The organism is Nodularia spumigena CCY9414 (genome assembly GCF_000340565.2).
In the GTDB taxonomy this organism is placed as follows: Bacteria; Cyanobacteriota; Cyanobacteriia; order Cyanobacteriales; family Nostocaceae; genus Nodularia; species Nodularia spumigena.
This window is the reverse complement of record NZ_CP007203.1, coordinates 295,572-337,754: the sequence shown is the minus strand read 5'-3', so window position 1 is coordinate 337,754 and position 42,183 is coordinate 295,572. Positions and strand designations below refer to the sequence as shown.

Below are 42,183 nucleotides of genomic sequence, written 5' to 3'. Positions count from 1 at the left end.
ACAAGCTCAGATAACAAGGTTGAAGCAAACATTACCCTGAAAAGGTGAAATTTAAATGTCTAATTTTGTTCTAGTTCTTGATACCAACAAAAAACCACTTACTCCAATTCATCCAGGAGATGCACGTTTTTTATTAAATCAACAAAAAGCTGCTGTATTTAGAAGATTTCCATTTACCATAATTTTGAAAGAACCTAAATCTGAAGTTCCAACTCAACCGATTGAATTAAAAATAGATCCAGGGAGTAAAACTACAGGTTTTGCGTTAGTTCAAAATAATAAAGTCATCTGGGGTATGGAATTACAACACAGAGGTTTAGCTATTAAAGAAAGCCTAGAAACTCGAAAAGGAGTAAGGCGAGGAAGACGTTCTAGACATACTCGTTATCGTCAAGCTAGATTTCTTAACCGCACTAAACCTCAAGGTTGGTTAGCACCTTCTTTAAGCCATAGAGTTTTAACTATTAACACTTGGGTTAAAAGATTATGTAATTTTGCCCCAATAACTGACATAGTTCAAGAGCTTGCTAGGTTTGACCTACAGCAGCTAGAAAACCCGGAGATATCAGGCTTTGAGTATCAACAGGGAGAGTTACAAGGGTATGAAGTCCGTGAATATCTTTTGAATAAATGGAATAGAAAATGTGCATACTGTACTGCGGAAAATGTCCCTTTACAAGTTGAGCATATTAAACCAAAAGCCAAAGGAGGAACTAATAGAATTTCTAATTTGTGTCTAGCTTGTGAGAAATGCAATATCAAAAAAGGTACTCAAGATATTGAGAAGTTTTTAGCAAAAAAGCCTGAGTTGTTGAAGCAAATTTTATCCCAAGCCAAGCGTCCACTAAAAGATGCGTCTGCTGTAAATTCAACGAGATGGGCTTTATTTAATAAGTTAAAAGAAACTGGATTACCTATAACAACAGGTTCAGGAGGTTTAACTAAGTTTAATAGAACTCGTTTAGGATTGCCTAAAACTCATTGGATTGATGCTGCTTGTGTAGGAAAAGTTGAAACTCTCAAAATACTGACAACAAAAATTTTAACAGTAAAAAGCACGGGGCATAGTTGCAGAAGATTCTGTAGGATCAATAAATTTGGTTTTCCTTGCACTGAGCCTAAAAAAATATTCACTCATGTTTCTACAGGAGATTTTGTTAAGGCTACTTTGCACAAAGATCGTAAAAACATAACTTCTGGAAAGTATGTAAGTCGTGTTAAAACTCCCACAAAAAACGGATGTGAGATTGTTATCAATGGTTTTAGAGTTGAATTTTCAACAATGAAAGATATTACTAAGGTTCATTGTAGTGACGGGTATAGCTACGTTTGACTACGGACAACTACAATTTTATGAGATTAAATGCAAAGACTGGCCGGGGTTTGGACAATCTTCGCGTCCGAGTTTAAATTATCGACCAGAAATATATCAGCAATTTCTCGAAGATTTTGTCAAAACAGTCTTCAATACTCCCATTACTGTAGTCGCTGCTGGTCATGCTTCTACTTACGTCTTAAAACTCGCTGTCAAACAGCCTGATGTGTTCACACGAATTTTGTTAATAGCACCCACTTGGCGCGGTCCCTTACCAACGATGGGAGCTAATACACAGATAGCGAATTTTGTCAAGGGTTTAGTGCGATCGCCTATAATAGGACAAGCCCTGTACAAACTCAACACCACACGATCCTTCTTAACATTGATGTATCGCCGTCACGTATTTACAGATGACGCTAAACTGACACCCAGCTTCATTGAGAAAAAATGGCAAACCACGCAAAAACCAGGAGCCAGATTTGCATCTGCCGCCTTTGTCACAGGTAATCTTGATGCTGTAAGAGAGCAAACTGATTTTCTCACACTTGTGCAATCCTTGTCCATACCCCTAATGGTAGTAATTGGCGAGTCAAGTCCCCCCAAATCGAGACAAGAAATGAACGCCTTAGCCGCATTACCCGGAGTCAGAAGCGTCATAGTTCCCGGTTCCCTGGGACTACACGAAGAATACCCAGAACTTGTATTCACACAAGTACAAGACTTTTTACTATCCGCATAAACTCCATATTCATCTGTGTAGCCTACGGCAAGCCGCTAACGCGTCTACATCTGTGTGCATCTGTGGTCGCTCATTCTTTCAACAACACCACATAATAAAAACGATAATCATTATGACTAAAATCTGATAATCAATTAAAGAATTGTAAAAAATTGCTGTCACTCCTAACTCAACGCCCTTAATATTTACGACTTATTGCAGATGCGTCAGTCAAAACTGACTTTTGATGAAGCACTGGAATTACCTCCTCAAAACCAATGACAGTAAATTCACCACAAACAAATAAAAAGAATTATTATGGGTGGTAATGATTATCTAAACTTTGAGAAAAAGGCATTGAGACCATGTTGACTGAAGAAATCACGAATACCGTCCCTGTAACCGTACTCACAGGCTACCTGGGTGCAGGTAAAACCACTTTACTAAACCATATCCTCACCTACGAACACGGCAAAAAAGTTGCTGTAATTGTGAATGAATTTGGGGAAGTCGGTATTGATAATCAATTGATTATTGATGCAGACGAAGAAATTTTTGAGATGAATAATGGCTGCATTTGCTGTACAGTGCGCGGTGACTTAATTCGCATTGTGGGTAACTTAATGAAGCGGCGAGATAAGTTCGATCATTTAGTAATTGAAACTACTGGTTTAGCCGACCCAGCCCCAGTAATTCAAACATTTTTTGTCGATGAAGATATGCAAAGCCTACTGTCTTTAGATGCAGTAGTAACTGTTGTGGATGCGAAGCATATTTGGCAACATTGGGATGCAGACGAAGCACAAGAACAGATTGCTTTTGCTGATGTAATTCTTCTGAATAAAACTGATTTGGTAACGCCAGAACAGTTGGAGGAATTAGAAAAGCGGATTCGGGGGATGAATGCGATCGCTAAAATTTACCCTACCGAAAACGCGCAACTAGGAATGGATGCGTTATTGGGTGTGAAAGCCTTTGACTTAGCCCGCGCCTTGGAAATTGACCCGGATTTCTTAGGTGAAGATGCTCACCAACACGATGAAAAAGTTTATTCTATAGCTTTCGTAGAAAGTGGCGAACTAGACGGAAAAAAACTCAACGCTTGGCTTTCGGAATTATTGCAGACCCAAGGACAAGATATTTTCCGCATGAAAGGGATTTTAAATATTGCTGGGGAAGATAACCGCTATGTGTTCCAAGGTGTTCACATGATATTGGATGGTAAACCTGATCGCCCTTGGAAAGCAAATGAAAATCGGAAAAATGAATTAGTTTTCATTGGTCGCAATCTTGATGAAGCCCAATTAAAGCAAGATTTTCTGGCTTGTTTCGTATGAAGTAGCTAGAGACGCGATTAACTAAATCTGTAAGGTAAATTTCCCCACTCCCCACTCCCCACTCCCCATTCCCCATTCCCTTTGACTTATGAATCCCACAGCTAGCAAAACTAAGGAATTTGAAGAACACTTTTCAACGACGCTTTCAGATTATGTGACTGCGATCGCCTGGTCGCCTCATGGTAAAATTCTCGGAGCCACTTCCGCAGCTGGTGAAGTGGTACTGTGGAATGATGGCAACCTCACCACCCTACAAACTGGTAACGGGACATCAGTAGACTGCGTAGCTTTTTCCCCAGATGGCAAATTTTTAGCCATTGGTGGACAAAATGGACAGGTAAAAATTTGGCAAGATACTCAATTAATTGCTACGCTGGAAAACGCCCCCGCATGGGTAGATAAACTAGCGTGGAGTCCTACCAGTAACCAACTAGCATTTAGTTTAGGGCGTTACGTCCAAGTATGGGATGCTGATACTAGCGAAGTTGTTGTTACACTCAACTTTGATAACTCCTCAGTATTAGGTATTGATTGGCGTAGTGATGGACAATACCTAGCCATTGGTGGCTATCAGGGAGTGAAGATTTGGGACAGCCAAAACTGGGATCAAGAACCGTATCTTTTAGATATGCCTAGTGTCAGTATAGCAATGGCTTGGTCTCCTGATGGCAAATTCCTCGCTTCTGGTAACATGGATCGCAGTATCGCCGTTTTAGAATGGAACAATCCCGACCCTTGGGTGATGCGTGGCTTTCCTGGTAAAATCCGGCAATTAGCATGGTCAGAAGCTACCACCAAACTGGGTGCGCCGATTTTGGCATCTTCCAGCGTTGAAGGTATCGTAGTTTGGGAAAAGCTAGAAGATGAAACCTTGGGTTGGGAAGCACGAGTTTTAACTAATCACGTTGATATTATCACGGCGATCGCCTTTGCGCCTAACAGTTTCCTTCTCGCTTCCGCCGCTAGTGATGGCTGGTTGTGTTTGTGGAACAAAGCTAAACAAGTAACCCAAGTGCTGACAGGAGTTTCCGGCGGATTTTCCAGCCTAGCTTGGCATTCTCAAGGTAAATTCCTCGCCGCAGGTGGTGACAAAGGCGAATTACTAATTTGGTCTAAGGTGTTACGAGGTCAAGGATTCGGACGTAGTTAAAAGTACCAAATCATGTAAGTAGGTAAGCACCGAATAAATCAAACTATGTTACGACTCGTAAACAAGACCCAAACCCTTACTAATGACCAATGACAAATGACCAATGACCACCGTAGCTAGTTAACTTTATTTACGCCGACCTACTTAGGTTGAAGGTAGTCAATTAATTGGCTATGCTGTATCAGAAATAGTATTTATCTGTGAATTATGAACATAGCCAAAATGATTTTGCTTGCCTGTCCTGTATTTCTTACCTCTATACTATTGGTAGCAAATCCAGCACAAGCATCTAGTCTTAATCCTCAATCTGCTACACAAATGATTTCTGTAGCATCTACCCAACCCATTAGTGAATTAGCAACACTTCATTCCACAAAAGCATCTAATCCAATTATGGATCAGCTTGGTTGCAATTGCGCCACTTGTTTTCAATCTAAATTTGAAATCTTGCAAGGGAAATTACCAGTTAACAGTTATCAGTTATCAGTTATCAGTTAACAGTTAAGAGACATAAATTGTTCAACTAATATCATTAGAATAATTTCCCCGATTTTCTCAAAAAGTTGGGGATATTTTTGTTCATAGTGTATCCAAACTTTTTCCAGTTAAGGCTACAATTGCTTTAGATTCATTTGTATGAGTAATAACCAACATAATCAGCACATCTACTATTTTAAAATCTTCAGCATTTTCATACATCACTGATAAGTTAATGATGCTAAAAAAATTACTATCAAATAATTCCTTACGAGCTACCTTAGCCGTCTTCACAATTACATTTTTTGGCTGTGGAAATCAAGCAGCAAGCACTTCCTTCACTCAAACAACCACTAGAATAGATGAGACTCTTCCCCGCGTTGTCGCAACTACCACCGTAATTTGTGACTTAACTAGACAGGTAGCCGAAAATACAATTAACCTGATTTGCTTGGGTTCTCCTGGTAACGACTCCTACCTTTATCAACCCAGACCGGGAGACCCAGAAGCGATCGCACAAGCCAATCTAATTCTGTATAGTGGTTATAATTTCAAACCAGAATTGAGTGAAATAGTTGCCGAAAGTCAAAATTCTGCCCCCAAAATAGCTGTAAATCAACTTGCGGTGACTCAACCACAGCAATTTCAGGTATCTGGTCAAAATTTACCTAACCCTCATATTTGGCACAATCCTCAAAACACTATCAAAATGGTAGAGGTAATTAGTAACAATTTACAAAAATTACAACCTGATAACGCTACATTATATAGTAGTAATACCACAGCAATTAAAAATCAACTAACTCAACTCGATAGTTGGATAAAATCAAGAATAGATACTATTCCGGATAATCAACGAAAATTAGTCACAACCAGTAATATATTAAATTATTATGCCACAGCCTACAAAATTCCTTTAGTAGTCGGGTTAAACGGTGTCAGTAGTGGAGGAAATATCACAGATACACAAGTCAAAAATTGGGCGCGAACTATTCAGAAAGCGCAAGTACCCACAATTTTTGCAGATACCACAATTAACCCCGAATTGATGCAAAATGTGGCTACAGAAGCAAACGTGAGAGTATCAAGAAGACCACTATATACTAATGGACTGAGTGAACCAGGAAGCGAAGCCGATACCTATCAAAAGCTGATGGTTGCTAATACCCGCACAATTGTGGAAGGGTTGGGAGGAACTTACTTAATATTTACCCCAAAAGCTGCTCAATAAAAAAGTAGTCAGCATATAATGATAACGATTATTATATGCCATTTCTTACGAAGTCGCCCAATCGCTGCAACACAGTTAAAACAATTATTCAACTAAATCAATAAATTTAAGTGCAGAATGTGAGCTATAATGTAAATAGCAGTCAAGAGGTCTGACCTTTTCAGATCGCGAGAGCTAGGTCTCTCCTTGACTGATTTTTAATGTCTCAGGATACACAAAATAAATGTATTTGCTATATGCAGATGAGTCAGGTACTACCCACGACCCAAATCAACAATATTTTGTATTAGCAGGTTTTTGTGTATTCGAGCGTCAAGGATATTGGATTAGGAATATGAATTAAATAACATCCAAATTTAGTCTTTGAACTCACCCCGCCTAAGAAGTTGCGTCAAGTCTCCCCTCTCCTTAGCAAGGAGAGGGGTTGGGGGTGAGGTTCTGTATTTTATTAAATCCACATTCCTTAGTGACCAATTAGAGCAAATTGCAGCTAGATTTAACCCAGCAGATCCCATGTCAGTAGAACTACATGGTAGTCCAATGGTAAGTGGTAGAGGTAGCTGGAGAAGTTTTCCCAAAAGTGATAGATATCAAGCTATACAAGATATCTTAAAAGTTTTTCTAGAATCACATCCTAGTAATAGGTTATTTGCAAGTGTCATTAAAAAAGCTGTAGTTTCTCCAAAAGATCCTGTAGAAGTAGCATTTGAACAACTAGCTAGTAGATTTGATAGATATCTCATCAGACTTCATAAAAATGATAATACACAAAGAGGTATTATTATTTTTGATAAATCCACTTATGAGACAACAATTCAATCTCTAGCAACTGATTTTAGAACCATTGGCTACCAGTGGGGTGTCATCAGAAATTTTTCGGAAGTACCTCTATTTTTGGATTCAAAAGCTTCGAGATTAATTCAACTTGCGGATATAATTGCTTACGCTATTTTCAGATACTTTGAAAAAGGAGATAGTACATTTTATTCTATTATCCAAAGTAGATTTGATGCTGAGGGTGGCATAGTTCATGGTTTACATATACTGCAATAATAATCACATACAATTTCTAATTGTATGTTTTGTAGCTCGATTTCTCTCTATGTTGAAGTTCTGCAAGACCGGGGTGAACCTATTCCCGATGATACAATTTAAGTCGTGCTGGTCTGAGTAAGCTAACTACTATATAGCAATCCTATCTGATTTGCTTTCCACCGAGAGGCTCAGATCCCCGACTTCTTCAAGAAGTCGGGGATCTTTGGGTATCTTTGGGTTCGTAACTGATTTAGGATTATTATATTAGGATCAGAATGTATCAAGTTAGTTGAGAAAATCGGCTGAGGAATTTGTGGAATTACTGTAAAGTAAATGCTCATGGCTTGATGAGACGTTCTTCAGAGCTCCTAAACTGAGCAGAGTCTATAAAAATCCAAGGGTGAAAATTTGGGGTATGTGGTGGGTCTTGGGGATGGGGTGCGACTTCCCATTTACCCTCTAAGACAGTATCAGACATGGTGTTAACAACCTTAATAGATTGTTTCAGCTTTTCACCTAAGTTAGTTGCTGCAAACTCCAACACTGATGGACTCAACTCAACTTCTGGTACACGCACTAAATCAAGAGGTTTCAACGCCTCTAAAGCTGTTTGTGCATCAGCAAAACGTTCATTGAGTCGAGGTTTCACCATCAACTCCAACCAGTTGAGAAAGCGCAGGTTTAACCGAGGTAATAAATGACGAAAATTAATCACATAAGGGTCAAAGTCATTAGTCAAATTTTGCATTTGCGTTGATTTTGTCCCAGTCAGTAGACAAATCAGCGTTGCACCCAAACCATAAAGGTCAGACCCTACCGTGGGCTTACGCATTTGCTCTGGGGGAATAAAACCAGGAGTACCATTAAATACACTACTAGCAGCTAGTTCCTGGCTACCAATGCGACTCATCCCAAAGTCAATCAGATAAACATTAATTTGCTCATCCACTAAGATATTTTCTGGTTTAATATCTCGATGGATGACCGGAGGAATCCGATTTTGTAAATAAACTAAAATTTCTAAGGCTTTAACAGCTATTTGTTTGATTTCTTCCGGGTCAAAACTGCGCGAAACTGCTAAATTTGGGGCGTTTTTGTATTCTTGGATTAAACAAAAGCCATCGGTTGTTTCAAATGCACCCAAATATTTGGGAATCCCTGGGTGATTGAGTCCCTGTAGCACTTGAATTTCTCGCTCATGTTCTTTATAAGCTGACCAGTCAGAACCAATTTGAGCAAAACAGAACTGCTTGACTACCACCTGTTGACTTGTCTTCAAGTCTGTCGCTAACCACGCAATTCTTCCCCCTTCCCGATTCCGTCCCAGTTCGCTAATGACCTGATAACCTTGTGGGGAAAAGTCTGGATAGTTCATAGTCTGGTAGCAGCAAGTTAATGTGATTAATTTAGCACACGCGCATAGTTCATAGTGAGTAGGGTGAGTCAACAGTTAAATATAGGCGTTTTAACCAGGTTGTTGAATCGGGTCAAAGTATATATAATTACAATAAGATTAGAATCATTAATTACATGATTAACCGTCAATGGCTACAAATTAGCGAGTATGTATTGTTGAGTTTATCAATATTAGGAGCGATCGCAGGCGCAGTGACTCAGCAGGTGATTTATGTCGCTGTTCCTCTGATTTTAAGTTTGGCGTTAAATTTAGCTAATCGTCCCCAGTTGAATTCTTTCCAGTCTCAACAACAGATTTCCCAACTACAAGCAACTTTACAAAATCTTGAGGAAACTATGGATACATCTAATCAGCGTTTGCAACAAATTGAAGCTTGGAGACAACAGTTAACTCAAGTGATTGACCAAAAAATTGAGATGTCAATCCAAAAACTAAGTACCGTCTTTGACGAAGTTAATCAAAAAATTCAAACAGTTAATAATCGCTTAAATCAGTTGGATGATTCTATCATAAATTTGAGCAACACTATTCAGAATCAAGAGGAAATATTATTAAAATTACAGCATAAGCAAACTGATTTATCACAATTTGAGCAACAATTTCACTCCCTGAATTTGCGAGTTGAGGAAATTGATAAATCGGTCAAAAGTTGCAGTGAAAGCAATCAGCAGCAATTGGCGGAATTCAGCAAAATCCAACAACATCAAGATAGAGAGTTTTTCCAAGCTAATCAACAAATTCAGGTTTTTCAATCCCGGTTAAGAAGAAATTGACCAATCACTACAGCATTTGCATGAAAGTATTGGGGGACAAAGTTGCAGTGAAAGTAATCAGCAGCAATTGGCGGAATTCAGCAAAATCAAACAACATCAAGACAGAGAGTTTTCCCAAGTTAATCAACAGATTCAGGTTTTTCAACCCCGGTTAGAAAAAATTGAGCAATCAATACAGCATTTGCATCAAACTCTTGGGGAAAAATTTCAGGAATTAGAGAAAATTCAACAAAATCAAGCTGCGGAAAGTTCGCAATTTAATCAGGTCGTTGATAGAATCAACGAGCGATTAGCCACTTTAGATAAGTTAACAGATTTTAAATGGTTTAACAGATTTTAGATGGTTTATTTGATGCGTTATTCAAACCGTTACCAATATCTAATTCTCAAGAGACTAAGGGATTGATTCAAGCACTTCCCGCTACACCTGTATCAGATAATCAAGCAAAAGATTTAGTATTTGTCGGTACTTTAAAAGGTCACGAAAATAAGGTTTTGTCTGTGGCTTTTAGTCCTAATGGTCAGATTTTAGCTGCTGGAAGTGGAGATAAAACAATTACACTGTTTCCTTGTAGGTAAAGAAAATATGCAACTATTTTTTCAGAAATAGTCACTAATTTCGTAGTTGGGATATCAGCACAAGAGAAATGAAGATTGATTTTTAAGGGGGAGTAGCTATGAACTTACAAGAAACTCAATTGCAAATTTATCACCTGAGACAACAAATGATTTTAACCCTAGATCATCCTAAATCAGTTAAGTTACAAATAAAAAATATCAACTTAATTCAAAAACAATTACGAGCTATTAAAAAGGAGGTTAATTTGGCTATTAAAGAAATTAACCAACAGGCTACACAAACTACTCCTGACAGTATTATCTCATTAGGACTAGATTTGTTTGGTCAACGCAAGTTTGCTGGTCAAATACGACAAAGCACAAGGAGGGCTATTCAGTCAGAGAAAATCAGCTTAAGACAACCTTATATGGATGTTAAAGATGACATTGACCAAGTGCTATTAGAGGGAGATAAACTTAAATTACAAGCAGAACAATATTTAGCTGTGAATAGTTAATTTTTATGAATAGACAGATGCAGAAATGAAGGGATAGAAAAAAGTAGTCAGGATTTGACTAAAGTGCTGATTACAAATACTTAAAAGTACTAGATATTGACCGAAATAAAATATGCGTCTGACATAACCGTTGTAGAGACGTTGCATGGAACGTCTCTACTGTATTAATTTACCATCCCCAAGTGCCAGGACTACCTTTGAAGGGTCCGACAATATCATTGGTAATCCAACCACCGTAAAAGTTACCTGGTTGCGGTTGGACTTTTTCGCCATCGATGTAGCACGCGTCCATGAGATGGGCATAAAATGCTACATAATCTTTAATAGATGCAAATGTTGGTGTGGGGTCGGGATAGAACCAAGCTGCATTCTGGGCTTCTTTATCACCCACGCGGATGGTGTAGTAACCAGCAGAGCCTTTCCATTCACAAAAACTAGATTTTGGCATCCGTACTAGGTGTTCCATTTTGATGTCCGCAGGGGGGATGTAGTAACCCGGTGGATGACTGGTTTCTAAAACCCGCTTGGCGTTATGGGTGTCAGCAATTGTGACTCCATTAAAGATGATTTGAATATGTTTGCTTGTGTCTTCTAAGCGAGGGGGACGGGGGTAATCCCATACTGATTCTTGTCCGGGAGCAGGGTTAATGCGTTGGGGAAACACCATGATAAATAAATATTAAAGCTTTATTTTAATCAAGGAACCGCCTTGGCGCTAGCCTCTCCCTTTGGGAGAAGAAGCCAAGGAAGAACCTCACCCCCAGCCCCTCTCCTTACTAAGGAGAGGGGAGATTTTGACAAATTACGATCAATTTATGAGGTAATTCAAGTTTTTTAGAGATATTTACTTTTTAATGGACAACTGCTATATAAAACCTAGACAAAACTAGACTTTACTTTCTACTTCAACGGGAGCATGGGAGCAGTTATCCCTCAGTAGACTTTCACGCCTTAGCCAGACGCGATTGTGTTCCAATTAAGTTTCTGAAAAAGACTACCACCATCATTGCTTGGTTTTCGCGTCGGCAATAGTCTCAATTCAATACTTGATATCACCGTATTATATATCAAGTAGTTGATTTTTTCCTAAAATATATATTGATTTTTGTCAATATAAGTATAGTTTTGTCTATTAAATTGTCAACTTAGGACTTGCTCTTTTTGTTGGTTGACTATCTCCAAGTATTGATTACGTGTTCCATCTAATCGGTAGTGGTCGCAAATTTGACAGAGTTTTAAAATGTCTAATCTGCTGAATACTTTCTGTTGTTCAATTTTGTTGTCGTTCCTCCACCGCCAAAAGGTTGTCCGATCAATGCGCCGATTGCTATCAGGCCATCTTCTTCGGGAGAGAAATTCGATCAATTCATCTTCATGAATCGAATAATCCTGTGGCAATTTCATGAGTTTTTGGCTTAATTCCTTGAGGGGGATCAGTGGATCTAGCTTCGATAATTTCATGTCAGCAAGTTCTGATATTTTTATATGAGTCCAATTATGTGGAATGCTTTATACACCAAAGTTTTATAGTATTAAATTGCACTGGAACTCTGTGAGTTTAATAGCAAATGAAAATATGAGGTGATTATGGGATTTTGTTGACTGTTGTACATATTTCAATTTTGCTAAATCAATACTATAGAGTTACATTATTTATTTACAGAGAATAAACTGATTAATATGCAAGTGCAACCCATATGCAACAGGTTTACTATTCAATGTTGGTGATAATCTTATCAATATGAATTGTCGAGTTTATGCAAAGATGAATAAATTGAATGATTATATCAAAATAAATGACTTTGTTGCATGGGATTTGATAAATTTATTATAGATATTTATAGCTAAAGTGATAATGTTGTCAACTTAACAGGTGGGGAATAAAAATTCCCAAAGTATCAGCTAATAGATAGATTCATCAGTAGGCGGTGACACTATGTCGGTTTATGATCTAAACGAGTTGCTTGCTCTAGGGCGGCTTTTTCTTTGGCTCTTTTGGCGTAGGATTGTAATTGGGTGCGATCGCATCCTGTAAGAATAGTCAGATTTTCCCAACTCATCCCCCGCATTAACATTTCTACACACCAAGTATGTTGGGTTTGGGCGATCGCTGGCGGTTGTCCTTGAGGCGTTAACAATCCTTCTGTCCACGTTTGCCAATGTTGCAATAAATCTGATTCTGTCATAGCTTCACCAATTTGGTTGAGAAACATCGCAGATTGATGATCTTTACGACTTTTGAGCCATTTAATTAAAGGATTGTTGCTGTAGGAACCATAGCGTTTACCCAGAATCCACTGATTAACAGGGACTTGGCGGCAAAATTCTGGGGTGGTAATTTGGAGGAAGTGTCCAGAAGCATCACAGATTTGGTGGTTTTGCTGCAAACTGACAATTTCTCTCGCAGATAAACCAGCACCAAATAACACATAAGCCAAAGCATAATCTTGTGTTCCCAACTTTCGAGCTTGTTGCAAAATTTGGTGAACTAAACCCACAGGTAAATCAGCTACTTCCTGCACCTTTCCCAGAACTATTGCTGATGTTCCTGAAGATGACATCGCACCGTGTAAAAATAACTCCACTAAATTCTCCAAAAAATCATCCCGATCCACCCACAATTCATTAAATTCACTGGTGAATTCAATTACCGCATACCCCAGAATCATCACATTCAGCAAACTAGCTAATTTTTGTGCGGGGAGATAGGTATTTAAATCTCCTTGCTGGATGACAGTGGCTAAATATTCCGCTACATAGCGATTTGCTTCAGTTAACCCACGTCCTAAAGCGCGGCGATTTTCCATCGGGTACTGGTTAGCTTCACCCACCACAGAGCGAACTAACTCCGGTATCCGTTCCAAGGCATATAAGCTGTCACTTGCATAATCTTTGAGTGCTTGGTAGATGTCACCAGGAGGAGTAGCCCTTTGCACCAGGGACTCCCCTAAATTCTTAAAAGCTGCGGATTCTTCCAGCACAGACAATAACAGCCCATGCTTGTTCCCAAAATTTCGGAATAACGTGACTTCGTTGACTTCTGCTTTTTCAGCGATTTGGCGGGTTGTAGTGGCGCTAACTCCCTGGGCTGTAAATAATTCCAGTGCGGATTGAATCAGACGTTGACGTGCTGAAATGGGTTGATCTGTCATAAGGAATAATGCAAGTGGTACTTGCATGAAAGTTACAGGTCTGTTAGCATAACAAATGTAAGTGATACTTGCTTTTCTTTACTGTAACTAACTGCTATGCAGAGTGGGCAGAATCCTACTGGAGTTACGCCAAGAAATAGCAAATCGCTTCATTATCCATCAACAGGAATTTTTATGACTGCGAAGTTTCTGGCGTTCACTCCTGAGATAGGAAATCCACCAAGTATTAGGTGGGTGAACGTGGCATTTTTTGCTGCATTTCATGCCTTAGCTCTCCTAGCTCCTTGGTTTTTCTCTTGGCCAGCACTAGGTTTGCTGGTGTTTCTCCATTGGTTATTCGGAAGTATCGGTATTTGTCTAGGATATCATCGACTGTTGAGCCATAAGAGTTTTCAAGTTCCTAAGTGGTTAGAATATGCGATCGCCACAATTGGAGCGCTGGCTTTACAAGGAGGTCCGATTTTTTGGGTTGGTGGACACCGCCAGCATCACGCCCATACAGAAGATGTCAATCTAGACCCATACTCCGCCCAGCGAGGATTTTGGTGGAGTCATATGCTGTGGATTTTTTACCCACGTTCTGAATTTTTTGATTATCAAGTTTATCAAAAATATGCGCCTGATCTAGCACGACAACCTTACTATCGCTGGCTAGATCGCTATTTTCTCCTCCTGCAAATTCCCTTGGCCTTACTGCTGTATGTCTTAGGGGGTTGGTCTTTTGTGATTTACGGTACATTTTTGAGATCAGTTTTATTGTGGCATTCCACTTGGTTTGTTAACTCCGCATCACACCTTTGGGGTTATCGTACCTTTGATGCTGACGATGGCGCACGTAATCTTTGGTGGGTATCTCTAGTCACTTACGGAGAAGGTTGGCACAATAACCATCACACTTATCCCCACATGGCGAAATCTGGATTGTCTTGGTGGGAAATTGATATGACTTGGTGGAGTATTAAACTCTTGCAAACTCTAGGTTTAGCCAAAAAAGTAGTTTCTGTTCCCCCTCATAGCGCCGCAATCAAATAGATGGAATCCCAAAATATTACAGAATCAACAACAGGAAAACCACGGATTTAACTGTGGGGAATGAGTTACAAAATTGTCATGCCGACTGCTGATCGTGCCGTCGGCTTGTTCAAAGATTTTTCAAAGCACATTTGAGATGATTTTTGAGTTTTTCCGTACATTCTTTAGTTAAGTTGCGGTATTAGCGAATTTTAAAAACGAACCACTCCAGGCACAGAGAACACAGAGTCATGAGGGAAAGAGAGGTTTTTGAATTTGCTAAGTTTTTTTTTGAAATTTGTATTCAATTTCAAGTTAGGCAAACATTTCGTTAATTAAATCGCTGTAACGTTCTGTGACAACATGGCGCTTAATTTTGAGAGTTTGAGTCAACATTCCATTTTCTTGTGAAAACGGCTCAGAAATTAAGCGGAAGGGAACAATGCGGTCATTGGAACTATATCCAGGCCTGTTACGAACTTCTCTATCTAGTTCTTGGCGAAATAAATTCTGAACAGGTTGGCTATCTAAGTTAAGTTGCAAACCCTGATTTTCTGCCCATTCCTCAAGGTTATCCCAATTGGGAACAATTAAGGCTCCAAGCGATCGCCTGTCTTGACCAACTACGACAATTTGATCTATATAATCACTACGCAGACACGCATTTTCAATCGGTTCTGGCTCTACATTCTCTCCATTACTTAAAACAATCGTATCTTTTTCTCGCCCTGTCAACACTAAATCCTGCTGTGCGGTCAGAAAACCTAAATCTTCCGTATTAAACCAGCCTTTGGGATTAATGGCCTTGTTTGTGGCTTCTGGGTTGTGATAGTAACCCTGCATAATCTGAGGTCCCCGTGCTAAAACTAAACCTTTTTCTCCTTGGGGTAGAGTTTTGCGCGTTTTTGGGTCAACAATCCAAATTTCCGTTCCCGGAATTGGTATACCGGCTGACCCCCGCAAATTATGTTCAGGTCGCCTGGTTGTCAAAGCTGCGGCTGTTTCCGTTAATCCATAGCCTACCAGCACTTCTATACCAATAATTTCATAGAATGTTTCTAAGCTGGGGCTGAGACTTCCACCACCACAAATAGTCTGTTTTAATTCTGCACCTATTTGTTCACGAACTTTTTTGTAAATTAATCTATCAGCCAGTGCATGGATAGGCCAAAGTATGGCTGTTTGGGTTCTAGCTCTTTGGCGTTGCCACATAGAAGGGTTTTGTTGTTCTAAACTTAATCTATGCACAATTCGCCTAGCTCGAATATAGCGATCGCTCATGGCCAGCATATAATTAATTAAACGCCGTTTTTGGGCAGATTCTTGGCGAAACTGTTTGTGTACCTCATCATGAATAGATTCTAATAACCGAGGTACAGAAACAAAATACTGCGGTTTTTGGACTTTGAGATCCTGCTTAAAATGACGCAGATTTGTATAAATCAGAGTGCAACCTTGGGAAAAAGCAAAATATTCAATCACCCGTTCATAAATATGCCAAGTAGGAAGAATACTTAAGACGCGATCGCCTGCTTCTAACTGCACAACTACTGCTAAACTACTAACTTGATGCAACAAATTTCCGTGACTGAGCATCGTTGCTTTCGGCTGACCAGTAGTTCCAGAAGTGTAAACCAAAGTTGCTAAACTCTCGCGGGTTTGCTCAACTGGTGAAAAAGTTTGATTACTCCCAATTTCCATAATCTGGGAAAAATTTAACACCTTCAACCCCGGATGTGTCTCCACTTCCTCATCTGAAAGTACAATGGCTAATTTAATTGGCAAATCATGTATCTGCTCAACTAGCTTATTCAGAGTAGCTTGATTTTCTACTACCAAAGCAGTAGCTTCACTATTACGGAGAATATATATTAGTTCATCTTGAGAGGCTTGAGAACTACGCACAGCATCCACAGCGCCAGCTACCATAATACCTTGGTCAGCAATTAACCAACGCAGATTATTTTCCGAAAATAAACCAACCTTTGCCCTTAGTGATACACCCAAGGACTGTAAACCAGCCGCAAACTGTTGAATTTGCTCCCACAACTCAATGTAAGTCATACTTACATCTGGCTTGGCGTGGGGGTCGTGTACGGCTACAACATTACTAAAGCGTTGAGCTGCTATTGACCAAATTTCGGGTAGAGTTTTGACACTACTGTAATCAGTTTGCTGTTCTAACGTGAGGCTAGAAGCACTAACAAAGGAAGGACTGTTCATTAAAAACCTCTAATAAACCGCGTCCCCTTGCACCACACCTTGGTAACTATCGTAGTCCTAAATCATTTCTGAATCTCTTTACTTCTTCACTTGGCGACCTTCTCCCTTGGCGCTAGCCTCTCCCTTTGGGAGAAGGGGAGACGCTACGCGAAGGCGACTTGGCGGTTCGATAAATTCATAAATCAAATAGGATGGCTATATATTACTTGTTAGTACCTCAAATAATAATCTGCCGAATGGGTGAGTGTTAAAGTAATTTGCCTCACGCAGAGACGCAGAGGCGCAGAGAGTAAGAGTTGGAATCTTTAATTACGAATTACGAATTACGAATTACGAATTAATTGAGCAACTCGTATTGCAGATATGATGGCTCCTTCATGTAATCCGTCTGCAAGGTACGCTCCCGCATGGTAGGTGTTGTTTTCACCGTTGTTGCTGATAATTTCGTTTCTGTATTTGAATGATTCTACTGTGTATAGGGGGGTGTGGTGTGACTGTATGTGCAGAATTTTATCTTCGGCGATGAGATTATCTAGGTTAAAGGCTAAGTTGTATTCAGGAGGTGATGTTATTCCGCACAACTGGTTGAGGTAAGCGTTATATCCCCATCCTTGTTCTGTTTGGAAAAAATCAAATTCCCCTGGTTGTTTGATGCCCTGTCTATTATATATTGAAGTGTCGGTATGTATAACTGTTTTGGCTTGGTTTTTTTGCCAGGCTGAAAATCTTTTAATTTCTGCATTTGTGGGGTCTGATAATAATTGCATTACCTGATCAGGTGGGGTTGCTAAAACTACTTTGTCGAAAAGATGCGTCACCCCATCAGATAAATTAATTTGAACTGCATTATTTTGTCTGCTAATTCCTGAAACTTTTACGTTGAGCCAAATATTTCCCTGAAAGCGTGCTAAGATTTTTTCAATATAGGAATACACTCCGCCTTTTATCCTCACCCACTTGACAAATATATAGTCTCGCAGTGTAGGAATTACCAATTCTACCGGACAATTATCAATTAACTCAAAGGGCATAGAATAGCTGTACATTGCTAATAGTTTTAGCCAATCATTTCGGATACACTGATTGGGCAAATATTGCGAAATTGGCTGATTAAAAAGATTTTCTTTGGGGATAAAATGGGTTTTTCTCCATAACTTAGCAGCCCCCGCATAAAGAGTATTGAGTTTAAACAATTCAATTAAACTTTGTATTCCTGTGCAATTTTTGCGGATGAGCAATGCTGACAGGAAACGGCGACCATCTTGCAAAAATAAGGCTGAACCAATATCAACGGCTTCTAACTCTACTTCTAACTCTTGCATTAGTTTGATAAAGTTGTGAAATACAAGAGGAAATTCCAGTACACCACATTCTAAAGTCTGATCACAGTTTAATTGATTGGGTTGAACGTTTTTATTTAATGTCCGAATATGTCCACCTAAAATCGGTTGTTTTTCTAAAACTGTGACTTCATGACCATTTTTATTGAGCAGGTATGCTGTCACCATACCGCTAGCTCCGCCTCCAATAATTGCTATTTTCATATCTCATTACTAAACTAATGGGATGATTTTAAAAAATGACGAGGCTCAGATCCCCGACTTCTCCAAGAAGTCGGGGATCTATCTTTAATCTGACTGTTAGCCTTTTGGTAAAATTACATCACCTGATAATTTTTGATATAAACTTGCTCCCGTCCAAAATGTTGGCGCAAATCCTGGATAGCCAGATGAGGCGTTACAAAAGTAGAGATTTTTTAAAGATGTTTGGTAATTGAGTCTACCAATACCCATATTGCCAGGTGTGAGATTTGAACCATAGGAATTTCCTTTAGGACACCAACAATATCTTTCATTAGTGGTAGGACTTCCAGTGATTTTAAAGTCAAGATGATTTCTAATATTCGGAATATAATGCTTTTCGACAACATCTAAAATGGCATCTAAAATTTCGGCTTTTTTCTGTCTATAAGCCTTGACATCGGTATCTTTAAGCTGTTTAAAATAATCATAATTAGCAACTGTCAAAAACTCGATGATTTGGCATCCTTCTGGACTGTCTGGCTGCTCTGTCATTAAAGAAGGTGTAGTAATGGCAAAACTAGGCTGAGAAAAATCATTTTTTTCATACATCTGATAAAATGCTTCATTCAAGTCTTGATGACTGGTATGAAAGACATTCCATTTTCCAAATCCGTAGTCACGCAAATCAATATCTTTGACAACGCAGTAAGCCATGAAATTTGAAGGGGAATATTCATAATTAAGCTTCTGGCGGACTTTTCTGGAAAACTTTTCTACTCCAATCATCTGGGCAGCTTTTTGAGGATCTATATTACAGATAATGTTTTCGCCAGTGAATTCACGGCTTTGATGGGTGATTCTATTAATCGCCTTAACTTTAGTGACAGTTTTGTTAATAACTTGAAAATCAGTTACTTCCTGATTTAGCAGAATTTCGCCGCCGTTATCTTCAATTACCTTGACTAATGAATTGATGACATGATCAAAGTGCTGTTCGGGGTAGAATGCGCCTTGTTGATATCCGGTAAATAAAATTACCCAAGCGTAAAAAGAAACTTGATTTGGAGGTAATAAAAAATCAGGCCATTGCAATGCTAAGAGGGTTTGCGCTGCTGGCGGTAATTTGAATTTGTCGAACACATCTTGCAGCGTACTGTTGAGATACATTACAGCACTGGATACTTCACCGAAATGTGCGAATATTTCCGCCGGAATCATTGGCGGTGATAATTTCTTGATTCCTTGACTGGTTTTTTGCACTTCCCAGACAAATTTACGTATTTGTTCAGCATTTTGGGGAAAAAGTTCAGATAGTCGCCGAATTAACTCTGCGGGTTCGGAGGGAATATTTAATGAGTAACCAGGCATTCTCATATGATCAAAACCGTTAGGATCATATCGAGTAAAGGTGACATCTTGATCCAAGTTGAGTTTTTTCAAGACACGATTCACTGTATGTCCTTCGCCACAATCCCAAACATAATGTAATTGGGCGTTGAATTTATATTTTTTTGCCATCGTGAAGGTGTGGCCAAATCCCCCCGGATGTTCATGCGCTTCCAATATTTGAACTTTATGGCCAGATTTTGCCATCAGTGAGCCAAATACCAATGCTGACAAGCCACTACCTAAGATGAGATAATCTGTTTTCATGCGTATATCAACCGCTCAAGGTATCAGCGTGGATATGCAAAATGTTAATTTGGAAAACCGTGATTAACTTTATCTTACTCAACTATCAGGAAATATTCGCTCATGCCATACTTAAATTCTGCTAGTAATATTCGTGCCAAAGTCGCTGAATATACCAATGCCAAGACTTTGTGGATTGATACAGAAGTGGCTGATTATAAATCTCGTAATCCTCGACTGTCACTGATTCAGGTATTAGATGATCCTACAGATATGAGTGGCGATCGCGTCAACCTTTTAGATGTGCTGAATCAGCCTGATGTGGTGGGTGAGTTTATTGAGCAAATCATGATTAATCCTGAGATTGAGAAGGTATTTCACAATGCCAATTATGATTTAAAGTTTCTGGGTAAGAAGAGAGCGAAAAATATCACTTGTACTTTAGAAATAGCTCAGAAAATACCCTACTATATTTTACCATTACCTAATTATCAACTGAAAACTTTAGCTACTGCACTGTGCAGATTTAATTATATTGATAAACAGGAACAAAGTAGTGATTGGGGGAGAAGACCTTTAACTGAAGGGCAGATAGAATATGCTTATTTAGATTGTATTTATCTGGCTCAAGTACATTTGCAGTTATTAGAATTACAAGTAGCAAGTAACCCAGACCCCAAAACAGAAGATTTAACCGCTCTGGATGCCAGATATTCAGAATTGTCAGAAAATTGGCAGTTATTAAAGTCAGAATTTGAGCATTTACAAGAACGCTTTAAAAAAGCGATGCAGGCTCAAAATGTCATGGAAACTTCTGTTTGTAAGTTAATTAGTTATGAGCGTCAAACTGTAAAAGTGCCATTGACAGAATTAGTTAAACTGCTACAAAACCAAGATGTGAGTTTAGATTTCCCCATTACATTGACTCAGAAAATGCAAAAAGATTTAGGTGATAATTTGGAGAAATTAGCTGTAGATATTGACACAACGACATCTTGGCGACTGTCTACCAAGAATCAAGAAAATGAAGATACGCAGGAGTGAAGCTGCGAAATAGTCAAATTGACTATTTAGATTGAGTGAATGTTGAGCAGGAAGTTTAAATAATATTAAATTTTGATTTCTCAAGCGAATTGTGCATAAAGTATAAGGAAAAACATAAAAATCCCATATAGTTGCCTAAAATATAATTCACATAACAAACATAGAAATTATCCAGGTAAAACATACCTATGTAGAATACTGAATTAAGAACTGGCAAATATAATTGAAATTAAGAGATAGGAGGTATAGACTTTCCGGAAGTAGTGAAGTACAAAGTCATCTGTGTTCATCTGTGGTTAATAAACTCTTATAGCCTAAAAAAGTGATAAGAGGCGTAAGAATTGAAACAAACAAAGAAATAAACAAATTAGGCGTAAAATCACAAAATAATGGAGTTAAAACCAATTTTGTGTTAGTGCATGAACTAAATTTAGTGCTAATTGTAATCCAGGTGTAATGACGGTTTAGGGTAACTTATGAAACTGCGGATATTTGAGCAAGAGCAGGAGAAAGTTAAAAGAAGATTGACGATAGCTGTAGTTACCGCATTGAGTGCAATTACCAGCTTTTCTTGTAGTCAAAACCAAGATGTCTTGGTAACAGAAATAGGTGTTAGTCCTCCTAGCAGTCGGATAGCGCAAACATCCCCAGCAGGTAATCTCTATGTTCAGGGGAAGAATCAGCACTTTCAAGGTGATTTGCAAGGAGCGATCGCTACTTATACTAAAGTGATTGATGTCGATCCAAATTATGCGACCGCCTATAAGAGCCGGGGACTAGCTTACTTTGATGCTGGAGACAAGCAAAGGGCGATCGCTGATTACAATCAAGCGATTAATCTTGCTCCTGACGATGCCGAAGCCTACAATAATCGCGGAAATGCTCTGTCTTCTCTAGGAGAGAACCAACGGGCGATCGCTGACTATAACCAAGCCATTCGCCTCGCGCCTCGCTACGCTGAAGCCTACAATAATCGCGGAAATGCTCGCGCCGCCCAAAAAGACAATAACGGGGCGCTAGATGACTATAACCAAGCCATTAGCCTCGATTCTCGCTATGCCATTGCTTACAATAATCGTGGCAATGCTCGCGCGGCTCAAGGAGATAGACAGGAGGCGATCGCCGATTACAATCAAGCCATTCGCCTCAATTCCACTTTTGGCCCCGCCTACAATAACCGAGGAAATGCTCGTGCGGCTCAGGGAGACAGAGAAGGCGCGCTTCAAGATTTGGAAAGAGCCGCAACCATTTTTCAAGAACAAAATAGCAATGATTTATATCAGCAAGTCATGAATAATATGAGAGAAATCGGGCAGTAACCGCTTCTTTATTTACTGAATAAAGACTCAAATTCGGCTTGCAATGAAGTCATATCTGCCAGCCGCGCCACGAGTATATTCTCATTACCAGCATCAATTAAACGGACTTTCCAATAACGAATACTTTCGGCGTTGTTTAACCAAAACTTCACTACAGTCTCTCGGACTTGTTCAGTATTCCAACCCCATTTAACTGGTAAGGGTTCTATAGATTCTAATACAGCATCTAATGTACATTTGTGGGTGCTGAGATATTCTACCGCACCTCCACTTGGTTGGTTGATGGTCTGTTGTTGATGGTTGAAAAATTGCCAAGTAGGAGATACGCCTACAATGTCAAAAGTGTATTTCATTCCAGTCCTCCCAAGGATTCATGAGTTGTGTGGATCATCAAGATTCGGCTGACGAACTGTAGCCAAACAGCATTTGAGACTAGCTCAAAAAGTAATTGATTTGGCTATAACATAGATTCATTTGTGTTTAGTGAAATTAGCACTCTCCCTATTAGAGTGCTAGAATATATTCAGGTATTTATTGTATTATTAAAGAGTTTTGAGCAATATTTAAAGGGTAAATGATATTTTTAATAATTCTTTAACAAATGCCACAGGTGAATTAGCGGCTTTAGCGGCTGCTGGTTTGTGGGCGATCGCCTCGGTGGTATATGGTATTGTGGGGCAGCATATTCCGCCGCTACGACTGAATTTTCTGAAGGGAATAGTGGCCATCGCCCTGCTAATTTTCACCATTTTGCTCACAGGGGAATCCTTACCCACCTCCGCCCCCCAGTCTATTTTGCTACTGTGCTTGAGCGGGGTGATCGGTATTAGCTGGGGTGATACGGCTTTTCTAGGGGCGATTAATTACTTAGGCGCACGTCGTGTTTTACTTCTGGGTACTCTTGCGCCTCCCATAACTGCGATCGCCGCGATGATTTGGCTTCAGGAAACTTTAAATATCTGGGCTTGGTGTGGAATTTTCATCACAATTTTAGGAGTGGCTTGGGTAGTCACAGAACGAGTTCCTGGTAGCAGCGACGATTCCCCCGCGCACCTATGGCGAGGTATCGGCTTGGGCTTATTAGCGGCGATCGCCAATGCCATCGGTACAGTTATCTCTCGCGTAGCATTTACTACTGGCAGCATGACATCTCTCTGGGCGGCATTATTGCGCTTGGGTGCAGCCGAATTGATACTCTTGGCGTGGATGTGCTTACCCAAGCATCAGGCGCAAGCATTACCATCTCCCTACAGACAATCTATGCGAGTGATTTTTGCTACTTGCTTTGCCGCTTTTTGTGGGACTTATTTGGGGATTTGGCTACAACAAACAGCAATTAAATTCACGGCCGCGGGAATTGCTTCCACCTTGTTACAGACTAGCCCCCTGTTTGTGATTCCGATTGCTATCTGCATGGGGGAAAAAGTCAGTTGGCGAGCCATAGCTGGTGTCATAATTGCCATCATCGGCATTGCATTGTTATTTTTTTCCTAGCACATCGTGACACTGAACTTACCTGAATTTACAAGAACTTCTTAACCTGTGTATTTTTTTAAAATTATGATTGCTCTTCAACTTTTCTGTGCAACAATCGAATACAATAAAAAATTATACACCGAGAAAACTTAATTGTTGAAGATGAGCAAAACCAAATAGAACCGATGTTTTTAGAAGCTGAGAGTTTTAGCCTTGGTATTTAATGATCTTCAGATAGTTGGGTTTTTTCTTCCTTCGATATTTATGTTCACAGGAGAATAAAAAAATGAAGCATCCTTTTGATTTAGAAATTACAGAACTACAATCCCTGAATTTAGAGTTTCAAGAAGTGACCGATAAAGAAGCTGCTGAAATTACAGGTGGACTTACCTTTACCTTCACATTTGATCTAGGTGCAAACGGTGGCGGCTTCCCTAACCCAAGTCCATCATCATTTCAGATACCTGCATCATCATTTCAGATACCTCCCTTCACTATAGGTGGAAACGGTGGCGGTGGCCAAGCGACTACCTTAGCTGTAGGTGAAGAAGGTGGCGACGTGACTACCTTAGCTGTAGGTGAAGAAGGTGGCGATACGATAGGTTGATTATTTAGAAAACTCAAGTCAACTACCAAAATTAGCTAGCTTTCGGCGAAGCAGCTGAGTTTATTTGTTCTTAGAGGATGTTTGTAAAGTATCGATTATTACTAGCCCTGGCGACTAGAAGTCGCGGCTACACAAACTAAACCCGCCTGCGCGGGTTACAAACCTTGATTTTTCATCAGTCCACGCAGGTGGACTTGGCCTGTGTAGTAGCGAATTATATTCGCCCAAAACTTTTAAAACATCCTCTTAGTCCGCCCAGGCGGACTTTATTTGTTCAAGTATCCAATGCACAAGATTTATCAGATGAAAATGTGTAGTTTATTGACTTGTAAAATACTGTATTTTGGCTGAATAATTTTCACACATCTTCTTATGACAGTGATCTAATTTTGTTGTAAATAATTATCAAAAAATTTTATCGACCCATGAATATTTTAATTTTAGGCAATTCTCAAGATGTTCATGCAGTTGCTATTAAGCAGGCGATTACAGCAGCAGGTGCAACAGCAAATTATTTAGATACATCACTTTTTCCGCAACATTTGAAATTATCTTGGCAGCCAGGAACACCAACAGGGTGTTTGATTTTACCTTCAGGACATTCATTAGAAATTACAGATATACACAGTGTCTATTGGCGCACTTTTTTTGGGGTAGCTGTGCCATCTTTGCCAGATCAACATCAACAGATAGTTGCTACTAATGATTCAATGGGCGCTCTGCGTTCTCTCATGCAAGCTTGTCCGGCTCGGTGGGTAAATTCCTGGCAAGCTTATCAACTTCATAAAGAGAAACCTTTACAATTAAATATGGTAAAAAATATAGGAGTGACAATTCCCAAGACACTAATTAGTAATGATAAAGACCAAATTATTGAATTTACTAATTATCTAGATCAAGCTATTTTTAAGCCTGTTTATGGAGGCGCACATACTAAAAAATTGACCCCAGAACATTTAGACTCAAAACGATTAGATTTAGTCTTGAGGATTTCTCCAGTGACAATACAGGAATATATTCCAGGTACTAATATTCGTAGTTATGTAATTGGCCATTCCATCTATAGTGCGGAAATTCGCTCTAGGCAATTAGATTTTCGGGAAGATACTCAATCTGAGTTAATACCAGTAAAGTTACCTGCTGCTGTTGAGCAACAATGTTTAAAGATTGCTCAGATATTGATGCTAGAATGGACAGCCATCGATTGGCGTTTAAAACCAAATGGAGAATATATTTTTCTGGAAGCCAATCCTAGTCCCATGTTTTTGCACTTTGAGAAACAAACAGGTTTCCCCATAACTCAAAAATTAGTTGAGCTATTAATGAAGTAGCTTTGAGATTGTGAAGCAGCAAAACAGATATGATCACACAAAGAAGCTCCCCAAAGGTTAGTATAGCTGCATTGCGCCCGGCGTAAATCAATATAGATAAGAATAATGAACCGGCGAGCAATCAAGATGTTTAATTGTTTAATTTTTGCTATTTGCTAATTTTTCAGCCTAGCATATTGAGGAGAACAAGGACTTCCCCAACACACCTGTCCTGGTGGCATATCAGTAAAAACACTACTACGAGCGCCAATCACGGCGTTAGAACCAATTTTTACTCCTGTACTCACAAAACAATCTGCTGCTACCCACACCCCATTACCAATGATAATACTTCCTGTTTTCAACCCAAAGGCAGGATCTTGAATATCATGAGTACCAGTACAAAGGTAACTTTTATGTGAAATTACGCAGTGTTCACCGATGCGAATTTCATCGAGACTGTAGAAGACTACATCATCACCAATCCAACTGTAGTCGCCAATGGTAACTTTCCAAGGGTAGGTAAAACGGGCTGTAGGTCTAATTAAGACATTTTTGCCAATTTTCGCGCCAAATAATCGTAATATAGTAGAACGCCAACTATTGCAAGAATGAGGAGTCAGGGGAAAAGCGATCGCCTGCACAAACCACCATAAGAAAATATACCAGCCTGGCCGCCCCCGATCAAACCAGGATTGGTCATACTTACGTAAATCTACGAAAGATTCATCATTAATCATTAGTTATTAGTCATTGGTCATTGGTCATGAGAAACAGGTTATTGTTTCTTATTTGTGGATAGTAAGCCTTGAATAGCTGCATTTAAATAACCTATTTGCCCATAAGCATATACAAGGTTGTCAAAACGTTCTGCCGGATTGGCATAATATTTTAATGCCTTGTATAAACCCCGCAACAATCGCTCGCTACCCCGTTGTAACTGACCCATATCGGCTTGATCGGCCAGTTGTTCACGATAGCACTCACTAATACCCTGCCACCAGCCGCGATTTAAGAACCAGGAGCGTTTGAGGCGTTCGGGAGCGACATTGTGAGCCACTAAGGCTTGGGGAAGGTATGCAACTTGCCAACCACGCTGGAGGGCAAATTCTGTCATTTGCAGTTCTTCGTTAGATAGTAAGTTTTTTCCGACTCGACCGAGATGAGGGTCAAAACCCTCTATTTCCTCCAGAAAACTGCGGCGTAGGGAGTAATTCAAGCCTCTAGGGGTTAAACCTGGCTGCTGAATGTATATCATGCGATCGCCTAAATCGTATGCTCCTAAATTCCCAGCTAACCCAGGAGATAGCCAGTGTGGTGGTTCGATGTTGGGCGGCCATAAAAGAGTAACTTTGCCACCAGCGATCGCCAGTTGAGAGTTATGCTCATAGGCAGCAGACAAAACTTGCAGCCAGGAAACACTAGCTACAGCATCATCATCTAAATAAGCCAAAATCTCCCCACTCGCAACTCTTGCGCCAGTATTGCGGGCTACAGATAAACCAATGGTAGGTTCAAAGACATATTTAACACGGGGATTCCCCAGTCTTTGTTCTACAACTTCACGAGTGCGATCGCTAGACCCATTATCCACAACCACAACTTCAAACTCAGCCGAAAAATCCTGTGCCAACAAACTATCAATCGCCGCGCCTAAGTAGGTATCACGATTGTGAGTACAGATGATGGCAGAGATTTGGTTATCTGGCATAGGATAGATTTTCAATTCAGTAATTTGTCAACTTGAGTAAAATTTCGTTTTCAGGTTCTACTCAAACCTGTTGAATATTACTGTGTAAGACTACCAGAGTTTCTGCCAATTGACTCAGGCGGGTTTCTAGATACTGCTTGCGCCCCAATAGTTGGCGTAATTTTTGGTGACGAGCGATCGCCATACTCACAATCGGTAATTGCTCTGATGGACAAGGACGTGACCAGACTTGACCAGAAGCATCCAAACCACAAAGGCGATAACCAGCACGAGTGGATTCCTCAGATACTTTCTGATTATTTGTTGTACAAATTTCTTCCACATAGTCCATCAGGTGGACAACTTCCCCATGTCGGAGTGTAGAAGTTCCTCCCTGTCCTGGTTCTTTGAGATTGGATTCTAACCAGCCATTAACAATCGGACCTTCTAAGTAAATATCCTGAAGTTGCTGCAAGATCGTTTGTAATTCTACCTGCCAACCGGCGATATGTTGCTGAATTTCTTGCAATATATTCATTGCTAATGCCGGATTAGCCCCGTGACGATGGCTACTGAAGCTAGGATTTTTGAATTTGGGTAGGCTGGGTGTTTTACCACCAATTTCTTGTGCGGGAAAGGTTTGCACAGAGTCATGCTGAAGAAATAAATTGGGATTACCAGAATCATAATTTGGCGATTCTGTAGTGACTTCCTCAGTCTGTTTTGCCGATGAGCTATCATCTGCACTGGCTGTTGATTCAGTTGCTCCCACGCTAATTCTAAAGGAAAAAGACGACTTTAAGGAATCACCCGCATCACTAGGGGCAGTGCTACGATGCCCTAAATCATGTAAAGTTGCCTCAATACGTTTTAAACCTGTTTTCATAAGACCTCACGGTATGCGGGAAACTCAGTCACGAAGCGTGCTGAGAGGGAAGCGGCACGAGCGACTTTAGTCGCAGTCCCCTTGCGGGGTGTGGTAAATAGAGGAACAGTATTTACCATCTTCTCTGTATGCCGAGAATTGCCTTGCTGTTCCAGTAATGTTAGCTTTGACCTGTTATCAGAGCTTGTTAGGCTTGCAACACTGTAACTGTTACCTTAGAACTGTTTAATCACAAGCGACAGAGCAGGGGACTAGCTACGCATCCACAGGGTGTCGTGACTCAAATAACGGCTACCCTAGCCGGGAGCTATGCCGTAGGCTTTACGACTGCGCTCAGGGTGGTCTGGTCAGTACGGCTTGCTTGATTACTCTTACAAGCCCAGTCCCTTTAGGGCTGGGTTACTGACAAACATATCCTCAAACGTGTTATCCCCACTGTTGAATAATTCAGCATGGGGTGGTTAGATTGATCGCTTGAGCCAATTTTGGCATAAATGATAATGATGGCGCTAATTTTATTTTGTGAACGTTATTAGCAACAAATAATAGCAGTGATAGAAGGATACAGCTTTGGGTAAAGTTATTTTAGTCACCGGACCAGCAAGGTCTGGTAAAAGTGAATGGGCAGAAACTCTGGCAATACAGTCCGGAAAAACTGTTGTTTATGTAGCCACAGCAACGGAAAATCCAGCCGATACCGAATGGCAAAAACGTATTCAAGAACACCAAAAACGTCGCCCTTCAGATTGGCTAACGCTTTTAGTCCCTGTGCAATTATCGGACACTCTGGCTGATGCCAAGCCAAATACCTGCCTTTTAGTTGATTCTTTGGGTACTTGGGTAGCTAATCTTTTGGAACAAGATCAGGATACCTGGAAAAATACTCAGGCTGAGTTCTTAGAAACTGTGGAACTGGTAGCAGCTGATCTGGTATTTGTGGCGGAAGAAACAGGTTGGGGCGTAATTCCAGCTTATCCTCTGGGTCGCCTGTTCCGCGATCGCTTGGGTTCTCTCATCCGCCAGTTAGGTGCTATTTGTCAACCTGTTTATTTAGTCACTGGCGGTCATGTTCTCAATCTCAGCGTTTTGGGGACACCATTACCCAGTTCTCAAAATTTAATTTAAAATTAAGTATTCCAACTGAAAAATCTCCGGTAAAAAATTTAAAATTGTGATATGGCAACCAAACAAGAAGTTAAAGAGTATCTTGCCTACTGGTTTCAGTTGGGTAAGAAAGTCGTAGTTGGCAATGGTAAGGCAACCTTTTTGCCCCAACCAGTTTTGAAAGGCGATCGCTATAGTGTAGAATTTGAAGAATGTTGGCAAACAATTCTCTCCCACACCACAGGTGACTGTTACCTGGAGGGTACTGATGAAACCATTCGCGAACTACTCACACCAGCTTGGGAAGTGACCGCTTGTGGTCGTTGTGAAATGCCAGTCCCCATGCGAAGCCTTGGTATGCCGGCTTTGTTATGTCCTTGCAACGATTTACCTAACTGGCCTAACACCGAACTACCAGCGCCACGTTCCCCCATTAGTAACCAAGAGCAACTAATGGTAATTAGAGAACGGCTTCAGAATGCTCATAATATTTCCCCAACAAACACCTAGGGGCGGGTTTACCAATATCCCGCTTAATCATGAATGATATCTGTGAACCCGCCCTCATCATATTTCCACTAATAGCTAAAGTCCATTTTAATGCGACTTAACTTGCCGTCCGCATATTTAATGTATAGACTTGATACAGTATCATTGGCTTTTTGCAGCTAAACGAAATTTAAAGTTATAAATCATACAAAATTTACATCTATAGAAATAGCCATCAAGATTACGCTACCAAATCAGGATTTTTACATCAATAATGATCATTATGGAGCAAAATCAGCACAAACAGGGTCACGGCGCAGATCAAGAGTTGCAGAAATCTTTAGAGTATTTAGATAATATCTTACAAGAAAGTGCCACTGAAGATGAAGCGAAACCAAAACTTGCTCATAGCAGTAGAAATCAAGCCGAACTCATTGAAGATTTAACAGATATTGATTTAGCAGAGTTAGAGGATGCTGTTGCTGATATTGAAGAATATCTTGACAAAAAAGAGCAAAAATAGGATCTACGAATTATGAATTATTTGCCGTTGAGCTTCATACATCATTAAAGCAGCTGCGATCGCCACATTCAAAGATTCTACTCCTGAACTCAGAGGTATTTTCACCTGCTTGTCTGCCATGCTAGCTAAATCTGGCGACAAACCAGCCCCTTCATTACCCAGTAAAATTAAACTGGGTTTTCGCCAGTCTACATCCCAGTAAGTTAAATTTGCCGTGGGTAAAGTTGCTACTACCTGCATTCCGGCTTGCTGACTTTGCTGTATTGTCGCTTTCAAATCTTGACTAACTGCTGTAGCGACGCGAAACCACTGACCCGCAGAAGCCCGTAAAACTTTAGGACTATCTAAATCTACACTATCGTCACTCAGCCATAACCCCGTTGCACCAGTAGCCGCAGCCGTGCGAATTATAGTCCCTAGATTACCAGGATCTTGGATAGTTTCCAAGGCTAGAACTAAACCAGTAAAAGGGACTTGAGTTTGATTAATCGCCCTTTGGGCTGTAGCAACTACACCATCTGGTTGGACTGTGGTGGCGATCGCTGCTAAAATTTCCTTACTAACAATTTCCACCCTGTCACTGTGGCTACAAGCTGCTTCCCAGAGTTCCGGGTGAGCTGTTTGCCATTCTGGAGTACAACACACTGTCACCAGGGGATAATTCACCACACAAGCCTCTTGCAACAGGTGTGTTCCTTCCAGTAAACACAATTGCTGCTTGTGACGCTCCTTAGTAGAGTGCAGCTTGCGAATTTGTTTGACTAAAGAGTTTTGTAGACTTGTTAACACAATGACGATTTGGAATTAAACCCAAATTAATATGCGGAACCCGGGACTTGAACCCGGAAGCCTTGCGGCACTAGAACCTGAATCTAGCGCGTCTGCCATTCCGCCAGTTCCGCTTGCATCGATTTGTATCGACAATTTATTACTATTACTTAAATATTTATCTTTGTCAAGTGCGATCGCGAAATAATTCTGTTATCTTTCTTATATTTTTATCCAGATAAAAATATAAAATCTCCATAAGCCTTGCGACAGCTTGATTACAGACTTTAATTCTTATCTAAATCCCAAATTATTTATACAAGATGTCAGACAAAATGTAGACAAACCAACTCTTTACTGTAGAATCAAAACCAACTTATAAGCTATAAAATTATGTATTGTTTTTGGAGGTAGGCTTATTAATCCTTCTAGCAGTTTACCAGATGCCAAGCTTTCTCCCGAAGCAGACTCCTCAGTCTTGCAAATCTGGGGTGGGCATCCTTTGCGAGGTCATGTAAAAATCAGTGGTGCTAAAAATTCCGCACTGGTAATCATGGCTGGCTCCTTGCTGTGTTCAGGTGATTGTCGCATCCGCAACGTTCCCTTATTGGCGGACGTAGAGCGGATGAGTCAGGTTTTATCAGCGTTAGGTGTTCGCCTCACAAGACAAGGCGACATTTTAGATATCAACGCCAGCGAAATTACCACATCAAAAGCTCCCTACGAACTAGTTACCCAATTACGAGCAAGTTTTTTTGCCATTGGGGCAATATTAGCCCGGCTAGGAACCGCACAAATGCCATTACCCGGTGGTTGTGCCATCGGAGCCAGGCCAGTTGATTTGCACGTCCGAGGACTGCAAGCGATGGGCGCTGAAGTGCAGATTGAACATGGCATTTGTAATGCTTATGTTCCAGGTAGTAATGGCAGACTACAAGGAGCCAAAATCTACCTAGATAGCCCCAGTGTAGGAGCAACGGAAACTTTAATGATGGCCGCCACCCTCGCAGATGGTGAAACCATTATAGAGAACGCTGCACGGGAGCCGGAAGTAGTTGATTTGGCGAATTTCTGTAACGCGATGGGAGCCAAAATTCAGGGTGCAGGCAGCAGTCAGATTACAATCTTGGGTGTTCCCAAATTGCATTCTGTTGACTACAGCATTATTCCTGACCGCATTGAGGCGGGAACTTTCTTAGTTGCTGGAGCTATCACTCGTTCAGAAATTAGTCTGTCGCCAGTGTTACCAAACCATTTAATTGCAGTAATTGCTAAACTGCGAGAAATTGGTTTAACCATCATTGAGGATGCACCAGACTGTTTACGTATCCTGCCCGCAGAAACTCTCAGAGCTAGGGACATTGACACCTTACCTCATCCGGGTTTTCCCACAGATATGCAAGCCCCATTTATGACCTTACTGAGTGTGGCAGACGGTGACAGCTTAATCAACGAAGCCGTCTTTGAAAATCGCCTGCGTCATGCCTCCGAGTTGAATCGCTTGGGAGCAGACATTCGCGTTAAAGGCAATGTCGCCTTCGTCCGGGGAGTGCCGAAGTTATCGGGCGCACCAGTCATCGGCACAGATTTACGGGCATCGGCAGCCTTAGTTTTAGCAGGCTTGGCTGCTGAAGGAGAAACGACATTTCAGGGATTACACCATCTTGATCGCGGCTATGATCGAATTGATCTGAAATTACAGCAACTAGGAGCAAAAATCCTGCGCGTTGGCGATGTGCCAGCCGATACAGAATTAACTTCTAATAGCAGTATTCCCCCAGCGTCGATTTCGACTTAGATAGGGGAGTAGGGAGTGGGGAGTGGGGAGTAGGGACTAAGATTTTCTACTCAGCACTCTCTTGTACAGACGCAATTTATCGCGTCTCTCCTCATGACTCAGCACTCGTTATACTGAAATAGGGGAAGCTGTTGATATTTTGTTTTTCCAGCTTGCTATATCATGTCCTTGTTTAAAACTCCGCTCATCGGTTTAAAAGCTGACTCCTTTCGTCATCCATTAGACCTACAAGCCACCACATCTCTCAAGCAGATTCCAGGTCTGGATATGATGGTGCGAAATTGGCTCGGTCCAATGGCAGAACAGGTTTTTTATGTCGAAAATATTGCCGCCAGTGTGCTAGTTGGTGAAAAACAACTGCCTGATTTACACAAATTATTGTTAGAAGCCTGCAAAATTCTGGATATAGAGCCTCCCCAGTTATATATCCGCCAACATCCGGCTCCTAATGCCTATACTTTTGCTATGCGGGGTAAGCAACCTTTTATTGTGATGCATACCTCCTTAGTTGATATGCTCACACCAGAGGAAATACAGGCCGTAATTGCCCATGAGTTAGGGCATCTCAAATGTGACCACAGCGTTTATTTAACACCTGTAAATATATTGGTGTTAGCAGCTTCAATTGTACCCAACGTTGGGACATTTCTGGCTCAAGCCATACAGGCGCAGTTATTGGAATGGGTACGCTGTGCTGAGTTTACCTGCGATCGCGCCGCATTGCTAGCCACCCAAGACCCCAAAGTGGTGATGTCGGTCTTAATGAAGTTAGCCGGTGGTTCACCTATCCTCGCCCCACAACTTAACTTAGATGCCTTCGTTGACCAAGCTCGTGCTTACGATGATATTAGTAAAACCGAACTGGGTGAAATGGCCAAAGAAGCTCGCACATCCCAATTAAGTCATCCAGTCCCAGTCCTACGCGCTAGAGAAATTGACCGTTGGTCTAGCAGCACAGAATATCAATCTCTATTGCAAGGTGATGCTCTCAAGTCTAAAAATGAAATTGCATCCCAAGGTAGATGGCGCAATTGGTAGCTTTGCCTTTGCTCCTCCAGTCGCCTGCATTACGGCCGAACACCCAACCCACCGCAATAATTAATTAAATAACATCCAAATGTGGTTTTTGACACTCTCCCCTCTCCTTACTAAGGAGAGGGGCTGGGGGTGAGGTTCTATATTTTATTAAATCCGCATTCCTTCGTCTTGCAAGATTCCGAGAGCTAAACACACCTCATTTCCGACATTTCACCGATAAAATCAGATAGTTTCACAAAATTTTTTTATTTACTTGTTGCAATTTAATTAAATAGGCTATACTATTAAAGTTACACCCAAGGGCGGGTGGCGAAATTGGTAGACGCACCACACTCAAAATGTGGCGGCCTTGCGGTCATAGGAGTTCGATTCTCCTCCTGCCCACTTTAAACAATATTGAAAGTATATGTTAGATTTGACATATACTCTCTAACCTAAGAGTAATCAAAACCATGCAAATTAAAAGATGGGAGTCTCCCCGTAGACAAGGCAGAAACGATAAAGGCAGAGGCGGTTCAGCAAGAACACGGCAACTCAAAAAGCAAAGACAGATGTTACGTCAACGGCTAAAAGAAGCGAACAAACCAAACAACAACAAAAACTATGGACAGGGGGAAGAATTTTTTCTTCCCCCTTTTTTTGTCCCTGATGTACACAGAAGTAGACCTAGAGCGAGTTTCCAGCCACAGAAAGCAGATGCAAATCAGCATTGAAAATATTTTTCCTAAAAATATGCTCAAGGTACTTGACATTACACTGGGAGAAGATGCTATATTGATTCAAGTCAATCGATGGGGCGTAGCCAAGTGGTAAGGCAGCGGGTTTTGGTCCCGCCATCCCTAGGTTCGAATCCTAGCGCCCCAGTATATTAAGGAGTAGAGTAATCTGCTCCTTCTTTTTTGTATTTACAGCAGGTTTCATTGAGAAAAAGTACAGATAAATCTGTGTTCAGGGAACACCCGAAAATAAATTATCCCCAATTGCGGGATAGGCATACTTCGACAAGCTCAGTACAAGTCTTGCCCGTCCTTGGTGATGATCTGAATTATGTTTGTGTTCTAGCTATTAACTATAACTTCCGTGTCTTGTTTAAGAATCTCACCTTCTACAATTTCGACATTCATTAGTCAGGAGATTTCAAAGCTTGATCCAAAACTTCCCGTGCGTGTTCGGCTTTAGCTCGTGCTTCCTGGTAACGCAAATTAGCCTGAGCGAAGTTTTTTAAGACTTTAAAACCTTCCTTGAGACGAGCAATTTCTTCTTCAGTTACTGAATTATCTGAAAACAGAACATCCACAGCCTGACGAATTTCTAGTGCATCAGCCCGTGATTCCTGCACCTTCAGTTTGAGTGTAGCCAGATTATTTAAAATCTGAACAGCTTGTGTAATGCCGTCCTCGCCACTGGGAGAATCGTTAGCCGGTTCCTTGACTTCAATTAATTGTTGGGGGCCGAAACCCTCTTCTAGTTCCGTGGGAAGCTTACCAGCATCCATCAATTCCATCAGCTGATCCATCGCTTTCTCACGGGCTTTGGCTGAATCTTTTCCAGAAACAGTGAGCAGAATTTCTGGGCTTTGAGCGAGAGTATACTGAACCATATTGAAAACTGCCAAATTGCTGATGAACCAAGCCAAGCGGCATAATTATAACATGAAGGAATGGTCATTGGTCATTGGTCATTAGTCATTGGTCATTAGTCATTGGGAGGTTACTGTCTTCTCCCCACACCTCCCACACCTCCCACACCTCCCCACTCCCTACTCCCCACTCCCTACTCCCTAGTTAAAATAAAACTTTATACTTAAGAAAGATTAAACTAAATTTTAACAGGAGGGAAGAGTAGTGACTCCCAATCCCACCATCATGCAAGCTGTAGAAAAACTGGGCTACCGAGTTACCGTCGGTGATGTGTCAAGTCAGGCTGGCTTGAATCTCGCCGAGGCTGGACAAGGGTTATTGGCTCTAGCTTCTGATGCTGGCGGACATTTACAAGTAGCGGAAACAGGTGATATTGTTTACGAATTTCCGCGAAATTTCCGCGATGTTTTACGTAATAAATACTTTCAGATGCGGTTGCGGGAATGGTGGAAAAAGGTCTGGGAAGTCCTTTTTTACCTGATTCGGATTTCTTTTGCTATTTTCTTAATTCTTTCTATTGTCCTCATAACTATTACCATCTTTATCATTGTTACTGCCTCCAACTCAGACCGGGACGGTAACAGTAGGGGTAGCAGTTCTAGGGGTGGGGGGTTATTCTTTTTCCCATTCCCGGATTTATTTTGGTATTTTAGCCCCAATTATCGCGATCGCCAACAAGAACGGCAATACCAAAGACACCAACAAACCAGCCAAGAAAGCAATATGAATTTCTTTGAGGCTGTATTTTCGTTTTTGTTTGGTGATGGTAATCCTAATGCCAATTTAGAAGAACGCCGATGGCAAGAAATTGGGGCTGTGATTCGGAATAATCAGGGTGCAGTAGTAGCAGAACAAATTGCACCGTATTTGGATAATCTTGGTGAAAGTTATACACAAGACTATGAAGATTATATGCTGCCGGTGCTGATTCGATTTAATGGGCAACCAGAAGTAAGTCCTGAAGGGCAGATTGTCTATTATTTCCCAGAGTTGCAAGTCAAAGCAACTAAGACACTTCATCACTCAGTTCCAATGCACCTGGAAGAATATCCTTGGCGTTTTAGTGCGGCGAGTTCAGGACAGATTATGCTGTCGGCTGGTTTGGGTGTACTCAACTTTGTGGCGGCTTTAATATTAGGAGGTTTGATAGCCGATGGTACAGCAGCTGCCCAATTAGGGGGATTAGTCGCTTTTGTCGAAGGGATTTATTGGCTGTTGTTGGGTTATGGCGCAGGTTTCTTGGGTGTGCCGTTAGTGCGTTATTTTTGGATTCAATGGCGGAATAAAAAGATTGCTGCACGTAACCGCGATCGCCTTTCCCGATCTAGACTATTAACAAACCCAGATGACACTTTACTGCGAAAAATTGACTACGCACAGCAGTTTGCTACAGAAAAAGTCATCGGTAGTGAAGATTTAGTATATTCCAGTGAAACCGACTTAATCGATCAAGAAATTGACCGTTCTGCACAAATTGATGCGGAATGGCAAAGACGGTTAAAGGAGGGGAGTGGGGAATAGTCCGTGGGGAGTGGGGAGTTACTTCGACTACGCTCAGTAACCGGGGGAGTAGGGAGTAGTCCGTGGGGAGCAGGGGGAAAGAGGATTTTGCAGTTTTTGTACAGATGCACATAAGGCGTAACTAATTAGGCGGATATGATATGAGGGGTAATGGGGAGTATGTCAAGAGCAGTATTCCGTCTATTAAAGTCGTGGATCGACGGGTTCGCTTTCCAAGGCCAGAATACCGAAAACACATTCATGCACGCGGCGCAGAGGGGTGAGGGCGACGAATCGCTCCAATGCTTCAACACCCAAAGCAAACTCGCCCATAGCCAGAGAACGCTTGTGATATAAGCCCCGTTGGCGCAGACGTTGCAGATTCTCTGGAGTGGAATATTCAGGGCCATAGATAATCCGCAAATATTCTTGTCCGCGACATTTCACCGCAGGTTGGACAATACCGCGACTACCTCGAACGATAAAGTCTATAGGCTTGACAACCATTCCTTCACCTCCGACTTTGGTCAGTTTTTCCCACCAATAAATCCCCTCGGCTTGACTGCTGGGGTCAGTCAAATCTATCACTTTATAGGCAGTAGCTAGGAGCAAGGAGGGGTCTTGTTGGCAGATTTTGGCAATTTCCTCTATATGCCAGCGATGGTCTTTATCGATATGGACGGCGGCTTCTGTTGCGAGGATGTGGAAAGGAGCTAACCTTAATCCAGAAATATCAGTGACAGACCAGCAGTATTGGCGGTAGGCACTGACGTACTGATTTGCCATCTCTGCACGTTGTTGGTAATGATTAAGTTGGGTACTGATGTCTACGCCGCGATCGCTTGCTTGTTGTAAACAGGTAACAGTATCATTAAGAGCAACGCGTGATGCTACTCCCACAGGTGCATACTGTTGTCGGAGCAGCCCCTGTGCTTTGGCTGACCACGGCATCAATTCACAGTCTAGACATACCCAGTCGGTTTGAAATTCTGACCAAAACCCGCTCTGGGAAAGGGCAAGATTTACCCGCGCCAAAAGTTCTGTTTCTAATGCTGAATCATCGAAAAACCTCCGTCCCGTGCGCGTATAGCAGATGCCGATACCTTCATTTACGACACCAAATCGTTTCTCGGCTGCTGCTACATCTCGGCAAATAATCACAACCGCCCGCGAACCCATGTGTTTTTCTTCGCATACTACTTGTGTAATTTCCGCATTTTGGTAGTAGGTGAAGGCTTGGGCTGGATGTTCCAAAAATCCTGGTAATTGCGATGTTTCTACGGGGGACATAGTGGGGGGTAAATAAATCAGCCATTTGGGATTGGTAGCAAAACGGCTGATCACTTCTAAAGCTGCGATCGCATTTTCTTCCCGAATGGTAATATTAGACTTCAGTCGAGTGTTGATGAGCCGCTTACCCAAAACGTCTTCAATATACAAGACATCATCCAATTCCTGTTGAGATGTGCGTGTTGCGGTGTTCTGTACCAAAGGTTTCATCGGTTCACAGTAGACGCGGGCAGCAGGGATGCTCACCAGTTCCTTTTCTGGATAGCGGAGGGCAGTAAGTTTGCCGCCAAAGACGCAGCCTGTATCGATATCAATAGTGTTATTCAGCCATTCGGCTTCTGGCACAGGGGTATGTCCGTAGACCACCATTGCTTCACCCCGATACTCTCCTGCCCAGTTGTAGCGCACGGGTAAACCAAATTCATCAATTTCGCCAGTGCTTTCGCCGTAAAGAGCAAACTCGCGCACAGCACCAGATCCCCGTCCTTGCATTTCCTGTTTCATCCCTGCGTGAGCCACCACTAAGCGCCCATTGTCTAAGAGGTAGTGACTGATTAAGGAATCCAGAAACTTTTGCAGTTCTGTCGTGAAAGGTTCGCGCACCTCATCGGGTAAAGCCTCAATTTCAGTCAAGGTTTGCTCTAACCCATGATTAACTCGGACATTTTTACCGCGTAGTTTCCGCAATAGTTTGTTTTCATGATTACCAGGAACGCAGAGAGCCGTACCTGCGTCAACCATGTTTCGCACTAATTTAACTGTATCTAAGATCCGCGTCCCTCGGTCTACCAAATCACCGAGAAATACAGCTTTGCGTCCTTCGGGATGGCAGTAGATGGGGTAGTCCCAAAGTCCAGGAGATAATTCTGACCTTTTTTGATAGCCTAACTGTTGAAGTAATATTTCGAGTTCATCACAACAGCCGTGAATATCCCCAATGATATCAAAGGGGCCATGTTCGTGTTTGAGGTTGTTCCAAAGGGGCTGGCGTTCGATTTCAATGGATTCAATGACTTCTAAAGATTTGAGAGTGTAGACATAGCGAAAGCCTTCCTTTTCTAAACCGCGCAGAGAACGCCGTAACATTTGGGTATGACGACGCACTACATGGGAACCAAACTGGCGATCGCTTCTTTGTTGGTTACGTTCGTGGCATAATTCTTCTGGTAGATCGAGGACGATGGCGATCGCAAAGCAATGATACTGTCGTGCCATTTGCAGTAAGGGTTTGCGGTCTTCCATCTGCACATTGGTAGCATCAATTACTGTGAGTTTACCTGCTGCCAGGCGCTTCTGGGCAATGAAGTGCAGCACTTCAAAGGCATCTTTAGTTGCAGATTGGTTATTTTCCTCATTTGACACCAACCCCCGACAAAAGTCGGAAGACAGCACCTCAAAAGGTTGAAAGTGTTTATGGGCAAAGGTCGATTTACCGGAACCAGAAGCACCAATGAGGACAATTAGGGATAGTTCAGGAATAGTCAGCTTCATCTTTTAAATACCGCCATTTGTGTAGGTGAACCGACTTCTGGATCTTCCGTTCCTATCGGTTGAAATTCCACAGTGTAACCAAAGCCTGCTGCTACTTGGTTTGCCCAGTTTTGAAATTGCGATCGCGTCCATTCAAAGCGGTGGTCTTGATGTCGCAGTTTTCCAGGCGGGAGGTTCTCAAATTTGATGTTGTATTCAATATTGGGCGTTGTTACCAGCACCGTTTTCGGTTGGGCAAACTCGAACAAAACCCGCTCAAATGCTCCCAGTCGCGGCAAATCAAGATGCTCAATCACCTCAATTACCGTCGCCGCATCATAGCCACTAAAGCGGTTATCCTGGTAAGTGAGTGAGCCTTGAATCAGTTGTACGCGTTCCCACTGGTTGCGGGGAAGACGCAGACTTTCTAATCGTTCTTGGGCAATTTCTAGCGCCCTGTAGGAAACATCCACGCCTGTAATCTGGTCAAAAAAGCCGTCTTTGACAAGTCTTTTGACGAGATTGCCTTGACCACAGCCTAAATCAATCACTCGTTTGGCATTGCTTTGTTTTAAAGCCGCAATCACCCCATCCAATCGCTGCTGATTCAGACTAATCGGCTTTTCGACCGCCGCTTCTTCTTTAGCATGACTTTCTTCAGCGCTATCGAGATCGGGATGATCTGACTCTACTAGTTGAGCTAAGGCTAGACGAGTTAAGCGTTGCTGTCGTTTCAGGTAACGCCTGGTAATTTGTTCTCGCGCTGGATGGGTAGTTAACCAACCTTCACCATGACGTAGTAACTTTTCGATTTCTTCATCGCCTACCCAGTAATGCTTATCGTCATCCAACACCGGAATTAGGACGTAGAGATGACTTAACAAATCACTCAAAGGTAAGGTATGCTGAAGTTCGACGGTAAAGTATTGGCTCTGCCCCCAATCGGGGAATTTCTCATCTAAAATATGACCTGCGGCACTGACAATATAGCCCAACGGCTCAAATAATTGCCGCAGAAACTCTTCACCACCGCGACAAGGTAAAACCGAGAGTTTTGCTACCAAAGGAATGGGGGTTTGTGCTAATTCTGGTAAGTCTTGGCAGCGACCACCTAAAGCCGTGCTAAACACTTGAGCGATCGCTACACTCAAAAAAAGAAGAAGCAACATAAGGGCGATCGCTTACATATTGTTCTAGCCTTGCACCACGTCCCCGCACCAAATTCACAGGATCAACATCCAACAACAACGCCGCCGTACATCGCTCTACACTAGCTTCTGGGTAGAAGACGTGCGCCTTTCCAAAACTTAGGGCAAAAGACTGAAAACGGTCTGGGTGTTTATGCAACAGGTAGCCTAACTCCGTTGCTGGGGAATGTGTCGTTGTGATTGTCAGCAGCATTTATTCACTTGTACAAAGATTTAGGGATACGAAATAATTAATGGTTATTTAGCACAAATTGACACAGTAGTTTTCTTTTGTTAGCAAAACTTTTGATTTTGCTTTTTCAGAAAGCTTTTGTAGTAAATGTAATATTGAGTTTTGATACTCCCCAGCCCTAAAGGGACGGGGATTCTTGAAGAGTCCACAAACGGATCTTCAAAGGCGCTATCAATTCGCCGCTACTGATTCCACTGAGATTAAATCCCAGTTTTACCGCTACTTTTCTTAAAATATTGGCAGCCCCATTCGCATCTGCATTTATTTTTAGTCCGCTAGAAGCCTGATACAAACCACGACTAACTCTTCTTCCTGACGCTTTCCACCCTTCTGGTTTGGAACCAAATACAGGTAGAAAATCGCCATCAACGTAGGATGCTTTAGAAGTGTAAGATTCTTCCGTTTCTATAAACTTGATGCCATATTGCTTACATAATTGGGCAATACGGTCTTTTAATCGTGCAGTAGGTATTTGGACAAATTTCTGATTAGTTTTTGAACCCAGATTTATCTCTTGTCTGTGTCCTTGTTCCAACCAAATACAATACTACCAATCTGAAATTCTAAACAATGGTTGACTACAATTCTTGCTGCTTTATTTACTGCATCTCTAACTTGTCTGTTACGTTTCTCGGTTATACCACCTAATTGTTTACTCCAGAATCCTTGGGGTTGATTCTTTTTAAGGACTGATACCCGTTTGTTGTACCATTGATTT

The 42,183-nt window shown here is 41.4% G+C and carries 41 protein-coding genes, 3 tRNA genes and 2 pseudogenes; 27 read left to right on the top strand and 19 right to left on the bottom strand.

What is annotated here, in order from left to right:
* Nucleotides 1–55 precede the first annotated feature (55 nt).
* The 8 genes from iscB (at nt 56) to NSP_RS01530 (ending at nt 7,284) form a co-directional block, all read left to right on the top strand.
* Nucleotides 56–1,333: an RNA-guided endonuclease IscB gene (gene iscB, locus NSP_RS01560; RefSeq protein WP_006194169.1), complete on the top strand. Its 1,278-nt coding sequence runs from the start codon at nt 56–58 to the stop codon at nt 1,331–1,333.
* Nucleotides 1,311–2,057 (top strand): alpha/beta fold hydrolase, encoded by a 747-nt coding sequence (locus tag NSP_RS01555; RefSeq protein WP_006198260.1) that lies wholly within the window; start codon nt 1,311–1,313, stop codon nt 2,055–2,057. Before iscB ends, NSP_RS01555 begins: the two co-directional genes overlap by 23 nt.
* A gap of 344 nt (nt 2,058–2,401) precedes the next feature.
* Nucleotides 2,402–3,373, top strand: coding sequence for a CobW family GTP-binding protein (locus tag NSP_RS01550; protein WP_006198261.1), 972 nt, complete (start codon nt 2,402–2,404; stop codon nt 3,371–3,373).
* Nucleotides 3,374–3,461: 88 nt separating this feature from the next.
* Complete coding sequence (locus NSP_RS01545; protein ID WP_017803747.1) at nt 3,462–4,523, top strand: WD40 repeat domain-containing protein; 1,062 nt, start codon at nt 3,462–3,464, stop codon at nt 4,521–4,523.
* Nucleotides 4,524–4,730: 207 nt separating this feature from the next.
* Entirely contained in the window at nt 4,731–5,021 is a 291-nt protein-coding gene (locus NSP_RS01540; protein ID WP_006198263.1) for a hypothetical protein, read from the top strand.
* A gap of 214 nt (nt 5,022–5,235) precedes the next feature.
* Entirely contained in the window at nt 5,236–6,231 is a 996-nt protein-coding gene (locus tag NSP_RS01535) for a metal ABC transporter solute-binding protein, Zn/Mn family (RefSeq protein ID WP_006198265.1), read from the top strand.
* A 223-nt stretch (nt 6,232–6,454) separates the two neighbouring features.
* Complete coding sequence (locus NSP_RS24970) at nt 6,455–6,574, top strand: DUF3800 domain-containing protein (protein ID WP_107805992.1); 120 nt, start codon at nt 6,455–6,457, stop codon at nt 6,572–6,574.
* Between the two features lie 170 nt (nt 6,575–6,744).
* Nucleotides 6,745–7,284 carry a DUF3800 domain-containing protein gene (locus tag NSP_RS01530; protein ID WP_006198266.1) on the top strand — a complete coding sequence of 180 codons (540 nt, stop codon included), beginning with the start codon at nt 6,745–6,747 and terminating at the stop codon, nt 7,282–7,284.
* 319 nt (nt 7,285–7,603) lie between these two features.
* Here NSP_RS01530 and NSP_RS01525 read toward each other — a convergent pair whose 3' ends face one another.
* Nucleotides 7,604–8,641 carry a serine/threonine protein kinase gene (locus NSP_RS01525; protein ID WP_006198267.1) on the bottom strand — a complete coding sequence of 346 codons (1,038 nt, stop codon included), beginning with the start codon at nt 8,639–8,641 and terminating at the stop codon, nt 7,604–7,606.
* A 155-nt stretch (nt 8,642–8,796) separates the two neighbouring features.
* Between NSP_RS01525 and NSP_RS01520 the strand changes: the two genes are divergently transcribed.
* The 4 genes from NSP_RS01520 to NSP_RS01505 all read left to right on the top strand — a co-directional run bounded on the left by NSP_RS01520 (nt 8,797) and on the right by NSP_RS01505 (nt 10,532).
* Entirely contained in the window at nt 8,797–9,456 is a 660-nt protein-coding gene (locus tag NSP_RS01520) for a hypothetical protein (protein WP_017803746.1), read from the top strand.
* Nucleotides 9,457–9,472: 16 nt separating this feature from the next.
* Nucleotides 9,473–9,796, top strand: a complete 324-nt coding sequence (locus NSP_RS01515; RefSeq protein ID WP_017803745.1) for a hypothetical protein — start codon at nt 9,473–9,475, stop codon at nt 9,794–9,796.
* A 62-nt stretch (nt 9,797–9,858) separates the two neighbouring features.
* Complete coding sequence (locus tag NSP_RS23805; RefSeq protein WP_006198269.1) at nt 9,859–10,035, top strand: WD40 repeat domain-containing protein; 177 nt, start codon at nt 9,859–9,861, stop codon at nt 10,033–10,035.
* A gap of 98 nt (nt 10,036–10,133) precedes the next feature.
* Nucleotides 10,134–10,532, top strand: coding sequence for a hypothetical protein (locus NSP_RS01505; protein WP_006198270.1), 399 nt, complete (start codon nt 10,134–10,136; stop codon nt 10,530–10,532).
* Nucleotides 10,533–10,701: 169 nt separating this feature from the next.
* Here the strand turns inward: NSP_RS01505 and NSP_RS01500 are convergent, their stop codons facing one another.
* The 3 genes from NSP_RS01500 to NSP_RS01490 all read right to left on the bottom strand — a co-directional run bounded on the left by NSP_RS01500 (nt 10,702) and on the right by NSP_RS01490 (nt 13,684).
* Nucleotides 10,702–11,199, bottom strand: a complete 498-nt coding sequence (locus NSP_RS01500) for a DUF427 domain-containing protein (protein ID WP_006198271.1) — start codon at nt 11,197–11,199, stop codon at nt 10,702–10,704.
* Nucleotides 11,200–11,672: 473 nt separating this feature from the next.
* Entirely contained in the window at nt 11,673–11,993 is a 321-nt protein-coding gene (locus tag NSP_RS26645; RefSeq protein ID WP_006198272.1) for a hypothetical protein, read from the bottom strand.
* A gap of 473 nt (nt 11,994–12,466) precedes the next feature.
* Nucleotides 12,467–13,684 carry a TetR/AcrR family transcriptional regulator gene (locus tag NSP_RS01490; RefSeq protein ID WP_017803744.1) on the bottom strand — a complete coding sequence of 406 codons (1,218 nt, stop codon included), beginning with the start codon at nt 13,682–13,684 and terminating at the stop codon, nt 12,467–12,469.
* A 174-nt stretch (nt 13,685–13,858) separates the two neighbouring features.
* Between NSP_RS01490 and NSP_RS01485 the strand changes: the two genes are divergently transcribed.
* Complete coding sequence (locus NSP_RS01485; RefSeq protein WP_017803743.1) at nt 13,859–14,716, top strand: acyl-CoA desaturase; 858 nt, start codon at nt 13,859–13,861, stop codon at nt 14,714–14,716.
* A gap of 294 nt (nt 14,717–15,010) precedes the next feature.
* Here NSP_RS01485 and NSP_RS01480 read toward each other — a convergent pair whose 3' ends face one another.
* From NSP_RS01480 to NSP_RS01470, 3 genes are all read right to left on the bottom strand, one after another.
* The gene (locus NSP_RS01480) at nt 15,011–16,918 is read right to left on the bottom strand and encodes an AMP-dependent synthetase/ligase (protein WP_017803742.1); all 1,908 of its coding nucleotides are present in this window, start codon (nt 16,916–16,918) and stop codon (nt 15,011–15,013) included.
* Between the two features lie 323 nt (nt 16,919–17,241).
* Nucleotides 17,242–18,462: an FAD-dependent oxidoreductase gene (locus tag NSP_RS01475; protein WP_006198277.1), complete on the bottom strand. Its 1,221-nt coding sequence runs from the start codon at nt 18,460–18,462 to the stop codon at nt 17,242–17,244.
* 96 nt (nt 18,463–18,558) lie between these two features.
* A complete protein-coding gene (locus NSP_RS01470; protein WP_006198278.1) occupies nt 18,559–20,094 on the bottom strand; it encodes a phytoene desaturase family protein in 1,536 nt (511 codons plus the stop codon).
* 102 nt (nt 20,095–20,196) lie between these two features.
* Between NSP_RS01470 and NSP_RS01465 the strand changes: the two genes are divergently transcribed.
* Together NSP_RS01465 and NSP_RS01460 are read left to right on the top strand one after the other, a co-directional pair.
* On the top strand, nt 20,197–21,117 hold the full coding sequence (locus NSP_RS01465; RefSeq protein ID WP_006198279.1) for a ribonuclease D: 921 nt from the start codon (nt 20,197–20,199) through the stop codon (nt 21,115–21,117).
* Between the two features lie 476 nt (nt 21,118–21,593).
* Nucleotides 21,594–22,436 carry a tetratricopeptide repeat protein gene (locus NSP_RS01460; RefSeq protein ID WP_017803741.1) on the top strand — a complete coding sequence of 281 codons (843 nt, stop codon included), beginning with the start codon at nt 21,594–21,596 and terminating at the stop codon, nt 22,434–22,436.
* Between the two features lie 8 nt (nt 22,437–22,444).
* Here NSP_RS01460 and NSP_RS01455 read toward each other — a convergent pair whose 3' ends face one another.
* Nucleotides 22,445–22,789, bottom strand: a complete 345-nt coding sequence (locus NSP_RS01455) for a hypothetical protein (protein ID WP_006199200.1) — start codon at nt 22,787–22,789, stop codon at nt 22,445–22,447.
* Nucleotides 22,790–23,075: 286 nt separating this feature from the next.
* Here NSP_RS01455 and NSP_RS01450 point away from each other — a divergent pair, with 286 nt between their 5' ends.
* The 3 genes from NSP_RS01450 (at nt 23,076) to NSP_RS01440 (ending at nt 25,850) form a co-directional block, all read left to right on the top strand.
* Nucleotides 23,076–23,930 (top strand): DMT family transporter, encoded by an 855-nt coding sequence (locus NSP_RS01450; RefSeq protein ID WP_306424059.1) that lies wholly within the window; start codon nt 23,076–23,078, stop codon nt 23,928–23,930.
* 268 nt (nt 23,931–24,198) lie between these two features.
* The gene (locus NSP_RS01445; protein WP_006199202.1) at nt 24,199–24,519 is read left to right on the top strand and encodes a hypothetical protein; all 321 of its coding nucleotides are present in this window, start codon (nt 24,199–24,201) and stop codon (nt 24,517–24,519) included.
* 425 nt (nt 24,520–24,944) lie between these two features.
* The gene (locus NSP_RS01440) at nt 24,945–25,850 is read left to right on the top strand and encodes an ATP-grasp domain-containing protein (protein WP_006199203.1); all 906 of its coding nucleotides are present in this window, start codon (nt 24,945–24,947) and stop codon (nt 25,848–25,850) included.
* A gap of 155 nt (nt 25,851–26,005) precedes the next feature.
* Here NSP_RS01440 and hpsU read toward each other — a convergent pair whose 3' ends face one another.
* The 4 genes from hpsU to NSP_RS27135 form a co-directional block, all read right to left on the bottom strand.
* Nucleotides 26,006–26,569, bottom strand: coding sequence for a hormogonium polysaccharide biosynthesis acetyltransferase HpsU (hpsU, locus tag NSP_RS01435; RefSeq protein ID WP_017803739.1), 564 nt, complete (start codon nt 26,567–26,569; stop codon nt 26,006–26,008).
* A 38-nt stretch (nt 26,570–26,607) separates the two neighbouring features.
* On the bottom strand, nt 26,608–27,540 hold the full coding sequence (locus NSP_RS01430) for a glycosyltransferase family 2 protein (RefSeq protein ID WP_006199171.1): 933 nt from the start codon (nt 27,538–27,540) through the stop codon (nt 26,608–26,610).
* A gap of 61 nt (nt 27,541–27,601) precedes the next feature.
* The gene (locus NSP_RS01425; RefSeq protein WP_006199172.1) at nt 27,602–28,405 is read right to left on the bottom strand and encodes a hypothetical protein; all 804 of its coding nucleotides are present in this window, start codon (nt 28,403–28,405) and stop codon (nt 27,602–27,604) included.
* Nucleotides 28,402–28,524, bottom strand: a complete 123-nt coding sequence (locus NSP_RS27135) for a hypothetical protein (RefSeq protein WP_269454107.1) — start codon at nt 28,522–28,524, stop codon at nt 28,402–28,404. Before NSP_RS27135 ends, NSP_RS01425 begins: the two co-directional genes overlap by 4 nt.
* Nucleotides 28,525–28,975: 451 nt before the next feature.
* Between NSP_RS27135 and cobU the strand changes: the two genes are divergently transcribed.
* From cobU to NSP_RS01410, 3 genes are all read left to right on the top strand, one after another.
* A complete protein-coding gene (cobU, locus tag NSP_RS01420; protein WP_006199173.1) occupies nt 28,976–29,530 on the top strand; it encodes a bifunctional adenosylcobinamide kinase/adenosylcobinamide-phosphate guanylyltransferase in 555 nt (184 codons plus the stop codon).
* A gap of 51 nt (nt 29,531–29,581) precedes the next feature.
* On the top strand, nt 29,582–30,019 hold the full coding sequence (locus tag NSP_RS01415; protein WP_006199174.1) for a hypothetical protein: 438 nt from the start codon (nt 29,582–29,584) through the stop codon (nt 30,017–30,019).
* 262 nt (nt 30,020–30,281) lie between these two features.
* Nucleotides 30,282–30,521, top strand: a complete 240-nt coding sequence (locus NSP_RS01410; protein WP_231859519.1) for a hypothetical protein — start codon at nt 30,282–30,284, stop codon at nt 30,519–30,521.
* A 3-nt stretch (nt 30,522–30,524) separates the two neighbouring features.
* Here the strand turns inward: NSP_RS01410 and NSP_RS01405 are convergent, their stop codons facing one another.
* Nucleotides 30,525–31,310 carry a TrmH family RNA methyltransferase gene (locus NSP_RS01405; RefSeq protein ID WP_006199176.1) on the bottom strand — a complete coding sequence of 262 codons (786 nt, stop codon included), beginning with the start codon at nt 31,308–31,310 and terminating at the stop codon, nt 30,525–30,527.
* A gap of 32 nt (nt 31,311–31,342) precedes the next feature.
* A tRNA-Leu gene (locus NSP_RS01400) sits at nt 31,343–31,423 on the bottom strand.
* Between the two features lie 284 nt (nt 31,424–31,707).
* Here NSP_RS01400 and murA point away from each other — a divergent pair.
* The 5 genes from murA (at nt 31,708) to NSP_RS01375 (ending at nt 34,989) form a co-directional block, all read left to right on the top strand.
* Nucleotides 31,708–33,087 carry a UDP-N-acetylglucosamine 1-carboxyvinyltransferase gene (gene murA, locus NSP_RS01395; protein ID WP_071839261.1) on the top strand — a complete coding sequence of 460 codons (1,380 nt, stop codon included), beginning with the start codon at nt 31,708–31,710 and terminating at the stop codon, nt 33,085–33,087.
* Nucleotides 33,088–33,249: 162 nt separating this feature from the next.
* Entirely contained in the window at nt 33,250–34,125 is an 876-nt protein-coding gene (locus tag NSP_RS01390) for a M48 family metallopeptidase (RefSeq protein WP_017803737.1), read from the top strand.
* A 300-nt stretch (nt 34,126–34,425) separates the two neighbouring features.
* Nucleotides 34,426–34,509, top strand: a tRNA-Leu gene (locus NSP_RS01385).
* A 68-nt stretch (nt 34,510–34,577) separates the two neighbouring features.
* A complete protein-coding gene (locus tag NSP_RS01380) occupies nt 34,578–34,838 on the top strand; it encodes a hypothetical protein (RefSeq protein ID WP_017803736.1) in 261 nt (86 codons plus the stop codon).
* 79 nt (nt 34,839–34,917) lie between these two features.
* Nucleotides 34,918–34,989: transfer RNA gene (locus NSP_RS01375), tRNA-Gln, on the top strand.
* Between the two features lie 259 nt (nt 34,990–35,248).
* Here NSP_RS01375 and NSP_RS01370 read toward each other — a convergent pair.
* The gene (locus NSP_RS01370) at nt 35,249–35,725 is read right to left on the bottom strand and encodes a hypothetical protein (RefSeq protein WP_006199096.1); all 477 of its coding nucleotides are present in this window, start codon (nt 35,723–35,725) and stop codon (nt 35,249–35,251) included.
* A 244-nt stretch (nt 35,726–35,969) separates the two neighbouring features.
* Between NSP_RS01370 and NSP_RS01365 the strand changes: the two genes are divergently transcribed.
* On the top strand, nt 35,970–37,286 hold the full coding sequence (locus NSP_RS01365; protein ID WP_006199095.1) for a hypothetical protein: 1,317 nt from the start codon (nt 35,970–35,972) through the stop codon (nt 37,284–37,286).
* Nucleotides 37,287–37,469: 183 nt separating this feature from the next.
* Here NSP_RS01365 and NSP_RS01360 read toward each other — a convergent pair whose 3' ends face one another.
* From NSP_RS01360 to NSP_RS27440, 4 genes and pseudogenes are all read right to left on the bottom strand, one after another.
* Nucleotides 37,470–40,046 carry a polynucleotide kinase-phosphatase gene (locus NSP_RS01360; protein ID WP_006199094.1) on the bottom strand — a complete coding sequence of 859 codons (2,577 nt, stop codon included), beginning with the start codon at nt 40,044–40,046 and terminating at the stop codon, nt 37,470–37,472.
* Nucleotides 40,043–41,426, bottom strand: a pseudogene (locus NSP_RS01355) (3' terminal RNA ribose 2'-O-methyltransferase Hen1). The gene NSP_RS01360 and the pseudogene NSP_RS01355 overlap by 4 nt, the downstream one beginning before the upstream one ends.
* A 157-nt stretch (nt 41,427–41,583) precedes the next feature.
* On the bottom strand, nt 41,584–42,000 hold the full coding sequence (locus tag NSP_RS01350) for a zinc ribbon domain-containing protein (protein WP_017803734.1): 417 nt from the start codon (nt 41,998–42,000) through the stop codon (nt 41,584–41,586).
* Nucleotides 41,973–42,183: pseudogene (locus tag NSP_RS27440) on the bottom strand (RNA-guided endonuclease TnpB family protein); the annotation flags it as partial. The pseudogene NSP_RS27440 and the gene NSP_RS01350, both read right to left, overlap by 28 nt.

What these genes read in the sequence shown, in the direction of transcription:
- iscB (WP_006194169.1), top strand. Translation starts at nt 56, where the DNA reads ATGTCTAATTTTGTTCTAGTTCTTGATACCAACAAAAAACCACTTACT.
- NSP_RS01550 (WP_006198261.1), top strand. Translation starts at nt 2,402, where the DNA reads ATGTTGACTGAAGAAATCACGAATACCGTCCCTGTAACCGTACTCACA.
- NSP_RS01545 (WP_017803747.1), top strand. Translation starts at nt 3,462, where the DNA reads ATGAATCCCACAGCTAGCAAAACTAAGGAATTTGAAGAACACTTTTCA.
- NSP_RS01540 (WP_006198263.1), top strand. Translation starts at nt 4,731, where the DNA reads ATGAACATAGCCAAAATGATTTTGCTTGCCTGTCCTGTATTTCTTACC.
- NSP_RS01535 (WP_006198265.1), top strand. Translation starts at nt 5,236, where the DNA reads ATGATGCTAAAAAAATTACTATCAAATAATTCCTTACGAGCTACCTTA.
- NSP_RS24970 (WP_107805992.1), top strand. Translation starts at nt 6,455, where the DNA reads ATGTATTTGCTATATGCAGATGAGTCAGGTACTACCCACGACCCAAAT.
- NSP_RS01530 (WP_006198266.1), top strand. Translation starts at nt 6,745, where the DNA reads ATGTCAGTAGAACTACATGGTAGTCCAATGGTAAGTGGTAGAGGTAGC.
- NSP_RS01525 (WP_006198267.1), bottom strand. Translation starts at nt 8,641, where the DNA reads ATGAACTATCCAGACTTTTCCCCACAAGGTTATCAGGTCATTAGCGAA.
- NSP_RS01520 (WP_017803746.1), top strand. Translation starts at nt 8,797, where the DNA reads ATGATTAACCGTCAATGGCTACAAATTAGCGAGTATGTATTGTTGAGT.
- NSP_RS01505 (WP_006198270.1), top strand. Translation starts at nt 10,134, where the DNA reads ATGAACTTACAAGAAACTCAATTGCAAATTTATCACCTGAGACAACAA.
- NSP_RS01500 (WP_006198271.1), bottom strand. Translation starts at nt 11,199, where the DNA reads ATGGTGTTTCCCCAACGCATTAACCCTGCTCCCGGACAAGAATCAGTA.
- NSP_RS26645 (WP_006198272.1), bottom strand. Translation starts at nt 11,993, where the DNA reads ATGAAATTATCGAAGCTAGATCCACTGATCCCCCTCAAGGAATTAAGC.
- NSP_RS01490 (WP_017803744.1), bottom strand. Translation starts at nt 13,684, where the DNA reads ATGACAGATCAACCCATTTCAGCACGTCAACGTCTGATTCAATCCGCA.
- NSP_RS01485 (WP_017803743.1), top strand. Translation starts at nt 13,859, where the DNA reads ATGACTGCGAAGTTTCTGGCGTTCACTCCTGAGATAGGAAATCCACCA.
- NSP_RS01480 (WP_017803742.1), bottom strand. Translation starts at nt 16,918, where the DNA reads ATGAACAGTCCTTCCTTTGTTAGTGCTTCTAGCCTCACGTTAGAACAG.
- NSP_RS01475 (WP_006198277.1), bottom strand. Translation starts at nt 18,462, where the DNA reads ATGAAAATAGCAATTATTGGAGGCGGAGCTAGCGGTATGGTGACAGCA.
- NSP_RS01470 (WP_006198278.1), bottom strand. Translation starts at nt 20,094, where the DNA reads ATGAAAACAGATTATCTCATCTTAGGTAGTGGCTTGTCAGCATTGGTA.
- NSP_RS01465 (WP_006198279.1), top strand. Translation starts at nt 20,197, where the DNA reads ATGCCATACTTAAATTCTGCTAGTAATATTCGTGCCAAAGTCGCTGAA.
- NSP_RS01460 (WP_017803741.1), top strand. Translation starts at nt 21,594, where the DNA reads ATGAAACTGCGGATATTTGAGCAAGAGCAGGAGAAAGTTAAAAGAAGA.
- NSP_RS01455 (WP_006199200.1), bottom strand. Translation starts at nt 22,789, where the DNA reads ATGAAATACACTTTTGACATTGTAGGCGTATCTCCTACTTGGCAATTT.
- NSP_RS01445 (WP_006199202.1), top strand. Translation starts at nt 24,199, where the DNA reads ATGAAGCATCCTTTTGATTTAGAAATTACAGAACTACAATCCCTGAAT.
- NSP_RS01440 (WP_006199203.1), top strand. Translation starts at nt 24,945, where the DNA reads ATGAATATTTTAATTTTAGGCAATTCTCAAGATGTTCATGCAGTTGCT.
- hpsU (WP_017803739.1), bottom strand. Translation starts at nt 26,569, where the DNA reads ATGATTAATGATGAATCTTTCGTAGATTTACGTAAGTATGACCAATCC.
- NSP_RS01430 (WP_006199171.1), bottom strand. Translation starts at nt 27,540, where the DNA reads ATGCCAGATAACCAAATCTCTGCCATCATCTGTACTCACAATCGTGAT.
- NSP_RS01425 (WP_006199172.1), bottom strand. Translation starts at nt 28,405, where the DNA reads ATGAAAACAGGTTTAAAACGTATTGAGGCAACTTTACATGATTTAGGG.
- NSP_RS27135 (WP_269454107.1), bottom strand. Translation starts at nt 28,524, where the DNA reads ATGGTAAATACTGTTCCTCTATTTACCACACCCCGCAAGGGGACTGCG.
- NSP_RS01415 (WP_006199174.1), top strand. Translation starts at nt 29,582, where the DNA reads ATGGCAACCAAACAAGAAGTTAAAGAGTATCTTGCCTACTGGTTTCAG.
- NSP_RS01410 (WP_231859519.1), top strand. Translation starts at nt 30,282, where the DNA reads ATGGAGCAAAATCAGCACAAACAGGGTCACGGCGCAGATCAAGAGTTG.
- NSP_RS01390 (WP_017803737.1), top strand. Translation starts at nt 33,250, where the DNA reads ATGTCCTTGTTTAAAACTCCGCTCATCGGTTTAAAAGCTGACTCCTTT.
- NSP_RS01380 (WP_017803736.1), top strand. Translation starts at nt 34,578, where the DNA reads ATGCAAATTAAAAGATGGGAGTCTCCCCGTAGACAAGGCAGAAACGAT.
- NSP_RS01370 (WP_006199096.1), bottom strand. Translation starts at nt 35,725, where the DNA reads ATGGTTCAGTATACTCTCGCTCAAAGCCCAGAAATTCTGCTCACTGTT.
- NSP_RS01360 (WP_006199094.1), bottom strand. Translation starts at nt 40,046, where the DNA reads ATGAAGCTGACTATTCCTGAACTATCCCTAATTGTCCTCATTGGTGCT.